The organism is Bacillus bingmayongensis (genome assembly GCF_000299035.1).
Taxonomy (GTDB): Bacteria; Bacillota; Bacilli; order Bacillales; family Bacillaceae_G; genus Bacillus_A; species Bacillus_A bingmayongensis.
In genome coordinates, this window is the sequence record NZ_JH921517.1 from 1,375,434 (window position 1) to 1,433,104 (window position 57,671).

Consider the following 57,671-nt stretch of genomic DNA (forward strand, 5'->3'; position numbering starts at 1 on the left):
GGGAGTATAGACGAGTTACAGAAAGTTATAATGACAACGAAGCAAGCAGGGTTAGAACGGGATCTTTCGTTTCTATTTCGAAAAGAAATAAATCGTATTGAAACCATTCGTAGTAATAAAACGAATTTGAAAAATGTATATTTACATTCTTTATACCAAAGGAAACAAACAGATCCGAACGGTGTAGAGATATATTTTTAAAATCTATTTGTGGTTATAAGTAAAAAGGGTTATTTGTTGAAATATACCAAATTCACTTGTGTTATAATAATTCTGATTATTCTATCTTTCGTTAGGAGGAATAGAAATGCTTACACAAGAACAAATCTCAAACTTATTTAGAAACTTTTCAAAAAAAGAATGTAAAGGATCAAGTGATTTATACAAACATTTATCATTAAAAATTTCAGAGGATGAGGAAACCCTTGCATTAGCATCACATGCACAACTTGGTCAGCCAGTCCCTAATTTATTACTTGGTGCCGTTCATTATTTATTGTTAAAAGGAAATGATCATGTATTAAAAAAATACCATAGGAGTCTTGTTGCCGCTCCAGAAAAAAATCTGGAACATTCTTTTCAACATTTTAAAGATTTTTGCCAGATTAATAGGGAAGAGATAATCAATATTTTAAAAACAAAGCTAGTACAAACAAACGAAGTAAGAAGGTGCACATATTTATATCCGAGTTTTTGTTATATGTTTCATAAAGCAAATAAGCCTTTAGCACTAATCGAAATTGGAACAAGCGCTGGTCTACAATTGTTCTGGGATCAATATAGTTATTCGTATGGAACAGGAGAAACCTTTGGAAATAAAGACTCTAACGTTCACTTGAAATCAGAAATAAAAGGGGATAATCGGCCATTTTTCTTACAACAAAGTCCACCTGTTGCAGAAAGGATCGGGCTTGATTTGCACGTGAATGATTTGAAGAATGAAGAAGACTATTTATGGCTACGTGCCCTTATTTGGCCAGAGCATAAAGAAAGGCTTGAAATGTTTGATCACGCAGCAGCTTGTGTAAAAGAACAATCTGTGAAACTGATAGAAGGGGATGGAGTAGCTCTTCTTTCAGAAATTGTGGAACAAATTCCAGAGGACTCTGTAATTTGTATTTTCCATACACATGTGGCGAATCAAATACCAGAGAGTGTAAAACATAAATTAATAGATACAGTGAAAGAAATTGGCGCAAAACGTGATGTTTTCCACCTCTATAACAACATGTGGGATAGAGATCTTCATCTTGATTATTTTATAAATGGAAAAGAAAATAATGAAATTATTGGAGAAACAGATGGTCATGCGCGGTGGTTTCGGTGGAAATTGGAAGACAAGTCATTATGCTAGGTTTGTCCATATGATAAGGCTAAAAGTAAAAGACAGCTATCATTAATTGGTTGTCTTTTACTTTTAGCACCTATTTGTAGTGTAGTAGAAATATACATGAATAGAAAAAAGGTAATAAATCAAGACCTACATGTTGAAAGTAAAGAGAGAATATAACAATTTAATTTACATAATGTTATTATGGTTATTTGGGCTATTCCTTAATTAATAATCCTCGTCTCAAGATATTCAGAAAGAAATACAACGTGTTAAAATATTTGATGTGGAAGTTTACACAAAAAGCACTTTAAAAAGAACGTTAGTTCGTATATACTGAATACAATTGAAGTAGAAGAAGGGAAGAAAAGATGATGATTCATAAAGTCGGTCAAATTATGTTATATGTAAATAATCAAGATGAAGCTGTACGATTTTGGACAGAACAAGTAGGTTTCTATTTAGTTTCAGATGAAAATAACGGTCAAGGGTTTAGATGGATTGAAATTGCGCCAACAGAAAAAGCGGAAACGAGTATTGTTCTACATAATAAAGAATTAATTGCGAAGATGCAGCCTGAATTAAATCTTCGTACACCATCTATGTTGTTTTTCACTGAAGATATCGATAAATTATATAAAGAGTTTGTTGAGAAAGAAATTACAGTTGGAGAAATTGTAAATATGCCGTCTGGTAGGGCGTTTAATTTTGCTGATCATGAGAAAAATTACTTTGCAATTATGGAGAAAAAGTAATTGTCGATTTGAAATTTGTTTAGATCCTGTTTTACAGGATCTTTTTTATTTTAAAAAGGAAAGTTTAGTAGAAGAAGGATTTCACCATCATTACTGATCAATGATAATAAAGTTTCTGTAGTACTTAAGGAAAGGAATGTATTATTTTAAAAAGTGGTCAAAAATGATCCGCATATTACATGCGGTAGCTTGTGGAATAGATTGGGAGGAAGAGTACAAGTTAGAGGGAAAAAACTATTAAACTACTGGCGCCGATTAGTTGAACAAACAGGATTTGTTTTACGGTTTATAGAAAGTCATATTAGGGAGGAATATTTACATGACAAACTATGGTAACGAAGAAATGCTAACAGGAGGGAATGTCTCTAACGTTTATCGTTCGGGAAGTACTGTGCGACGAGAATTAAAGCCAGATAGTCCTAACATTCATAAGCTATTAAAGCATTTGGAGAGCAAAGGTTTCAATTATGCACCAAAGTTTTTAGGTATTGATGAAAAAGGAAGAGAGATATTATCATTTATTGAAGGAGAAGCTGGTAATTATCCTTTAAAAGAATATATGTGGTCTGATGATATCTTAATAGAAATAGCGAAAATGCTTCGTCTTTATCATGATGCTGTGAGTGATTTTTCATTTGATGATAGCTGGCAATCGATAGATAACACCCCAAAACAATTTGAGGTACTATGCCATAATGATTTTGCAATGTACAACATTATTTTTAATCATGAAAGACCAATAGGGATTATTGATTTTGATGTTGCTGGACCTGGCCCAAGACTTTGGGATATGGCTTATGCTCTTTATACTTGCGTCCCCTTAAGTAGATTTTATTTTTCTGAAACAGGTGAGCAAGTTTATTATAATTCATTACAGCATGCTAACCGTATAAAACAAAGAGTTAGATTGTTTTTTGAATCTTACGATGAGGGAATGGAAAAAAATTATTTGGATATGGTATTGTTACGATTAGAAGGGTTATGTAAAACGATTACAAGAAAAGCCAGTGAAGGTGATATTGCTTTTCAAAAGATGATAGATGAAGGGCATCTTGAGCATTATCAAAACGATATTAAATTCATTTGTGAACATGGAAAAGAGTGGATTTAAGTGTAGGTTTTTGTAGAACTAATTTGCCTGTTAGCGCAACAAAAAATTAAACAAAATTATTTTTACAAATCAATTGTATGGAATGTATGAGATGCAGAGTAGGACATTATTATCATTTATCTCGCTATTCGCGGGCAGTATTACTCCCACCTCAAAATTCGGCAAAGGAAAAGAAGATAGGTGGGGGATCAACTGTCAGTAAAAGCCCGATTAGTTGAACTTTATTTTAAGGGAGAGAAAAGAAGTGAACCTATGTAATCCAATAGCTATAGGGAATACAGCAAAGATATATCTTTATGATAATAAAATTGTGAAAGTGTTTAAAAAGCACTTTCCAAATACAGAATCGTTATACGAAGCAAAGAAACAAGAATACGCTTATTCATGCGGTCTTCACGTCCCAAAGGTATTAGAAGTCAAAGAAATAAATAGTAGACAAGCAATTATAATGGAATATGTAAAAGGGAAAACAGTAGGAGATCTCTTAATTAATAATAAGGAACTAGCTGAGCATTACATAAGTGTTTGCGTCAATGTACAACAAAAGGTGCATGCTGTTGTTGTTGATTCGGATTTACTTGAACCGATGTCAGAAAAGCTACATCGTTAAATTTAATTAGTACAGAATATAGATGAGAAACAAAAGGATAGATTGTTAAGAAAATTGGATTCAATGGTATTTGAACATAGGCTATGTCATGGAGATTTTCATCCATTTAATTTGATTATGAGTAATGATGACGTAAAAATTATTGACTGGGTTGATGCTAGCTTGGGAGATATTCGTGCAGATGTATATCGAACATATTTAGTGTATGCCCAGTCTTCAGTCAAATTAGCTGAAATGTATTTACGTATATATTGCAAAAATGCTGGCTTATCAAGGGCTGAAGTTTTGGAATGGGCTCCTATTATTGCTGGGGCAAGATTGTCAGAAAAGGTATCTTCAGAAAACATGGAACAGTTAAAGAGTTTAGTAGGCCAGTATTGTAATTAAGGAAAACGATAGAATCAGCATTTCTGTAATGATCAAAATTTTAAACGTGATAGTATTAGATAGTAAAACCGTTCAAAATTTTTGAACGGTTTTTTCGGTGTTATTGTATTTCGTAATTAAAAAATAATAAATAACTGTATTTTGCTAGATAGTTATCTCAATATGATTTCCTTCTGGATCACTAATTACGCTCTCATAATAGCCATCTCCAGTGAAACGTGGTCCATTTAATACAGGATATCCAGCTTCTTTTAATGTTTTTGTTAGTTGATTCACATTTTCTTCGCTACCAACAGAAAAAGCGATATGGGCGTATCCAATTAGGTTAGAACTAGATTTGTCTTCTATTCCGTTCTGTCGCATAATTTCAAGACGTGCTCCAGATTCAAAGGTAATAAAAAAAGATTCAAATTGTTTAGTTTTATTGTGATATAAAGAATTTGCCTTTCCATTAAAGTATTGTGTATAGAAAGTGCGCATTGCCTCTAAATCATTTACCCAAATCGCTATATGTTCGATTTTCATTATTTTCACCAGTCCTATTCTTACGTCAATTTATATAAATTTAGCCAAATATTTATGAGCTAAAAATCAGCGAAGTTGAAAAACAACGATTAGAGTTTCACTTTATGAAGTTTGAAATGATATGTCAAGAAATAAGAGTGGATGCTGTAAGAAAGTGATTTTACATATAGAAATGAAAAAGTTATTTCGTTTTTTTATCAAAGATTTATGTTAATTTTCTGATGTGGGAATACATAGGATTTTTAATAGAATGAATCTTTACATAAGTAACTTAATGTTTTTACGGTAATTACAAGTAAGAAGGGAGATAATTTATGGGTCAATATGAACAAATGTTGCTCGTTGGAATAATCATGTCTATTATACTATCGATTATGATTTTAGGATCATTATATTATAATCCTCGCCTATGGTTAAAGGATTATCCTAAAGATATTCAAAAATCTGTTTTGCCAAAAACAATCGATGAAAAAAGACAAACTTTATACTTTGGAATTGTATATAATGTAATTCTTTTCGGAACACCATTGATTTCAACTTTTTTACTAAATCAACATGAGAAATTATTGTTTATAGATGCTTTCTTGCATTCTTTTGGAATTTTGCTGATTTTTAACTTGGTTGATTTATTCATTATAGATTGGCTTATATTTTGCTGGATTACTCCAAGATTTGTTGTTATTCCTAGTACAGAAGGGATGAAGGGATATAAAGATTATAAGATGCATCTAAGAGGAGCAATGATTGGTATGCCTTTCCTCATAATTGTTAGTTTATTCATTGCAGCTATTGCTATAAATATTTAGTATGAGGAATATATTATATTTTACTTAGAGGAGATAAGGATGGACATTTTTATTAGGAAACTAGAATTAGAAGATTTGAATGAAATTCCTGAAATTGATGATAGTTTTACGGTTGATTCTAAGCTAGTTCTTTCATTAGGAGCGAAGAATCAACGAATAGAATACACAGTGCAAGAAATACCAAGCTATGAGAAAAATTATTCAGAAGATATATATAAAGAGGATCAAGAGGATGATTTAGATTATAGGGAATATGTTAATAATCCAGATAAAATAATTTATTTGGCGTTTATGAATCACCAAATAATTGGAATGATTATATTAAAGAGGAACTGGAATGGTTTTGCTTACGTGGAAGATATAAAAGTAGATAAGCAGTTTAGACAGCTTGGAGTTGGCAAAAGATTAATTGAGCGAGCAAAGCATTGGGCGCAAGCTTGTGAAATGTCAGGAATCATGCTGGAGACACAGAACAATAACGTTAGAGCATGCAAGTTTTATGAGAGTTGTGGATTTGTTATAGGAGGCTTTGATTTTCTTGTATATAAAGGCAGTAATGAACAAAGTGATGAAGTTGCAATTTACTGGTATTTAAAATTTAAATAGTAACGAGTAAAAGAAGAGTAACTTTAAAAAATGTAAAGGTGCTCTTCTTTTTATTAAGGCTCTATTAAAATTTATTATTGATTTTTAATAATAATTTAAAGGAAACCCAATCTATATAGGTTTCCCTATTCTTAGTTAAACTAACACCTCTTTAGTTGAATAGGGTGCTAATTTAATTCATTTAATTGTTCCCATTCACTTAAATACATACGCTTTGTAATATTTTTAGGATTTTCAAGTTTACATATAAATTCTAAACTGTTCCCATCAGGGTCATTAAAATGGATTTTGGCATGAGCAATGCCACTATGTGCTATAACAAATGGTTCAACTGGTTTAAATCCAAATGCTTCTCTAGGTTCAAAGCCTTTTTCATTCAACCAAGCAACTGAATTTTTTAACCCGTCTAAAGAAACTTGAAAAGCTATGTGTCTTATTGAAGGGTGATATTCAAGTTCTACTTTGTCTGTTTCCCATAATCCCAACCAGCTTTTATTTTTTTCAATCCATAAAAATGCTACCTTATCTTCACGGCGATGGGAAAATTCCAAACCAAGTCCTTTGTAACATTCAATCGAACGCTTTAAATCGCTAACTGGTAAATGTGCTTCATATAATCCTATTATCATCTATAAGACCTCTTTAAAATTAAGGAATATGTCAGTTCACCGTATGTGTAAATGTTATCATTAGTAAATCCAATTTTTTTGTAGAACTTGTGACCCGAATCATTTTCAGGATGTACAGTTAAGCGAATACGACGGCAAGATGGATGAACGGTTTTTATATGGTTAATTAATTCGTTTATTGCAGCGGCTCCAAATCCTTTTCTTTGAAATCTTTTATCGATAAAAAAATGAAAAAGCCAAAAGTCATCGTTACTATTGAGTGTGTAGTGTAGATTAAAAAAACCAACCATTGTATGCTCATTGTAAATCCCATAGGGTTCGATAATTCTATCGTCTGGTTTTATATATGCTTTAGCAAGTGCAATAGCAACAGGTGGTGTAACTTCAGAAACAAACTTTTGTTGTTCAATATTTACAGAAAGATTAAGGGCTTCCCGCCAGTTTTTAGAAGTTATTTTTTTCAGATTTACGTGAGACATGAGTCGTCACCTCCAGTTTAAACAGGGGATATGTGAAGAGCTATTGAACAAGCGTATTTTGCCCAGCAGCAATTTTCCATGTTTCTTTTTCTTTGACCATCACATAAATAGCAAGACTGCCTTGCCCATCCTTTATTATTTCTCCTTCAGAGGTTGTTGGATATTGTCTAATATGTGTGATAGCTACGTCGGAACGTATAAATTTAATGCTTTCAACTGTATAACAAGCGTATGAATCCCGAAGAGCTCCTGGTAAAAGAACTTTGTGCGCTTCATGGATTTGCTTCCAACCTGAAAGCCGCTTGCCAAGCACATTGACCCATGTGGCATTTAAAGTAAAGTGGCGATCTAATTCATTTGCATCATGTGCATTAAATGCACTTTCCATTTCGGTGATTGTTTGTCGGATTTCATTTATTTCTTCTTGTTGGTGTTCTTTTGAATCATAACCTTTAGACATATTTATTCCTCCAAAGTTGGTTTGATATCTATAGATTACTAAATTGAAGATTCTGTAACATCCAGCAATAGTAGTATTTTTTTAGAAAGAACTAATACGAAGGTATGAAGTCGAGACGGATTTGTATATATTTACTTACGTGGTTTGAAAAATTTATTGATTAAGGTTTAGTAAGAGGAGTTAATCCAATGGGTCTAGAATATTATGGTGTTATGGATAAGGAGGGGCAGTATGCTATTTCAATAGGGAAATATGTCTATTAGGTATGTTACAGAAAACGATGTAAAAATCCTATCAAAATGGCTAACAAATCCCGAAGTTTTACAATATTATGAAGGGCGAGATAATCCACAATCTTTAGAGCAAGTACGCAAAAAGTTTATTTCTTATTCAACAAGTAATGTAAAAAAATGCTTAGTAGAATACGCTGGAGAACAAATTGGTTACATACAAATTTATCCTGTAGATTCAGAGTGGAAAAAGCTATACGGGTACATGGAAAATCAAAATATATGGGGCATGGACCAATTTATTGGTGAACCAACATATTGGAATAGAGGAATCGGTACAGAGCTCGTACAAGCTGCGATCACATATATCACTGATGAGTTAGGGGCAGAAGCAATCACGATGGATCCAAGAGTAAGTAACGAACGTGCAGTTCATTGCTATGAAAAGTGTGGGTTTCAAAAGATAAAAAGGCTAATAAAACATGAACTTCATGAAGGGAAGTTAGAAGATTGCTGGATGATGGAGTATAGATGATAAAAGTATTTAGTGATTTTGATTGGCGGAATTTTAATTTTATTGATGTTATATACTACGGTGATTATGTAAGGGGTTACAATAAGAGAAAGGGTGATATATGTTGAAAAAATCATTGTTAGTAATAGATGTACAAGAAGGTATGTATACAGCAGGAATGCCTGTACATAACGGCCAAAAATTAATAGAAACATTGAAAGAATTAATTCAGCAATGTCGTGCAAATCATATTCCTGTTATATATGTTCAGCATAATGGACCAAAGGGACACCCTTTAGAAAAAGGAAAACCGGGATGGAGTATTCATTCTGCCATTGCGTCAAAAGAGAATGAGGTAATCATTGAAAAAGAAACACCGGATTCATTTTATAAAACGAACCTTGGGGAAGTTTTACAAAATGAAGGGATTGAACATGTACTTATTACAGGAATGCAGACGGAATATTGCGTGGATACAACAACTCGTAGCGCTTTTAGTGAAGGGTATAAAGTAACTTTAATTCGTGATGCACATAGTACGTTTGATTCAGAACAATTATGTGCTGAGGATATTATTGCACACCATAATACAGTGTTAGGTTGGTTTGCTGAAATTATAGATTTAAAAGATATACAAATAGAAAGATAGTTTTAGTTTTGGGAGGAAGAAGCATGTCAATAGGTTTTGTTAATGGGAAATCATTACAAGTGTGGAAAGAAGAGTATCGTATTTCACAATAATTAACAGCGACAAATGAGGTGTTTTGGGAGAATCCAAATTATGTTTCGTATGAAAAAGCGGAGCAGAATTTTGTCTTAACGAAAGAGGATGTAAAAGATGCAGAGGAACGTTTGCGTCGCTTTGCACCGTACATAGCAAAAGTCTTTCCGGAAACAAAAGAGATGAGCGGTATCATTGAATCACCACTTGTAGCAACACCACTCATGAAACAACATATGGAGAACGCGTTTGAACAAGAAATGCCAGGTGTATTTTTATTAAAATGTGACAATAATTTACCGATTTTAGGATCTATTAAAGCGCGTGGTGGTATTTATGAAGTACTGCAGCATGCAGAAAAGTTAGCGGTGGAGCATAATTTACTTTGTGAAAAAGATGATTACGAAAAGTTAGATAGTGATACATTCCGAGAATTTTTTTCTCAATATTCAATAGCAGTTGGTTCGACAGGTAACTTAGGTTTAAGTATTGGCATTATGGGCGCAAAGTTAGGTTTCAGGGTAACCGTACATATGTCAGCAGATGCGAAAGAGTGGAAAAAGGAGCTGTTACGAAGTAAAGGAGTAACAGTTATTGAGTATGCATCTGATTATAGCAAGGCCGTAGAAGAGGGAAGAAAGCAGGCGGATCAAGATCCGCGGTGTTATTTTATTGATGATGAAAATTCGAAGCCTATAACTTACGGTGATGAACCTATTATAAGCATTAATTTGGTGATATTATTTTAACAAATTGTAACGTGTTCAGAAAAAGACAGTTGAAAACAGTTACGTTATCAAGTTCAATATTAAAGTTGTTCTCTCAAACTCTATTAAAGTATGTATAATAATAAATAGAGCACTCACCGTTGTTTTGACAGCAAAACAGTTAAATAAGAAGGAGTGGCAAGCTTGAAAAGGAAAACGATTTTGTATTGGTTTCTATCTATTATGTTGGTCGCTTTTTTAGGGCATACGGTGTATGCTGCAGAACAACAAGAATCGTTTAAGGTTCAAGAATCGAATGCTTTAAAAGGACAATTCCATCTTGATAATGTAGTAAAAATTTACGTACCATCGACTTATAATGTAGATCAACCTATTGATAATACTCCGTATGTTAACAAATCTCTCGAGACATTCTCTAATATGTTTGGAGGAGCTACCGCTATTGAGGGAACAGGGGCTTGGGTAGGAGATAATAATCAACTCATTAAGGAAAAAGTCACAATTGTGTATAGTTTTGCGGAAAATTTGAATAAGAAGACGATTAATGAAGTGGTAGCATATGCTAAATCTCTAAAGAAAGAGATGAAGCAATCATCAGTATCCCTTGAAGTGAACGGAAAGATGTATTTCATTGAATAACTGTTGTAAAAACGTGTTAACCTTATTAAAAGGTCTATACAAATAAATGGTTTACAAGATGTGGGTAGCTGGTGGCGGATTGGTTCCACAATCTGTTTTGAAGCAATACTATTTGAAGAATAGTTAATGTAGAAAAAGGATGTCATTATACAGGTAATGACATCCTTCTTTTTTATTTTTTCTTTTCTTTATCTATGATGTTTTGTTCTTCAGCAAATTCAGTTCCATATGCGAATCGGCCATTCATATTAATTCGTTCACCTTTATGCCTTTCATGCGTATGAGAAAAACGATGGACAAATACTTCAGATAATGTAAAGACAATAGCGGATAGAATACTCCCCCATGCGATCTGCATATAATTGTCCAATAAAATATTACCGAAAATCCACACACTTAAATATGTTAACAAAAAGTCAGCTATAATAGCAGCGGAATTGCCAATGCGGTTTAAAAGGATTTTATCCACAAACATATAAGAAACGATTGTTACAAACAGACTAAAAGAAATAACATCAACAATTGTTGCATCGAAAAACAAATCAAGTCCAATAGCGAAAGCAATGATACACGATATAAATTTGATCAGCACAATTGTAAAATTGCTCAAAATGCACACCTCCTGTTTTTACATAGTTTTGGTATAAAACGAGAAGTTCATACATTTCTTATGGAAGTACATGAATGTAAATAAATTTTTTCATGTTAAACCTCTTGTCGAAATATTAAAAAAATAAATAAAAAATGTTATAGTAAAATGAGAGTGTATGACATTTTTAGGTAAGGGGGGATCCAGATGTGGATTACTTCAGAAGTAGAAATTCCAGATGAACTATTTGATAACCTTGAACAAGGAAGGCTTGTATTATTTGTCGGAGCAGGAGTTTCTATGAAAGGGAAATCAAACTTACCAAATTTCGATGATTTAGTTGATGAAATTGCGGAAGCTTTATATGTTGAAAAGCGTGAAAATACGGAACCGCATGATTATTATCTTGGAAAAGTTGCGAAGACGAAAGATGTACATCAAGTTGCACAAGATCTTGTTGATGTGAAAAATTCGAAACCGAATCCATTACACTATGCAATTCCACGGCTTTTTTCAGATGATATTGATGTTCGCATCGTTACTACAAATTTTGATCAGCATTTTACAAGCGTAATTCGGGAAATGAATCGAGATATCAATATATATTACGCACCTGCACTTCCAACAGGTAGAGCGTTTAAAGGTTTAGCATATATACATGGCAATGTAGAACAAGAAAAAGAAAATTTAATATTAACGGATGGTGATTTTGGAAGGGCTTACTTAACAGAGGGATGGGCAAGAAGATTTTTAGTTGATTTATTTTCAAATTATACGGTGTTATTCATCGGATATAGTCATAATGATCCTGTCATGAAATATTTAGCAACAGGTTTACCGCCGAGTACAAGACGTTATGCATTTGTTGCGCAAGGAGATAATACATATCACTGGGAGCATTTAGGAGTAAGGCCGATTGTTTATCCAAATAAGGCAAATAATCATCAAGCACTTGTTAAAGCGGTGAAGCGCTGGGCTGAATTAATGGGAGATAATTATATTACAAAAAGAATGCGGATTCGTGATATCGTGACAGTCCCGCCATCAGTTGAACAAGAGCAATTATCATATATAAAGCAATCAGTAAAAAAAATTGAAACACTTCGGTATTTTATAGAATTTGCTCGCGATTACGAGTGGGTAGAATGGTTAGAGGCAGAAGGGAAACTCCAAAATTTATTTTTGCTTTCCGCTATCCATAATGAAGAGGATGAATTGTTGGCTGAGTGGCTCGTCAAACAATTTCTTTTTAGTCATCAAAAAGAATTATTTCAGCTTATTTATAAAAATCACTCGAAAGTTTCTCCTTTGTTATGGCGAACCATTTGTACGTATTTAAACGAAACAAAAGAGCCAATTGAACCGCTACTATTCGCAAAATGGACATTACTTTTATTAGAAACAGCAGAAAAAAATAGCAGCTCTATAGAATTGGTTTCATATTTGTTACATAAATGTTCCTTTCCTGAACATAAAGAAATTTTCGTATTATTGTTGGCGTTTATTTTGGATGGGAAAATTAAATTAAAACGTGTCAGAAGATGGGAACACGATATGCAAGATTCAATTGAATTAGAGGAGACAAGTCGTTTGCCAGTTCCCGTATATTCGTTTGTACAAAGAATTTGGGATGAAAGAATGAAACAGCATATCGCGTATTTTGCCGACCCAATAATGGTCATGGGGTTAGAGAAAATCCAAATGTTATTTTTAAGACAGGCTGCACTGCAGAAAAAAGACGGTGTGACATATAATACAGTCGAATTTTCCGACCATGATTTACAGCCAAAAGATTTTACATTTTTAATTCGTATTGTAAAAGAATGTCTCACTTATTTATGTGAAAATAATAAGAGACAGGCAAACTATTATATCGCTCAAATGATCGAAACAGATAGTATATTACAAAAACGAATTGCGATAGCTGCGATGAGTAAAAATTCATTTGTAACTGACGATGAAAAAATCAAATGGCTGTTAGAACAAAGGTTACTCTTACATGTTACATATAGACATGAAGTATTTAAATTTTTAAAGAAGCATTATCTATTTGCTTCGGAGCAAAGAAAGCAAGAGGTGTTACAAAAGGTTATGAAACACCTTGTTAAAGAGAGAGCTTTTGATGCTTGTCTTGTTATGGATTTACTTTATACATGTGATCCAAATAGTAATTGTACAGTACAAGCATATAAAAAAATGAAACAAAAGCACCCTCATTTTTCCCCAGAACGTTACGATGAAAAGCCAGTAGAGGATGCCGTTCAAAGTATTACATGTAACGTAACGGCTGATGGGCTATTACAGTTGAAAGACCATGAAATGATGAAACAGGTAAGGCTCTTTTCTCATGATGGTATTTTTGAACAACGTCATTTTTTAGAAATGTTATCAAAAGCATGTAAATTGAATACAGAATGGAGTATTTCGCTTGCATATCAATTAGTAGGGGAAGATAAGATAAGCAATGAAGTATGGTTTGTGTGTATTAGGGCATGGAGAAATAATCGTAAGCTTACAAATCAACAAATACAAAAAATCATTCCGCTCTTGCAACAATTTGTAAGAAATACGTCTTTCCATTGGTTAATTAGCAGTTTTCTTTATGAAATCAGCAATCGATTAGAAGAATTTCAAGAGGATAGTATACGTGTTGTGAAGCGCTTTGCCTTTTCTTTATTTCCTCAAGTAATGAAAAGTGATCCGAATTTCAAGATAGAAGAGCATGATTTTTATAATGAGTCAATTCAGCACCCTATTGGAAAGGTGACGTCAGTATTATTAAAGCTACTAGCATATGACCACTTATACGACCGAAATATTCACGAATACTTGTTTTTATTTGAAGAACAAATGAGAGTATTTTCACAGAGTACAAATGTCATGTTTGCACGATTAACTGCAGATATAACATTTTTATATCATATTGAGAAACAATGGTGTAGAAAAAATCTGTTACCATATCTCGATTTAAAAAAACAAGAAAAAGCAATAAAATATGCATGGGCAGGACTTTGCTATACACAAATAAATTTACCGTTATTTACAGAGATAAGGCGATATATTAAATATGCAGTCGAACATTTATATTTGTTGCATCCACATACAAAAGAAGTATTTTTAAAGTGGCTCAGCTTTGTATTTATTAAATGTGTATTATATTGGAATCAGCGAGCAGATTGGTTATATCCACTTTTTATACAGGAAACAGAAAATGACAAAATTAAGTTTATGGAACATTTATGTTATTATGTGAAAACATTAAGCGCGAGAGAACAACATAAATTTTGGACAGCTTGGTTAGCTGGATTTTTAATTGAACGTCCAAAAATGAGTTCTATAACCGGTAGGGAATATGTCATGTTTTTACGTTTTGTATTATGTATGGATGAAGTTGCAGAAAAAGGATTACAAACCATTCTTAGTCATTTCTCGTCACCATCAGTATGTTACGATCAAGCAGAAATGAAACAACTATTTTTGGATATCTTGGAAAAGAAAAAGAACATGCAATATCATGTAGAAGCCTATGGCGAGTTGTTTTTTTCGTTATTACAACACTTGCATGAGGCAAATTCTTTTGAAAGTGAAATCATTGAGATTAAACAATTATTAACAGAGTACCAAGTAGAGAATGATTTACTAATATCTATTCAAAACGAAATGATTCGTATTGGGATTGTAATCACAAATGGATAAGGGTGATTATAGGGAAAGAGTGGATTTTTTTAAAATAAAATAAAAAGTTGTTGACAGTATTTAAAAAAGCATTCTATAATACGAATCATAACTTATTCAATTTCAAAAACATTTGAATAAACAAAGTGCAATGAAGGGATCACAGTAGTGAGGATCTTACTGTAACAGAGAGCTGATGGTTGGTGTGAATCAGTACAGGGATAATCATGAATTACAGTCTTGGAGCATCTTTTTCGGATTAAAGATATATGTTCTTTATGAAGGAAAAGCGGTCAAATGATCGTTAACAGTGAAGAGAGGTAGACGAAATAAGTCTACAACTAGGGTGGTACCGCGATAAATATCGTCCCTACTGATTGGATCAGTAGGGACTTTTTGTATTTTTGTGGTCCAACTTGAAAATGGAATATAACATGCGATGAAAGGAAAAGGAGTAGTAGTTGTTTCCCTGTAACAGAGAGCTGGTGGTTGGTGTGAACCAGTACAAAGACAAGTGCGAATTACAGTCCTGGAGCATCTTTTTCGTAGTAAAGATAATAGTCTTTATGAAGGGAAAGACGGTCAAATGATCGTTAACAGTGAAGAGAGGTAGACGAAATAAGTCTGCAACTAGGGTGGTACCGCGATAAATATCGTCCCTACTGAGTAGATCAGTAGGGATTTTTTGTACACAGAAAAGGCGGTAACGATCCCATAATAAGTTTGTATAACTCATTGATTCAGAAAATAGGGAATTTTTATTCTCTTACTATACTTTTAAAACATTAGAGGAGGACTTTAAAATGGCAAATCATGAATTAGAACAATTACGTAAACAGGTGGATAAAATCAATTTACAGTTACTAGAACTATTAAATGAAAGAGGTAAAATTGTTCAAAAGATTGGAGAACAAAAACAAGTGCAAGGTACGAAACGTTTTGACCCAGTTCGTGAGCGCGAAGTACTGGATATGATCGCGGAACATAATGAAGGACCATTCGAAACTTCAACAGTTCAGCACATTTTCAAAACGATTTTCAAAGCGAGCTTAGAATTGCAAGAAGATGACAACCGTAAAGCATTACTTGTTTCACGTAAAAAGAAAAAAGAAAATACAATCGTTGATGTAAAAGGTGAATTATTAGGAAATGGAACGCAAACATTCATCATGGGTCCATGTGCGGTAGAAAGCCTAGAGCAAGTTCGCCAAGTTGGGCAAGCGATGAAAGAACAAGGATTAAAATTAATGCGCGGCGGTGCTTTCAAACCGAGAACATCACCATACGATTTCCAAGGATTAGGGGTTGAAGGCTTACAAATTTTACGTCAAGTAGCTGACGAATTCGACTTAGCGATTATCAGTGAAATCTTAAATCCAAACGATGTAGAAATGGCCCTTGATTACGTTGATGTCATTCAAGTTGGGGCACGAAACATGCAAAACTTCGATTTATTAAGAGCTGTAGGTAAAGTAAATAAACCTGTATTATTAAAACGTGGTTTAGCAGCGACAATTGACGAGTTCATCAATGCAGCTGAATACATCATTGCGCAAGGAAATGATCAAATTATACTATGTGAGCGCGGTATCCGCACATACGAAAGAGCAACACGTAATACGTTAGATATTTCAGCCGTACCAATCTTAAAGAAAGAAACACATTTACCAGTTGTTGTGGACGTAACACATTCTACAGGACGCAGAGATTTATTATTGCCAACTGCAAAAGCAGCACTAGCAATCGGAGCAGACGCAGTCATGGCAGAAGTACATCCGGACCCAGCAGTTGCATTATCTGATTCAGCGCAGCAAATGGATATTCCGGAGTTCCATAAATTCATGGAAGAGTTAAAAGGATTCAAAAATAAATTATCTTAATTTCATATTAAATATGCGTAGAAAGGGAAACAGTAGTGCTTATCTCCCTGTTTATAGAGAGCTGATGGATGGTGAGAATCAGTACAAAGATAAGCATGAATTACAGCCCTAGAGCATCTTTTTCGTAGTAAAGATAATAGTCTTTATGAAGGGAAAGACGGTCTCATAGATCGTTAAAAATGATAAGAGGTAGACGAAAAATAGTCTATAATTAGGGTGGTACCGCGATAATAATCGTCCCTACTGAGCGCTCAGTAGGGACTTTTTTGTACAAAAAAATAATAAAGGGGTAAGAGAAATGAGATATATTACAGCCGGAGAATCACATGGTCCGCAGTTAACTGTTATTTTGGAAGGTGTACCTGCAGGACTATCGTTACAAGCAGAACATATTAATAAGGAATTACTAAGAAGACAAAAAGGGCATGGTCGCGGGAGACGCATGCAAATTGAAACAGATACAGTAGAAATTGTAAGTGGTGTGCGCCACGGAATGACACTTGGTTCACCAATTACATTAATCGTAAAAAATGATGATTTTAAACATTGGACGAAAGTAATGGGAGCTGAACCGATTTCGGAGCAAGAAAGTAAAGAAATGAAACGCACGATTACAAAACCACGTCCAGGACATGCAGATTTAAACGGTGCAATTAAATATGGTCACCGTGATATACGAAATGTTTTAGAACGTTCTTCTGCACGGGAGACAACTGTAAGAGTAGCTGCTGGCGCGGTTGCAAAACGAATTTTAAAAGAATTAGGTATACAAATTGCAGGGCATGTTCTTGAAATTGGCGGGATAAAAGCAAATCGTGTAGGCCAATTGCCAATAGAAGAGATCCAAACAATTACAGAAAATTCACCTGTTCGTTGTCTAGATAAAGAAGTAGAGCAAAAAATGATGGATGCAATTGATACTGCGAAAAGCAGTGGAGATTCAATTGGTGGAATTGTAGAAGTAATGGCAGAAGGGATGCCAATTGGCGTTGGGAGTTATGTACATTATGATCGAAAATTAGATGCAAAACTTGCAGGAGCAATTATGAGTATTAATGCTTTTAAAGGCGCTGAAATTGGAATTGGGTTTGAGGCGGCAAGGCAGCCTGGAAGTTCGGTACATGATGAAATCATATGGGATGAAGGAAAAGGATATGCAAGAAAAACAAATAACGCAGGTGGATTAGAAGGTGGTATGACAACAGGAATGCCAATTGTTGTAAGAGGTGTTATGAAGCCAATTCCTACATTATATAAACCACTAGCAAGTGTAGATATTGATACGAAAGAAGCATTCCAAGCAAGTATTGAACGATCTGATAGCTGTGCAGTTCCAGCAGCAAGTGTTGTTGCAGAGGCTGTTGTTGCATGGGAGCTTGCTGATGCATTAGTTGAACAATTCGGAAAAGATCGCATGGAATTAATCGAACAAAATATTATGCAGCATAACAAGTATGCAAAAGAATTTTAAAAAGGATGGATACAGATGAAGGTAAAAGAGCAATTATCATCATTACAGCCATATAAACCAGGTAAATCAGCACAGCAAATGAAAGAAGTATATGGCGATCATTCATTTGTAAAATTAGCATCAAATGAAAATCCATTTGGTTGTTCACCGCGCGTTATGGAAGAATTACAAAAAGCGTGGCATGAACATGCCTTATATCCTGATGGAGGAGCTGTAGAACTTCGCCAAACAATTGCAGAAAAACTACAAGTTCAAAAGGATCAAATTATATGTGGAAGTGGACTCGATGAAGTCATTCAAATGATAAGCCGTACAGTGCTTTGCGTGGGCGGTAATGTTGTAACAGCAGGAGAAACTTTCCCGCAATATCGTCATCATGCAGTGATTGAAGGTTGCGAAGTAAAAGAAATTCCACTGCAAAATGGATCATACAACTTAGAGGAAATTGCAGAAGCAATAGATGAAAAAACAAAAATTGTTTGGATTTGTAATCCGAATAATCCGACGGGCACATATATTGATGAGCGAAAATTAAATGAATTTATAAATAGAGTGCATGACAGTGCGCTAATTGTAATCGATGAAGCGTACTATGAATATGTCACGGCGAAAGACTTTCCAGAAACAATACCGTTATTGAGAAACCATAAAAACCTTCTTATATTACGAACATTTTCTAAAGCATATGGTTTAGCATCATTTCGCGTAGGATATGCAGTTGGGCAGGAAGAATTGATTGAGAGATTAAATGTTGTTCGTTTGCCATTTAATGTTTCTTCATTTGCGCAAAGAGCAGCAACAATCGCTTGTCATGATGAAGAATTCATAAAGGAGGTAGTTCATGTGAATCGAGAAGGATTAGAGCGATATGAAAGCTTTTGTAACGAGAATAAGATTCCGTTTTATTCTTCTCAAACAAACTTTATCTTTTTGCCAGTAGATGATGCACAAGAGATTTATGATAAATGTGCACATGCAGGCTTTATTATTCGTCCGTTTCCGAACGGTGTTCGCATTACAATTGGGACGAGTGAACAGAATGAGGGAGTGATTTCAGTGTTAAAACAGCACTTTATAAATAGAAAAAATAAGTTTCGAGATGAGACAAATGTGTAAAAAAGTTTTATTAATTGGTACAGGATTAATTGGTGGTTCTCTCGCATTAGCGATTAAAAGAGAACATGAAGTGATGATTACTGGCTATGATATTCATAGTGAACAAGTGGAGCGTGCGAAAGAACTTCACGTAATTGATGAAATTGCAAGAGATTTACAAACTGCTTGTGAGGAGGCAGAATTAATCATTTTTGCTTCCCCAGTTGAAGAAACAACAAAGTTACTGCGTCAGCTTTCATTATATGACTTACGTGAAGATGTAATTGTTACAGATGTAGGAAGTACAAAAGGGAAAATCATGAATGAAGCAGAAGCTTTATTACCAAACGGAATCTCTTTCATTGGGGGCCATCCGATGGCAGGTTCGCACAAAACCGGAGTTGAAAGTGCAAAAGCACACTTGTTTGAAAATGCATTTTACATTTTAACACCATTGAGTCATGTGGCAAATCATCGAGTAGAACAACTAAAAGAATGGTTAAGAGGAACAGGTTCTCATTTTCTTGTATTGAATACGGAAGAACATGATTATGTAACAGGAATTGTAAGTCATTTTCCTCATTTAATTGCCGCGGGCCTAGTGAAACAAGTTGAAAAGCATGCAGGGGATAATCCACTCATTCATCAACTTGCTGCTGGTGGATTCAAAGATATTACACGTATTGCATCAAGTAGTCCCAAAATGTGGAGTGATATTGTAAAACAAAATCGAAATCATTTATTACAGCTACTAGAAGAGTGGATATTAGAAATGAAAGAGTTACACAAAACGGTTGCTAATGGCGATGCGGATGAGTTGCAGAACTATTTTGCAAACGCCAAAGAATACCGTGATTCTTTACCAGTTCGTAAAAGCGGAGCAATTCCAGCTTATCATGACTTATATGTCGACGTTTTAGATAAAGTAGGGGCATTGGCTCATATTACGAGTATTTTAGCTCATAAAGAAATTAGTATTACAAATCTGCAAATTATAGAAGCACGTGAAGGATTACTTGGTGTGCTTCGCATTAGTTTCCAAAGAGAAGAGGATCGTCAAAAAGCAACGATCACACTACAAAAAGAAGAATATCAAACATATGAAACAATGTAATAAGGAGGGGGCTGAAAGATGAAAGAACACGTTATACAAACTGTAAAAAACGGATTAAAAGGTACTATTACAATCCCTGGAGATAAATCTATCTCACACCGTGCCGTTATGTTTGGAGCAATTGCGCAAGGGAAAACAACAATTAAAGGTTTTCTGCCTGGTGCAGATTGTTTAAGTACAATTTCTTGTTTTAGAGAAATGGGAGTAGAAATTTCACAAAATAGTGATGAGGTAGTTGTCATTGGAAAAGGATTAGAAGGGTTACAAGAACCTAAAAATATTTTAGATGTTGGTAATTCAGGTACAACGATTCGGTTAATGTCTGGGATACTTGCAAATACGCCTTTCCATTCCTGTATCCAAGGGGATTCGTCTATTGGAAAAAGACCAATGAAACGTGTAACGAATCCGCTTGGGCTTATGGGAGCAAAAATTGACGGTAGAGAAGAAGGAACATTTACGCCACTTACAATACGAGGTGGAAATTTAAAAGCAATCGACTATACTTCACCTGTAGCAAGCGCACAAGTAAAATCAGCAATTTTACTTGCAGGACTGACCGCAGAAGGTGTAACAACTGTTACAGAACCTCAAATTTCACGAGATCATACCGAAAGAATGCTTGAGGCATTTGGGGTTACGGTAACACGTGAGGGAAAAACAGTGAAGATTGCGGGTGGACAAAAATTAGTAGGGACTGATATACAAGTACCTGGTGATGTTTCTTCAGCAGCATTTTTCTTAGCCGCAGGAGCCATTGTCCCAAATAGTAAACTTGTACTACAAAATGTTGGAATGAATCCAACTCGTACAGGAATTATCGATGTTCTTACTAAAATGGGTGCTAAATTAGGAATACATCCTATTCATAATGATGCGTCAGAACCAGCTGCGAATATTACGATTGAAACGTCCTCACTTAAAGGGATTGAAATTGGTGGAGATATAATACCAAGACTTATTGATGAAATTCCAATCATTGCGCTTGCAGCAACACAAGCAGAAGGAATTACGGTTATTAAGGATGCACATGAATTGAAAGTAAAAGAAACAAACCGAATAGATACAGTTGTAGCAGAATTAACAAAGCTGGGAGCACATATCGAAGCAACAGATGATGGAATGGTTATTTACGGTAAGTCTTCGTTAAAGGGGAATAAAGTAAATAGTCATGGTGATCACCGAATCGGTATGATGCTTGCGATTGCAGGCTCTATAGCTGAGGGTAAAACAGCACTCGAAGATGCAGAGGCTGTTGGAGTTTCGTATCCTACATTCTTTAAGGAACTGAGCAAACTACAAACAGAATTGGAAAAGGCATAAAGTAAAACGTCTATAACAATAGTAAGGACATTTGTTATAGACGTTTTTGATTAAGTTGCCGGAGATGGAAATCTAGCTCCTTCAAAACGTGTAATGCTATTAAGTAAATTGATTGTACCAGCTACATTAGATATGAAAAACACCTCAACAATATCCTCGCATTTTAACTCAGTTATAGTAGAAACGGATATGATATTTTTTATCTCGATATTTGCTCCAAAGAAATCATTATCAGCAGCCACCTCATGACCATTTACTTGAATACATATTCTTCCTCTGTAGGCCTCATTGAAATTACTAGGTGCGAAAAGAACACTTGCAGTCAATGAATAAACACCTTTTGTTTCAGGAATGAACATAGATGCAGCGGAGTTAAATTCATTTGCTAAATCAAATTGGATATTAGGGTATAAAACTTTAACTGTAGTATTGGCAGGTACTTGTTGGAGTGTGGACATGTTGACGGCTCTAAACGCTGATGGCCTTATGAATTCAGAGTTTTCTCCTCTATTATATCTATTTCTTCTTTGAGAAAGGGAATCTCGATTTGCATTCAATCTATTTAATTTATCATAATAAGAACTCATAATTATTTACTCTTCCCTTCTTTATATATTCGTAAATGGACTGAGAATAGAGGAGTTTAATTGGATAGTGTATGTATCCAATTATTAAAGTTTCACTTTATATAGTATACAGGGGACCGGATAAAAGTGATTAGTAGGCACATTTTTTTGTTTTATGGTAATTCTTTATTTGTAAATGATGTGTGTTATATCGAGATACAATAATTACAGAAAGGTCGATGTATATTCCATCGACCTTTCTAATTTTTCAGATAGGATTTTATCTGTATAAGTACGAATGTAATAAAGGGGATAGGAGGAGATATTTATGAAAGTAGTTGAATTAGCAGAGCACCAATATAGAGAAGCGATTGCCTTATCTGAATATGCTTTTCAATATAAAGTACCCGAAGATCAGATTGAACAGCGCCTTACACTAATGAAAGAACACCATCAATTGTTTGGAATTTTGGAAGGGGATCAACTCGCAGCGAAATTGCATCTTCTTCCTCTAGAAATAAATATTGGTGATGAAATTTTTAAAATGGGTGGAATTGCAGGGGTAGCGACATACCCAGAGTATAGACGGAATGGACATGTAAAAGAACTATTAAAGCATGTGCTACAAAAAATGAAACAAGATGGATTTAGCGTATCTATGTTACATCCATTTGCAGTTTCATTTTACAGAAAGTATGGATGGGAACTATTTGCAAACCGTTTAATCTGTTCAATGACGAAGAATGATTTAGTGATGCAAAAACATGTAAAAGGGAATATAAGACGTTTTAACAAAGATAATCATCCAAATGAAATTGAGGCAATATATGAAACGTTTGCGAAACGTTTTGCGGGGATGCTAATCCGAAGTAAAGATTGGTGGATTCATGCACTTTATCATGATTTAACAGTAGCTGTTTATTATAATGAAGAAAATGAAGCTACTGGTTATATGTTTTACAAAATAAATGATTCAAAAATGACAGTAGAAGAATTTGTTCCGCTAAATAACGAAGCTAGAAATGGACTTTGGAATTTTATTTGTCAACATGACTCCATGATAAAAGAACTTAAGATGATACTAAGTGAAACAGAGCCATTACTTTATACTTTACAAGAGCCTCGAGTAAAGGTTGAAGTTACTCCCTATTTTATGGCTCGAATTGTAGACGTGAAGCAGTTTTTAAATCAATATTCATTGGTTTGGAGTAACCAACAAAATGAAATCATTTTACATATTTCTGATTCATTTGCACCATGGAATAATGTGACGGTTCAATTACAGAACAAAGAAATGGTAATTATGAATAAAGAAGAAACAGAAAAACAAAACAGTGGAGGCATTCATTTAAATATAAATGATTTATCAGCAATGGTATTCGGATATAAGCGCCCGCTAGAGCTATACGAAATTGGCACTCTTTCAGGAACAGAGGAAGAAGTAAAAGAGCTTGAACATTTGATACCATTACATAGGCCATTTCTTTATGATTTCTTTTAAGTGCTTTTATTTTGTTGAAATATAGCTTGATTATTTTGGGGCTTAGAATAGAAATTTTCGGTTGTTGAAATAGAAAGATGATTAGATATACCTTTAGATGGCTAAATATGTTATAGTAAGTGAAGTATGCATATAAAAGTATCAAAATTGGAGGAACCACATGATTACAGTTAGTAACGTAGGATTGCGCTTTGCGGACAGAAAATTATTTGAAGATGTTAACATAAAATTCACACCAGGTAACTGCTACGGTTTAATCGGAGCAAACGGTGCTGGTAAATCAACATTTCTAAAGATTTTATCTGGAGAAATTGACCCATCAACAGGCGATGTACATATTACGCCGGGTGAACGTTTAGCAGTATTAAAACAGAACCACTTCGAATATGAAGAGTTTCCTGTATTAGAAACAGTAATTATGGGTCACACACGTCTTTACAAAGTAATGCAAGAAAAAAATGCGATTTACATGAAAGAAGATTTCAGTGATGAAGACGGTATGCGCGCGGCAGAACTTGAAGGTGAGTTTGCTGAGCTAAACGGTTGGGAAGCTGAATCTGAAGCTGCAATCCTTTTAAAAGGATTAGGCATTGGAGAAGATCTTCATGATAAAAAGATGTCTGAGTTAACAGGGGCAGAGAAAGTAAAAGTATTACTTGCTCAAGCATTATTCGGTCAACCTGACATTCTATTATTAGATGAGCCTACCAACCACTTAGACTTAAAAGCGATTCAATGGTTAGAGAACTTCTTAATGAACTTTGAAAATACTGTTATCGTTGTATCCCATGACCGTCACTTCTTAAATAAAGTATGTACGCACATGGCGGATCTTGATTTCGGTAAAATTCAATTATATGTTGGTAACTATGACTTCTGGTATGAATCAAGCCAATTAGCATTAAAACTAACACAAGATGCAAATAAGAAAAAAGAAGAGAAAGTAAAAGAGTTACAAAACTTCATCGCACGCTTTAGTTCAAACGCATCTAAAGCGAAGCAAGCGACTTCTCGTAAAAAATTATTAGATAAAATTACATTAGATGATATTAAACCATCATCACGCCGTTATCCATTCGTTGGCTTCACACCAGAGCGTGAAGTAGGAAATGACTTATTAACTGTTGAAGGTCTTTCAAAAACGATTGATGGAGAAAAGGTATTAGATAATGTGTACTTCACATTAAACAAAGGTGATAAAGTTGCATTTATCGGACGTAATGATATTGCAATGACAACATTATTTAAAATTCTTATGGGCGAAATGGAGCCAGATAGCGGTTCATTTAAGTGGGGCGTTACAACATCTCAAGCTTACTTCCCAAGAGATAACTCTAAGTACTTCGAGAACAGTGAATATAACTTAGTTGAATGGTTACGTCAGTTCTCTCCACAAGATGAAACAGAAAGCTTCTTACGTGGTTTCTTAGGTCGTATGCTATTCTCAGGTGAAGAAGTAAAGAAAAATGTTTCTGTATTATCTGGAGGAGAAAAAGTTCGTTGTATGCTGTCTAAAATGATGTTAAGCGGGGCAAACGTATTAACACTTGATGATCCAACGAACCACTTAGACCTTGAGTCTATCACAGCATTAAACAACGGTTTAATTGCGTTTAAAGGAACATTGCTATTTACATCTCATGACCATCAGTTCGTACAAACAATTGCAAACCGTATTATCGAAGTGACGCCAAACGGTGTAATCGATAAAGAAGCAACATACGATGAGTTCTTAGAAAATGAAGAACTTCAAAAACAAGTGGATGCAATGTATCAAGGAAAATAATATATTTGATAAACCCCTTGCTCTAAGATTGAAGAGCAAGGGGTTTATTTTTTGTAAATATTCAAGTGTAATTACTATTTTGTTAACATGAATAATTTAGCAGCAACAAATCCAATTGGTAATTTTGGAAATAAGAATGTTTGCGAAGTAGAGTATAAAGGTTTATAGTAATTGTGTCTTGTTGCACGAATGGTTTTTAGATTTTAACGGTGAAAAATGTTACAAATGTATTTCATTAATTAGATATCTAGGTCAACATGTTTCATAAGAAATAGTTGAATAAATAAAAGTTTCAACTTATAATTACTAATATTCTTCACATGGTTAAAGAATTTAGAAGGCTATTTGGAGAGGGCACATTGAAAAAGAGAGATAGACTTATAAAAAATAAGCCTTGGATGATTAAAAGAGGTGGAGAGATGAAACAATTATTGTTAAAGAGTAAGCGTGTGTTAAGTAATCATTTTGGATTTTTTATTTTTGCAGTTATTTTATTCTGGTTGAAAACATATGCAGCATATGTGACAGAATTTAACTTGGGAATATCGAATACACTCCAAAAGTTCTTGCTATTTTTCAACCCGTTAAGCTCAGCTGTCCTATTTTTAGGACTTGCATTATTTGCAAAAGGAAAACGATCTTATATTTGGCTAATTATTATTAATTTGTTAATGACAGCTCTGTTATACGCAAACGTAGTGTATTACCGCTTTTTTAGCGATTTTATTACGTTCCCGACATTAACACAAACAAATAACTTTGGAGATTTAGGTGGAAGTATTTTTGCATTATTACAACCGTATGACCCATTGTATTTCTTAGATACAATTATTTTACTTGCGTTAGTAATAACAAAGGTTGCTAATCCAAAACCAATTCGTGTTGCAAAATATAAATTGTCCCTTGTATTTATCTCAGCAATTTTAATTTTCAGTGTTAATTTAGGTTTAGCGGAATCTGATCGTCCTGAATTACTGACAAGAACATTTGACAGAAACTACATTGTGAAATATTTAGGCGCATACAACTATACAATTTATGATGGGATTCAAAGCATGAAAGCATCAACAGAACGAGCGTTAGCTGATGGAGATAGTATGACAGACGTTCGAAACTATATCGCATCAAACTATGCAAGCCCAAACCCAGATTATTTTGGTAAAGGAAAAGGTATGAACGTTATCTATATTCATTTAGAGTCGTTCCAAAACTTCTTGATTGATTATAAACTGAATGGGCAAGAGGTTACACCATTTTTAAATTCATTTACGAAAGATGCGAATACACTATATTTTGATAATTTCTTCCATCAAACAGGACAAGGTAAAACGTCTGATGCGGAGTTTATGTTAGAGAATTCATTGTTTGGATTACCACAGGGATCTGTATTTACAACGAAATCTCATAATACGTATCAAGCGGCACCGGCTATTTTAGGACAACAAGGATACACATCTGCAGTATTCCATGGTAACTATAAAACATTCTGGAACCGCGATGATGTGTATAAATCATTTGGTTTTAATAAATTCTTTGATGCGACATATTATGACATGAATGACAATGATGTTGTAAACTATGGCTTGAAAGATAAACCGTTCTTTAATGAATCAATTCCATTGTTACAAACATTAAAACAACCGTTCTATACGAAATTTATTACATTATCAAATCATTTCCCTTATCCAATAAATAAGGAAGAGGCGACAATTGAACCAGCAAAAACAGGTGATTCATCTGTAGATACGTATTTCCAAACAGCACGTTATTTAGATGAAGCTGTAAAAAGCTTTATGGATTACTTGAAGCAATCTGGTTTATATGATAATTCCATTATTGTTATGTATGGAGACCATTATGGTATTTCAGATAATCATAATGCAGCAATGTCGCAAATAATGGGTAAAGAAATGAATTCATTTGAAAATGCACAATTGCAACGCGTACCATTAATTATTCGCGTACCAGGTATGCAGGGGGGAGTTCAACATCAATATGGTGGAGAAATTGATGTACTTCCAACGCTACTACATTTACTAGGTACGGATACAAAAAATTATATCCAATTTGGTACGGATTTATTATCACCAGAGCATAAGCAAGTTGTTGCATTCCGTAACGGTAACTACGTAAGTCCGGCCGTTACTGCACTGAACGGAAAGTATTATGATACAAATACAGGAAAACCAGTAGAAATGACGGATGAGATTAAACAAAATGAACAAATGGTTGAGCAGAAACTTAAATTTTCTGATCAAGTAGTAAATGGGGATTTATTACGATTCTATACACCGGAAGGATTTACGCCAGTTGATCGTTCGAAATATAATTATAATCATCGTGATAAAAATAAAACGAAGGTAAAAACTACGCAAGAAGGTTAAACGAATAAATTAACGTTAGTCTCCTTATAAGGATAAATATCCTTGTGAGGAGACTTTTTTATTTTGAAAACATACAGTAATTTCACATACCGTATGGATAGAGTATAATAAATGTGTGAAAAGAGTACAATTATTGCACAATGCAGAAACAATAAATTGGACTTAATTTTGTGGATGAAACAAGATACTATATTAGTAGAAAGTGATTGAAACAATCTTATTGCAAAATTAATAACCTCTATTTTCTAGACGGATAAAAAGAAAAAAAGACTTGATTTTCCTATCACAGAAATCAAGTCTTTTCTATTACATACGCTTATCGTGCCAGAAGTTTAATGGGAAATGTTCATCTTCTTGATAACTTTCCAGTTCATAACCTTTTTCTTTTAGACCTTTAATGATCCCAGGCACTGCTTTTACTGATTGTGGGTGAATATCATGCATTAACACGACTTCTGTCGGATTTGTAGCACCAGCAAGAACATTTTGGACAATTTGTGCTGAGGCAGCATCGACTGGCATTTTATTATATTTCCAGTCTAAAGAGTCAATTGTCCAGTCCCAAACTTTCAAGCCATTTTCAACAACTTTATTGCGGAGCGCTTCATTTAATCCTGGCATTGATCCGTAAGATGGACGAGTTAATATAGGTGATTTTCCGATAACCCCAGCGATTAAGCTTTGATCTTCTTTCATTTCATCTACATAATGTCCCTCTGTATAAAGCTTTTTGTAGTTATGTGTCATACTATGCATGCCAACATAATGTCCTTCATCAAATTCACGTTTTACAAGATCAGGAAATGCTTTAACATTTGCTCCAATAAGGAAAAATGTCGCTTTCGCATCTTCTTTTTTTAGCATTTCTAGAAGCTCAGCAGTGTATTTACCAGGACCATCATCAAATGTTAAGTAAGCGACTTTTCTAACTTGCCCGTTATATTGCTTTGGAGCTTCTTTCGGGGCTAGAGCAGTTTGAATTTCACTTACAAGTTGAACGGATTTCGTTTCATCTTCCGTACTTGCTAAAGCAATATGAGTTGATCCATAAACTGCTTCGTATAAAAATAATACCCCGACGCAAATCAACAATGCTCTCTTTACTAAGGTTGTCATCCTAATTCTATTGTGCATAATTCTCCTTCTCTCTATAATAGTTCTACTCTACTATATTAGCAATTTTAGGTAGGTAAATGCAAAAAAAGATTGTTACAAGTACAAAAATTTGTAAAAAAGATGTAAGATTTTGTTGTTTTTACTGCGAGAATTATTCTTGTTTAGCAGGTTTTTTAAAATAAAAAAAGAAATGGATAATAACAATAATTCATTGATTTTAGAATCTAGATTTCATAATTTTACATATGCATTTAAAAAATGAAAAAGGTGTGATAAAAGTGAAAAAAATAGCTTGTTTACATGCTCATCATTCAAATATTGCATACATAGAAAGTGTATTTGTATCACTTGAGGTGGAATTGCTACATTTTGTAGATCCCATATTGTCGAAGAGGATGGAAAGTGATAAGGGATTTGGAAGGACACAAGCTCAAAGCAAGTTGAAAGATCAGTTGAAATGGATATCAGAAGGTGATATAGATGCAATTTTAATTACTTGTACAAATTATATCACGCTAATACAAGAGGAAGAGTTTTCAATTGTAAAACCGATATTGAAAATTGATGAACCATTCTTTGAAATGCTTTGTAATATTCAAGGGCCGCAAACAATATTATTTACAAATCCTAGTACTGCCCCTGGGACGGTAGAACGTCTGAATCGATATGCACAGCAAAGACAGAAATCTATAGATATTAAACCAATGATTATAAAAGATACTTTTGAATTAATTATGCAAGGACGTAAAGAAGAATATGATGATAGAGTGAGTAAATATATATATCAGATAATGAAAGATGAAAATCAAGCTGTCTCGGTTGCTCAATTATCAATGGTAGATGCTGCTAAAAAGTGTGAGAAGGGAGTAGGGGAGAAAATATTTAATCCATTGGATGGTTTGGCTGAATACAGTCTGAACCGAATAAGATTAAAGGAAAGAGAGTTAAAGGGAAATGTGAGAAGTACAAGATGAAAGTCATCTATCTTTTCAATTCATCTTCTTTTAGGTGTTTAAACCTAAAATCTAATGAGATGCAGACTAAATCTATTTAAGAAAAATGAAGGTCAGTTCCATAGTTAATCAGTTTTAATTTTTTTGTTACTGCTTGTGAAGCGAAATTATCCCGAGAGGTGCTAGAAGGATACGATTCTTTTCTTGCCCCCCTTTGGCCTTAGTTAATAATAATTTCACATACCGTATTTGAAAATAAAAACTAGGAAAATAATAAATAATGTCGAATATATCGTAAGTGCTTATTTAAGGCAAGGAGAACTAACATAAAAAAGAAGCAATAGATAGCGCTCATATTGCGATTGAAATTTGGGATAATAAGCTGGAGCAAATCGCAATCGCAGTTGCACGCATGGTGCTACTTCATGTAAGACACCTGAAGCAGAGGCATATATTAAAAAAGCATACGATAGAGAAATAAACAAAGAAAATGAAAGTAGGAGAACAGCATGAAAGCAATTGACGCTGCACAAAACATTATTGAATCCCAATTTCCAAACTGTGATATTGCTTTATTAGGAGGAAGTGTTGCAAGGGGAGAAGAAACAAAAACGTCTGATCTTGATATCGTTATATTAGATCAAAAACTCCCTTCCTGTTACCGGGAATCTTTTTTTAGTAATGGTTGGCCAGTTGAGGTATTTGTACATAATTTCAAAACATATAAAGACTTTTTTAAAAGTGACTGCAAGCGTGGGAGACCTTCTCTACCACAACTAGTTTCGGAGGGAATTATCTTAAAAGGAACGGTGCAAGTTGTCACGAGTTTAAAACAGGAAGCAGAGCAATTACTAAATGAAGGCCCTGAAAAATGGACAGAAGAGCTTATTAAACAGAAACGTTACTTTATTACGGATGCGTTAGACGATTTTATTGGTGCGACCAAGAGGGAAGAAGAATTATTTATTGCTAATCTTTTGGCTGATTTAGTTCATGAATTTGTACTTAGAGTAAACGGACAGTGGGTTGGCAATTCTAAATGGTTTATTAGGGTGTTAAGGAAATATGATACATCATTTGCAGAGCAATTTGTTGAAGCTTTTGATCATTTTTATAGAACTGGAGAGAAGAAGAAACTGATTGCTTTTGTCGAGAAAACTTTAGAAAACTATGGAGGCAGGTTGTTTGAGGGCTTTTCTGTAGGCAAATAAAAGGGAGATGGAACAATGAATGTACCAGTTATTCAATTAAGGGAGCTTACATTAGACGATGTAGAAGATCGATATCAATGGTCATTGGATAAAGAAGTAACAAAATTTTTAGTTGTACCAGACCAATACCCACCATTTACGCGTGATGAGACAAAAAAATGGATTGAGATGTGTATGACAAGGGAAAATGGGTATGAACAACGAGCTATCCTTACTGAAGATGGTGTGCATATCGGCTGGGTTGATCTAAAAAATTTGGATAAAATGAATAAAAATGCCGAATTAGGAATTGCAATTGGGAATAAAGAATATTGGGGACGCGGATATGGGATTGCGGCGCTATACAGCATGTTGCAAATTGGATTTTATGAATTCGGTCTAGAGAAAGTGTGGCTACGTGTTGATGCGGATAACATAAAAGCGATAAAAAGTTATGAAAAAGCTGGGTTTGTTTGTGAAGGAATTATGAGAAAAGATAGAGTACGAAATGGAACGTTTATTGATAGATATCGGTTTAGTATATTGAGAGATGAATATAAAAATAATATAAATTTTTAAATTTAAGGTACACAAATTGTCATATTATGGTTTATAATTGAAATTAGTTTTTGTTTTTTATTTTACAAAGGGGAGTGGCATAATTGAGTAGCAAAAAATTTATGGCAATTTGTTGTACAACTATTTTAGCAGCAGGAATTCTAAGTGGTTGTAACTCAAAAAAAACAGATTCAAAATCAGAGGCACCAAAAGTAAGTGAAGTAGGGGATACAAGTAAATTAGAAGATGTAGAAATGACATTGGAAAGTGCAGAATTTATCTTGCCTGATCAATACGCTAAACCAGAAAATGATCACGTATTAAAAGTAGAAGTGACGGTAAAAAATAAAGGGGATAAATCATTGAATATTGCTCCAAATGATTTCGCTCTATATCATGATGATAAGAAAATGAAACCATATTTTGGAGCAGATGACTACTTTAATGCGGGAGAGCTTGATAAAGGTAAGTCGATTACTGGAAATATATTTTTTGATGTAACAGATGGTGAAAAGTACGAGCTAGTATATAAAAAGTTTGTAGCAGATTCAAAAAAAGATAAAGAGGAAAAAATAACATATAAGATTGATGGTGAAAAACTAGCTGAAAAAGCAAAAGACCTACAAAAACCTGCGGAAGCGTTAAATGCCTACATAAATGCAGCGTTTTATGACAAAGATGTGGACAAGTTAAAAACTTTAACTGGGGAAGATAGCACTCAATTTTCAACTGATTTTGAAAAAGCGTTTAAACAAACAATGGAAAGCGAAATCGGTAAACAAGTGAATGACGATTTATTGAAAAGTTTATTAGGAAAGATAAAGTTAGCTATTCAAAAAAATGTAAAGTATGAAACGAATGTACTTTCAAATAAAAATGGGAAAGCAAAGGTTGAAATAAAAGCAAAACCAATTGATATTAGTGCATTAGAGTCTAAGATGGAAAGTGAAATGATGAGCTATGCTTCAACAAATCCAAATGCCACAGATGAACAAATTCTTAATCAGGTATTTGTTATTTATGAAAAATTGTTACAGGAGGTAACAGCTTCTAGTATAGAAGAAAAAGTTGAGGTTGAAATGGAGAAACATGGTAAAAACCAATGGAAATTAAATCCTACATCTACTGACGGTATGGATCGTGTTTTTATGAAATAATGTATTAATCAATGAATTACACATATTATTAGAATAGGATAATCAATTAAAGATGATATAGAGAGAAAACAAAAATATGGGTTAAACCTGCTAATATAGCAGGTTTTTCTTTTTAATTATGAAAGGGTGTTTAAAGATGATTCGAATTTTATCTGATCTTGATGCGGTACAATATTGGAATTTACGCTTACAAGCACTACTAATGAATCAAGAAGCGTTCGTGACAACTTATGAAGAAGCAATACAAAAAGAAAATCCAGTTGAACAGGTTTCTCAAAATTAAAATTCAAAAACTAGTTACACACTCGGTGCTTTTAATGAAGAGAATCAACTAATCGGTGTAGTAACGTTACTAACGGAACAAAAAACAGCATATAAGCATAAGGGACATCTTGTTGCTATGTATGTAGATCATCAAAGTAGAGGGAAAGGCTTAGCAAAAGGCTTAATTCGAGCGTTAATTGAAAAAGCAAGAGAACTAAAAATAGAGCAAATTAGTTTAGGGGTTGTTTCAGATAATGAAGCAGCAAAAAAACTGTATCAATCAATGGATTTTACAACGTATGGTATAGAAAAAAAGGCACTAAAAATGAACGGTATATATCGTGATGAAGAGCATATGGTTTTATTTCTCTAAAAGTATATTCAAAAGGAGTATCTAATGTTTAAAAACAAGAAGCGTATTGCTTTGTTTATCACCTTAATTGTTTTTATTGCTAGTGTACTGTACCAAGCTATTTGTGTAAATAATTATACAGAAGTGCCTGGTAAGATAATTGAAGTTAACAATCATGATATGCACATTTTTACAACAGGAAAACGTGAAGATAAACCAGCGATAGTTATGACAGCAGGAAGCGGAACGACTACACCATATGCAGATTTTTATCCACTGTATAATAAGTTAGAAAAAGAAAATAGAGTAGTTGTATATGAGCGACCTGGCTACGGATACAGTGAACAAACAGAGGAAAGTAGAGATATTGATACAGTTGTAAAAGAATTGCATGCATTATTAATAGAGTATGGTGAGAAACCTCCCTTTATATTAGTAGGACATTCAATGGGAGCATTAGAAAGTATTCGGTATGCACAATTATATCCAAATGAAATTGCTGGATTAGTTTTTATCGATGGAATTAGTCCAGAATACGCGCAGAATTTTAATATGGATATAGGTATGAAAGTTAGTTGGCACACAATGAATATAGCTAAAAATATCGGAATATTGCGTGCATTATCGTTGTTTGGAATCATGGATAATGTATTTATAGATATCCCTAATTTACCGAAAGAATTACAGGAACTTAAAGTTTCGATGGCTCTTAAAAATACAAACAATCGAAATATGAAAGAAGAATTAAATTGGATGAGTAAAAACGGTAAAAAGATAATAGAAAATGGGAATTTAGGAACCCTGCCAGTATTACAATTTTCCGCAACAAATAATGGCTATGAAAATTGGGAGAAAACACAGAATGAACTGTTAAAAATATCTTCACGAACGGAACAGATTATATTTCCAAGTACAAATCATTATATTCATCATGAACAGGCAAATGAGATTAATGAAAAGATAAAGAGTTGGATGGGAGAATTACAATGAAAGATTTATATTTAGAAAGGGACATGAACCCGCACGTTGCAATATTATATGCTACTATAAGTGACACATTTAAAAGATTAAGAGATTTAGTAGAGCATGTAGGAAAAGAAGAATTATATTACAAAGGGCCCGCTAATGATGAGAATAGCATTGGCAAATTACTTCAGCATTTAGCAGTTGTAGATTTACACTGGGTATATCGCTTGAAAGGTGCGCAGGTTCCATTAGTACTACAAGAAAAATATGGTCCTATGCTTGATGAAAAAGGAGAATTACCTAAAATAACAAAAGGTACTTTGCGGGAGTTAATGCAAGACTATCAAGACGTTCAAGATATGTTTTACGGTGAATGTATGAAACTAACAGAAGTAGACTTGCTGCGGGAAGTAGATTATGAAAATGGTGAAACTGCTACAATTAGGTGGGGGATATGGCATATAGCTGATCATAATCGGTATCATCAAGCTCATATAATTCGATTACGGAAATTGTACCAGTATGATTTGCAGTAAATATATAAAGATACTATTTATAGTATGAAATTTGTGAATTTTATTTTAAATAAATTGTATTCTGTTATATAGTAGAAGAAAAACTGTATAAGGGGTTTTAGGATGAAAGCAATTGCAGCGGGGGTATTGGCATCGTTTTTCTTTGCCTTTACATTTATTTTAAACCGAGCGATGGACTTACAAGGGGGAAGCTGGATTTGGAGTGCATCGTTACGATATTACTTTATGGTTCCGCTACTTTTAATTATTGTCATGTATAGGGGGAACTTAAAGCAACTCTTTCAATATATGAAGAGTAATCCAAAAGAGTGGTTGTTATGGAGTATTATTGGTTTTGGTCTTTTTTACGCACCGCTTAGTTTTGCAGGTGCATTTGGACCGGGGTGGCTTGTAGCTTCCACATGGCAAATTACGATTATAGCAGGGATTTTATTAACGCCATTATTTGCAACGAATACACTACATAAAAAAATTCCAATGAAAGAATTGATGATGTCTGCTGTCATCTTATTTGGTGTTGTTCTTATGCAAGTAGAACATGCTTCTTCTTTAGGGATTCGTGAAACCGTTTTATGTGTGGTTCCTGTAATCGTTGCAGCATTTGCTTATCCACTTGGAAATCGAAAAATGATGCAAGTATGTAAAGGTGAGTTAGATGTCTTTCAACGAGTTCTTGGAATGACACTAGCAAGTTTACCATTTTGGTTTTTATTATCGGGCTATGAAGTTTCCACAAGTGGGTTACCATCAAGTGATCAAGTTTTTCAATGCTTCATCGTGGCAATTAGTTCAGGTTTAATTGCTACTGTATTATTTTTCTATGCAACCGATCTTGTAAAGGATGATCCACAAAAATTAGCCACTGTAGAAGCGACACAATCAGGTGAAGTATTATTTGCATTACTAGGAGAATTAATTTGGCTATCTGCTCCGTTTCCATCATCATTATCATGGATTGGAATGAGTTTAGTTGTGGTTGGTATGATATTGCATAGCTATGTTGCCGTGGTTATGAAAAAGGAAGAAAAAATTAGTGCATAAAAAGATGATCAATTTGATCATCTTTTTATGTTGCAAGGGAGAGATTAGTATGTTGAAGGGTGGACAAAGTAGCGCAAATGAGTATATTAGTAAGTTATTGAAATATGCAGTTGGATCCCAGGAAGTAAGTCTACAAAAAGCAATAAGATTCTATGAAGAAAATAGAAATACTACACTATATCAGTATAAGGAACTAGGTTGTATTGGTATGGAATTCTTTGCTGAAAAACAAGCTAGAATATGCCATATAGCAGTTTTACCAGATAATCGCAATAAAGGAGTTGCTTTTGAAATGATAAAGAAAGTGATATATATGCATGAATTAACGTATATAGAAGCAGAAACAGATTGTGAAGTAGTAGAATTTTACAAAAATTGCGGATTTACTATTACAAGTTTGGGAGAGAAGTATCCAGGTGTAGAAAGGTTTCACTGTTATTGGGTGAAATAATAGGAATGTTAATGTGAGAGTGCAGTCTTTATGATGCTATATGCTTGTTTTCATTAACTTTTGTATATACTAACTAAATGATAAAAATAATATGATATTTTAGTTTATGTTACAAAGGAGCATATGAAGATGAGTAAGAGGTATTATAAAGGTTTGATTATGAGGCCTATTAAAGAAAGTGAAGTAGATCAGTTTTCAAACTTAATGAAATATGTGTTTCAAGTTTCTAAAAAGATGATTAATGATGAAGAGAAAATGGTCCAAAAGAAAAGCCATCAATTAAAACCAGGGACTGCTTTAGGATGGTTTGATAATAATAAATTAATTTCGCAAATTGTTGTTTTGCCTTTTCAAGTAAATATTCATGGCGTGATTTATGAAATGGGAGGCGTTACTGGGGTTGGCACATATCCAGAGTATGCAGGGCATGGATTAATGAATTCGCTAATGAAAGAAAGTTTAAAAACGATGAGAGAAAACGGACAATATATTTCGTATTTGTTTCCTTATTCAATTCCTTATTATCGAAAAAAGGGTTGGGAAATTATATCTGATATTATCGAATATCAAATTAAAGATACACAGCTTCCAAAGTATCGTGGCAACATTATGGGACGGGTTAGAAGGGTAGGACTGAAGAGTAAAGAAAAAGAAGAAATCTATCATGCGTTTGCAAGAAAAACAAATGGGGCAATGATTCGAAATCCCATTGCGTGGGAAGAGCGATTTCGCGAAGAAACAATTGATTTGCAATTAGCGGTTTACTACACGGATGAAGATATACCGCACGGATATTTATTTTATCGTGTCCTTGAGGAGAAGTTTTATATAGAAGAAATGATTTACTTAAATGAAGAGGCGAGAAGGGGATTATGGAATTTTATTAGTGCACATTTTTCAATGGTGTATTATGTAAAAGGAAAAACATGCGTTCATGAACCGGTTGCTTTCTTACTTGAAGATAGTGAAATTAAACAAACAATCGCACCATACTACATGGGAAGGGTGGTTGATGTAGTTGGTTTTTTAAAGCAATATCCATTTAAAGATGCAGAAATAGAAAAATTAGTTTTACATATAGATGATCCTATATTGGAGTGGAATAAAGGAACTTTTATTTTAGAATGGGATGATGAGAAACGGCTACGAATCATATATGAGAAAGAAAAAAATGATATTGATGGGATAACTTTAACGATTCAAACATTAACAACAATGTTATTAAGTTATAAAAGTCCTGCATTTTTATATGACATTGGAAGGATAAAGGGAAGTCCTGAATTAATAGAGGTACTTGAGAATGTAATTCCCGATTCACCACCATGCTTTTTTGATTATTTTTAAATTTATAGTAATTTTAAATGAAAATGCTCTTTCTATGCAGTTGATTGATTTATTTTCGACCGCATAGAAGGAGCATTTGTTCTATAAGTTTTATTTTTTGTCTTGTTGTGATGTTGTATTTTCAGTCTGTTTTATTTCAAAAATCTTTTTACCATCTTCATTTACAATGTCCACAGTGTCTCTCAATTTATTAACACCGATATACATAACGGGATTTTTATCTGTACCTTTCTCTTTTTCCACATGTAATACAATAACTGATTTGTTCTTTTCATCTTTTACTTCTTTTACTGTGATTTTATCATTCTTATATTTTTCTCCAAAAGCTAAAAATATCATCATTTTTCCTTCGCTTATTCTTTCTGTTGAATAATGAACCATTGTTGGATCTTCTTGTGCTTTTTCATATAGATTTGTTGGGCCGAAGCCACCTTCACCGTATCTAGATTTTTCTAAAACCCAATAATTTTCATAGTCACTTGTAAAAAGAGTACATCCACTTAATCCGATAATCCCTAATATGAAAAAACTCAATATATATTTTTTCATTGTAGCCCCCATTAATTTGATTAATTTATACAATTATACCATAAATTAACTTTTTGTTTATTTTTTGTTCCGCTAAGCTCATTGTAACAATTCCCTGGTATAGCAATGCTGAATACAAATATCTAGTTGAACATATGGTGTCATCTCCCTTGAAAATAGACTAAGAAAGACCTTTTATGTATTTTGACGCTATGCAAGAGTGTGATAGTCCTTCATAATTCTTCTTTTTATAGACTGACTAGTCGGTTTTGTTGTATAATATTTACCATAATAATACAAGTGTATATGGAGCAGTGGTCTAGGATGCAAAAGAAAGTGACAGTAGTACTGGCGATAAATCAGTTTAATATTAAATTTTCCTAAGTCAGTATTAACAGAATTTTTTAGGAGTTCTCTTCGTCGTTTGGATTAAAAATTAAGAAAAATATGATAATATATTGATGAGATTTAAAATTCAATTTGATAGTTTATAAGCGTGGAGAGAACTTTATGGGGGAGTAATCATGAAAATCAATGACATAGTAGCGGAAACACACTTACCAAATACAATTGAAACCATATCGAATGATTTACAGGCATTAGGACTTAAAAAAGGAATGACAGTAATTGTTCATTCATCTCTAAGTTCAATTGGCTGGGTATCTGGCGGAGCTGTTGCGGTAGTGGAAGCTTTAATGAATGTAATTACAGAAGAGGGCACAATCATTATGCCAACGCAAACATCGGATTTGTCTGATCCAAAAAACTGGGTAAGACCACCCGTTCCAGAAAATTGGTGGCAAATTATCCGAGATAACGTCCCGGCGTTTCATCCGGATGTAACCCCAACACGAGCGATGGGGAAAGTTGTAGAGTGTTTCCGTACATATCCAAATGTAAAACGTAGTAATCACCCATTAAATAGTTTTGCTGCTTGGGGGAAAAATGCAGAAGCGATTATATCAGATCATTCACTTTCAATTAGTTTTGGAGAGCACTCACCACTAAAGAAAATATATGATTTAGATGGATATGTATTGTTGATAGGTGTAGGCTATGATTCTAACACATCAGTTCATTTATCTGAAATCCGTACAGGGGCACGTGAGCTAGTGAAAGTTGGAGCGCCAATTATAGAAGATGGTACAAGATTATGGAAAGAGTTCGATGAAATGGACTATGATTCTGACTTGTTTGTTGAGATTGGAAAAGAGTTTGAACATACAATCGCTGTAACAATTGGTAAAGTTGGAAATGCAACGTGTAGATTAATGAAACAACGAGAAATTGTTGACTTTGGTGTACAATGGTTTCGTTCGAAAAATAAGTAAGGGATGGTTATGATGAAGGGGAAAAAGATTTTAATTACAAGTGGTGGCTGTTTAGAGAAATGGGATCAAGTACGCGGTCATACAAATTTAGCAAAAGGTACAATTGGGAGAATGCTTGCTGAAGAAGCGATGTCAAAAGGTGCGCATGTCATTTATTTACATGGTTATTTTGCTGAAAAACCGAATCCTATAAACGCTCAATTAGAGTTGCATCCATTCGAAGGTATTATTGATTTACAAGATAAAATGAAAAGTATCATTACACATGAGAAAATCGATGGAGTGATTATGGCCGCTGCTGGGTCAGATTGGATTGTGGAAAAAATCTGTGATCAAGAAGGAAATACGCTTGATATGAATGGAAAGATTTCAAGTGATGTAGCGCCAATTATTCATTTTCAAAAAGCACCTAAAATATTAAAACAAATTAAACAATGGGATCCGGAAACGGTATTAGTCGGATTCAAACTTGAAAGCGATGTCAATGGGGCGGAGCTAATTCAACGTGCAAGTGAAAGAATGGGGCAGGCGAAAGCGAATCTTATGATAGCAAATTCTCCGCATTCGTTATATTCGCATGCAGCTATTCATCATGTAATTGAGGAAGATGGAAATGTTTGTTTATGTGAAGGAAAAGATGAAACAGCGAAAGAGATTGTAAACAGGTTAGAACATTTATGGAATCGCGTAGAAGAGGGGAGCTTGAGTAGTTTATAAAAAGGGAGAGGTGTTCAGGTTTTTTGAAAATGCTGTATTAAATTGGTGTAAGAAACGTGGGATTAATACAAAACAAGTAATGGCGTTTGGCGATGATTGGAATGATATTGGTTTATTTAAAGAATGCGGTTATCCAATTGCGATGAGCATTACTATTTTCGAGTTGAAAGAATTAGCAATAGAGGTAACGAATAGTAATAATCAAGATGGTGTAGCGCGTATTCTGAAACAGATAAGGAGTGAACCGTATGGAACAGTTACTAAAGCAAGCGATTCAATTTCGGGATGAAAAGAAATATGAAGAATCAAGAGACATTTTAATTGGTTTAGCGAACTCAACCCAAGATCCAGAAATTTTCTACCAATGTGCATGGACACACGATGCGATGGGGCTTGAAACAGAAGCTGTTCCATACTACGAAAAAGCAATTTCCAATGGACTTACTGGGGAGTCACTCTGCGGTGCATACATTGGGCTTGGGAGTACATATCGCTCTATCGGTGAATATGATAAAGCGATTGTTACGTTAGAGGATGGACTTAAACAGTTTCCAAATAATGATGCAATGAAAGTCTTTCTTTCAATAGCGAAATATAACGTAAAAGCGTATGAAGAAGCAATGAAATTATTGATTGAAACTGTTGTAAAACTAGAAAACGTAAAAGAGTATGAAGGGGCTATTTTGTTTTATAAAGATCATTTGCATAAGATTTTCAAATAAAAAGGAGGGAGTGCATGAGTGATTCAATTTCGCGTAAAAGAAGAAATATTTCGATTTGCTTTATAGCTTTAATTGTAATATCAAATTATCTAGCATATACACTTCCTATTGCACCCGCTGTACCGAAGGAGATGGTACTAGGCTCTTTGTTAGATTTTCTTATTGTCATTCCAGTCATTACGTATTTCTTTATCATACGTAAAAGCTATTCGTTAACTTATATATTTCCAGTTGTAATAGCAGGCTATATTGCTGCAAGATTCGTTATTCCAAGCGATTATTTACTGTCGTTTTCTTTTGTTTCTTATATTTTAGTTGCAGGGGAAATTGCTTTTTTATGTTTAGAGCTATTTATATTGTATAAGATTGCGAGAAAACTACCTCAGGTTATTAAGATGTATAAAGAATATAAATTAGAATTTCCAATTTTCTCATATGCAATTGATAAAGCATTCGATGCCGTACTAACAAGAAACGTAGCGGTAAATGTTATTGTATCAGAATGTAAATTACTATACTATGCTTTGTTTTCTTGGCGTACAAAATCTTTAGAAAATAAAAGCACTTTTTCATATCATAAAAAAACAGGGGCAATTGCATTTTATATCATGTTAATTCATGCAACATTAATTGAAAGTATTGGATTTCATTATTTACTTCATCAATGGAATCCAGTCTTAGCTTGGATTTTACTCGTTTTAAACATATATGGAATTGTATATTTTATAGCTGAGATACAGGCCATTCGCAAAAACCCATATATCTTGACAGAACAAGAAATTATTATTCAAGTTGGATTAGGTAAGAAAATTGTTGTACCATTTGCTCAAATAGAAGAAATTACATTTTATAAAGGTGATGTATTAACTAAAGAAGAAAAAGAAGTATTTGAAGCAACTATAATGGAATTTATTAAAGAACCAGCTACATTTGAAATAAAGTTAAAAGCACCATTAAAAGCACAATTACTATATGGATTTTCTAAGACAGTGAATCGTGTACATGTAAATGCGGATGATGAGCGAAAATTCTATGAAGCGATTGTTGAAAAATTAGAACAAGATAGATGATGTAAATATAGGTAGAAAGTAGTATCGGGTGATGAAGTACATGTGCAAAAGAAGCTGCTAATTTTGTGAAATTAGCAGCTTTTTTGATTCAACAGGTAGCGAAGTCTTTTGTGAAATCTATGGTATGGAATTGGATTAGTATGTGGCGGAGCAGCAACTGCACTAGTAGGAGATCCAAATACTGTAGCTGAGAGAATAAAAGGATACGAAGCTTTAGATATAGATACATTTGTTTTATCAGGATATCCACACTTAGAAGAAGCTTATCAAGTGGCAGGATTATTATTTCCACTCTTGCCTCTATTAAACAATGAGACGAAGCAAAAAGATAAAATTGTTGGAGAAATGATAACGGACGCATATGCATTAGAAAAATAGAAAGAAAAGAATAAACCAGCAGGCTAGAAGCTTGCTGGTTTTCATCGTAAACGATTAAAAAATATGGTAAAATTAAGAGGTAACTTATGGTATGGTTGGTTGTTCAATTATCACTTCTCCGGATAGAAGGGAGGTGATAATAAGTGAGTGAAATTGCGTTATTACTGCAAGGCGGATTATTTCTCGTTGCATTGTTAACGTTTGTTGTCGTATTGATTGACAAGCTCAAAAAATAACAACCCACCTATGCCAATAGAATGTGGGTTGTCTCGTTTGTAAGAAACAAATAGGATAAAAGAACAATCCAATCTGCTAAGTTACATGGACTGGTGTGTAGCCGCACACTAGTCTTTTTTATTTATATACAATTTATAATTGTTTTATGTGATTGTATTGTTCTTTTCATACTCATTATAACATAGTGTCTTTTCATCAAGAAAGGAGACCGTATGTTCTTGTTTTGAATTGTTTTTATTTAACTATGATTAAATACGAGTAGTTTTTGTACTCTTTTGTTTAAATAATTCATCCATGTATTGTTTTAAATTCTCAATATAGAATTCTTGCTTTTCTACATCGTTCACTCCAACAATTGGAGATGGAAGTTGATATTTTTTTCTAGAAAGATGGACAACAATATCAAAAATATCAAATAGACGAATGAAGCAGAATAGACCATCTTTGTCACTTAATAAAATAAAGTAGTGATTATCACTAGTTGTATTAAGGGTATTCCACAATGAGCTTTTACTTAAATCACGAACAATGCTTCGTTCTTTTAATTCGATAAAGTCAACATTAGATATAATAGTAGAAATATCAATCGCATCTGGATCATTAAAGTAACCGTCAATTGTATGTACTGCGAATGTATAAGCCATTTTTAAAATACTCATTTTATATTTACGGTTATCTAAAAGTAATTCACGTTGAATTGAGCTTGCTACTTTCGTTACGCGTTCTTCTTTCCAAATTTCATTATGTAATGAAATATCATGTTTTTTACATAGTTTCATAATTAACTCGTTAGAATAGTATATTTCGTCGTTTGTTTCAACTTCTTCAGTTTCTGCTGCAGCTAATTCTTGACCATATTCATTCGTATAAAGAGGAGAATCAATTTGTTGTTTCATTTGTTCGATTTTATATTGAATTAGTTTATGCCGAATTAATGGTCGATCAACGTTTGTTGTGAGATGTTCATAACAAGTATCACAAATTGAATTTGTAAAATAATATCCACATAAAATCTCTGGGATGACATGCTGTTCACTAAGTTCTTTCGTTTCTTTTCTGCAAATAATACATTGCGTCATTTTTATCACCTTTTACCTACAAATTTGTATGTAATCTCATTGTAGTGTATTTATTAGCATTTTGGAACATTGAAGATGAAAATAGCGTGTAAAATTCACTGATGTTTTGATACAATATAGGGAAGTGCTAGTTTAAAGGAGGCCATTTTTTTGAAATCGAAAGTGCACTTTTGGACATTGGAAGTGCTAATGGTTGTGGGAATTATATTTATTTGCACAAAAATATCATTTTTATTTCAACCCATTGGCATATTTATTTCAACGTTATTTTTCCCGATTTTAATCGCTTTGTTTTTATACTTCATATTTAATCCTGTGTTAGTATTTTTAGAGGCGAAAAAAGTTCCTAGAAATTTAGCGATATTATTGTTATATGTTTTTATCATTACACTAACTGCAGTCTCTATTGGTGTAGTCGTTCCGACGATTTCACAGCAGCTAATGGATTTAGCGAAAAACATGCCAACATATATTAAAGAGGGAAAGGTATACATACAAGAATTATCCCATCATAGGCTATTTGAATGGCTTGCTACACAAGACTATGTTTCAATTGAGATGATTGAAAAAAATGCAATTGAGTATTTAAAAGAAATACCAAACACGATAACGTCGAGTGCAACGGCTTTATTTGGTATTATTACAAACGTTGCATTAGTTGTATTTACAGTACCATTTATCTTGTTTTACATGTTTAAAGATGGTCATGCATTCCCAGGGAAAGCTGTTAGTTTCTTACCGGAATCATACCGTGAAGAAGGGCTTCGTATTATAAAAGAAACGCATGAAACATTGTCTGCGTATATTCAAGGACAAGCGCTCGTTTGTTTATTTGTTGGGGCATTTACGTTTATAGGGTATGTAATTATTGATTTGCCATATGCCTTCGTTTTAGGGATTATAGCGGCATTTACAAATATTATCCCGAATTTAGGTCCTTTTATTGGGGCAGCACCAGCTGTTATTGTTGCTTTATTTGTATCCCCGATGCAAGCAGTTTGGGTAATCGTTGTCGTAACCATTGTACAACAATTTGAGAGTAACATTATTTCACCGCGTATTATGAGTTCGAAATTAAATATCCATCCTTTGACGATTATCGTATTAATTTTGGGTGTGGGTAATTTTGCTGGAATTATTGGAATGATTTTGGCAGTACCAGTATACGCTGTGACAAAAACTGTTGTTTCAAACTTGGTGAGATTATTTAAGACAAAAAGAAGTAACCGGAAATAGAAGAAATTTATATGACCCAAGAAAGATTCATCACTTTTAAAGTGGTGGATTTTTTTATTTTTACAGAAGAAATTTATAGTGTGTTAAGGTTTAGTGATGTAATAAATGTAACTATATGATGAAATAACGGATCAAATAATGGTATGGTGCATAGACCACAAAGAACCTGTAAAAAAAGAATATGACCCAAATCAATTTAGATAAGAAATAATGAAGAAGGGAATATAATTTCCCCTTCTTCTAATACAAATAAACTCTTAGAATACATACTTGTTTTGTAGTTTATTTATATAATTTTTATCAATATAATTGCTGTAATACATATACCTTACGAATTTATGGTGGCTAGATACTGAATAAGCTAAGTGGAGTCTACCTCAATTATCCAAATCATTTCTTTACAGCGTGCCATTAACATCTTAATCCTCTCCTCTCATTATATTTAAGTTATATCATTATAGATGCGTATAATATTTACTTCTACGATCTCGGATGTCATCCATAATCTTTTTATATTGCTGTTCTCGCAAAATTTCAGATTCCGATAAACGCTTTTTTCTGAATCGTAATGGTTAAAAAGAAAATATGAAACTTCATAAGTGAATTCCTCCTTTCGTAAAGGAATTATAGGTGACTACAATAAGGGAGTTGACGTTCTTTCACTTCATCCATAGCGTTTTGAATTTGTTTTTCGTGTAACATTTCAAACTCAGAAAATTTGTTTTTGTGAATGGTAATCGTTAAAAAGAATACTCGGAATTTCATCAGGTGATTGCTCCTTTTTATATAAATTTTTAGTACATATGGTTGTAATAAGAAACTTGACGTTCTTTCGTTTCGTCCATCATTTTTTGAATGTGCTGTTCATGTAAAATCTCAGTCTCAGAAAATTTATTTTTGTGAATCGTAATAGTTAAAAAGAATACTCGGAATTTCATCAGATGATTGCTCCTTTTGTAAATTATTTTTTAATACATTTGATTATAATAAGAACTCTTGCGATCTTTTACTTCGTCCATAATCTCTTTTAATTGTTGTTTACGTAAAATCTCAGTTTCAGATAAAGATTTTTTCTGAAGAGTAATCGTAAAAAAGAAAATATGAAAAGTCATAAATGAATTCCTCCTTTCGTAAAGGAATTACAGGTGACTACTGTAAGGACTTTGGCGCTCCTTTACTTCATTCATAGCCTTTTGAATGTGTTGATCGTGCAAAATTTCAGCTTCAGAAAATGAATTTCTTTGAATGGTAATCGTTAAAAAGAATACTCGAAAAGTCATTGGATATTTGCTCCTTTCTTTAATAAATCGTGTAAGAGACTAAAAAATCGCACAAAAAAGCCACGGGAGGATACAGTTCTCCTGTGGCAGGGCATGAAAAAGCCACAGGAAAGTATACGACCTCCTGTGGCGAATTTGTTAGTTAAAGAAAATAGGAAACGATTTTTTAATTCTCCATTAGGGTGGTCGAACTTATATTTAATTGTAAAACAGATGCGGCATGTAATTTTAATTTCATCATTTCAATCGACCTCCTTTTGGAATTTTTTTCTTACGTTAGTAAGTATATACAATTAATGGATAATTGTAAACACAAAAAAAGAAAATTTTTAATTTTGATTAAAATGTGTATATTTTGAAAGGGAGTTTTGAGGAAGTATGGAATGTTTGTTGTGAAGGATATTGTTTGTGTGAAAGGAATATAAAAAATATTTATGTTAAGAAAGGGAGAAAATGACATGCTTGGATTTCAAGGGGAATACAACAAAGCAAAAGTGTTCACAAACAATGTTGAAGAGACTGCAGCAGGACAAATCATTGATCTTTGTAACCAGGAATTTGCGAAAGAAAGTAAAATTCGGATTATGCCTGATACACATGCAGGAGCAGGGTGCACAATTGAAACAACAATGACAATTCAAGATAAAATCGTCCCTAATATAAAATTCAACATTTAGATTATTTCAAAAGGGCATGTAAATGTGGATGGGAAATGAAAATTGAAATAGAGCGCTAAACAATTTAGAAAAGTTTTTCGTGAAATTTCATAGAATTGATGTTCTTGTCTTAATTGAAGGGAGAAGAGGAAATGCGCACTATATTACTTTTTCTAGAGGGGATACAAATAGATGAAATTGAAGCAATTAGAAAAAAGCATGATCCTTTATTCGGACTAATTCAACCACATATTACACTTGTATTTCCTTTTGAAAGTGCAATTTCTAATGATGAACTCAGGGCACATATAGCCCGAAAATTGGAAGAGGTTCATCCAATAGAAATTGAGCTTATTGATTGCATAAGTCATGAAGGTAATTATTTGTTCCTACGTGTTGAAAAAGGAACGGAACAGGTAAGAAAGTTACATGATGAGTTATACAAAGGACCTTTAGCGGAATTTTTGCGAAGTGATATACCCTATATACCACACGTTACAGTTGGCCGAAAAGAAAATGAAAAACTGGCAATGAAAATTGCGGAGAAAATGCCGAAATTAAGCATGAGATTGCAATGTATAATTGAAAAACTAACTGTTGAACGTATTGGAGAAGGTGGAAAATCAATAATAGAATTTGAAATACAACTTCAAAAATAAAAAAGAGATACTATTTAGTATCTCTTTTTTGATTGCTTTTTCATATATATGTGTTAAAATGGAAAAACGCTCATTGTTTATTTTTATAAAAACTCAATAATTATCCAATTTAATTATAACAAATCAATTGCTTGTTTGTCAAACTTTTTATTGAATTTGTTATAGCATCAAACAATGAGCATCAGAACGATCAGTTGATAAGGAGTGGCGATATGGAAAAAACAAGTCAAGAATGGAAACAGGAACAACATCGTGTGAAAGAAGTAGTGGGGAAGATTGAAAAACATATTGATACATTAGAGCAATACACAAGTGCAGCAATCAAGGATGTTGTTCAGATTCGAAAACATTTTTGGGACGATGTAACAGTGAACGTTGATAATACAGAAGAGGCTATTGAAACAGCAGCAAGCATTAAACAACAAGCAGAGTTATTATCTGAACGAGAGCAAAGTCATCGCCATGCTTATAATCAACTAAAAGGGTTAAAAAGATTACAACAATCACCATATTTCGGAAGGATAGATTTTTTAGAAGACGGTGAAAAAAGTGAGGATGCTATTTATCTTGGTATTCACTCATTCTACGATGAAAATACAGAACAATTTCTTGTATATGACTGGCGAGCCCCTATATCAAGTTTGTATTATGACTATTCTGTAGGAAGAGCAAAATACGTGGCACCTAAAGAGACAATTTCGGGTGAAATGACATTAAAAAGGCAATATGTGATTCGGAATGGTCAAATTATAAGTATGTTTGATACAGGAGTTACGATTGGCGATAAATTACTACAAGAAGTATTAGGAAATAACGCTAATACACAAATGAAAAGCATTGTTTCAACAATTCAAAAGGAACAAAACCAAATAATCCGGAATGAAAAAAGTCGTTTACTTGTTGTGCAAGGAGCTGCAGGAAGCGGTAAAACATCGGCAGCGCTTCAACGCGTCGCATATTTATTATATCGTTATCGAGATACATTACATGCTGATCAAATCGTTCTTTTTTCTCCGAACTCGATGTTTAATAGTTATGTATCTACGGTATTACCGGAACTTGGTGAAGACAATATGAAGCAAACGACATTTCAAGAATACTTAGAGCGTCATATTGATAAGAAGTTTGAATTAGAAGATCCATTTACACAAATGGAATATGTACTGACAAGAATGGAAGAAAAGAGTTATGAAACACGATTAGAAGGAATTAAATATAAAGCAAGCTCTGATTTTATTGAAGTAGTAGATCAGTATGTGTCTTATTTAAAACGAGAAGGTATGTTATTTAAAGATATAAAATTTAGAGGGGAAGTATTAATTTCTAAAGAACAAATGAAAGAACAATTTTATGGATTTGATTCTTCGGTGCGAATTCCGAACCGAATAAAGTTAATTTCTGAGTGGTTGTTAAAGGAGCTGAAGGAACAAGAAAAAATAGAGAGAAAAGAACTTTGGGTGGAAGAAGAAGTCCAGCTATTAGATAAAGAAACATACGCAAAAGTTCATCAGAAATTACAGCAAAAACAAGAATATTCCGATGGTACGTTTGATGATTTTGAACGTGAACAAAATATGTTAGCGGCTATCGTTGTGAAAGAACATTTTAAGCCGCTCCGAAGACGTGTAAAAAAATTACAATTTATTCATACACCAGCATTGTATCTACAGTTATTTAAAGATCCCGAGTTTGCTAAGCAACTTGTAGAAGAAAATAAATTACCACAAAGATGGAATGAGATATGTGAAGAAACAATAGAAAAAATACAAGATTTTTATATGTCATATGAGGATGCAACACCTTATTTATATATGAAAGATCAACTGGAAGAATTGCAAAAAAATACATCAGTGCAGCACATATTTATTGATGAAGCACAGGATTATTCTGCATTTCAATATGCATTTTTGAAACGAATATTTCCTCATACAAAAATGACAATACTAGGCGATTTTAATCAGACTATTTATGAACATGCATCAGAGAATGAATTTTCACAATTAAATGCATTGTATGGGGAAGAGCTGAGTGAAAGGATCGTTCTTAAGCGTAGTTATCGCTCCACAAAACAAATTATTGAATTTACGAAGCAGTTAATTACAGATGGGCATGAAATTGAACCGTTTCAGCGTGAAGGCAAACAACCGATTATAACGGAAGTGAAAGAAGGAAAAGTGCATCATAAAAAGATTGTGGATCAAATCGAACAGTTGAAGCAAAGTGGACACAAAACAATTGCAGTTATTTGTAAAACAGCGAAAGAAAGTGAAGAAGCGTATCATGCTTTACAAACATCATTACAAGTTCGTCTCATTAAGAAAGAAACGAGTTCGTTTGATACAGGTATTTTGATTATCCCATCGTATTTATCGAAAGGGGTAGAGTTTGATGCGGTTATCATCTATGATGCATCAAAGAAAAAATACAGTCGAGAAAGTGAACGGAAATTATTTTATACTGCTTGTACACGTGCGATGCATGAGTTATATATTTATTCTGTAGGGGAGATGAATGCATTCTTACAGTCAGTTCATGTAACTAAAACACATTCATCGGTTGTGGAATAAGACTAGGGTGATTAATTAATTTCTTCTTTTACTAACGGGTGCGTTTCTACAATAAGTAGAGACGCGTTTTTCTTATTGTGCTAACGGGGTAGGTTAATTGAAAAAACTTCTTATAATAGTAGTACAATCTTTTCTTTTATAAGCCAAAATAACGAACATACTTCTTATGGAGTTTCTGGACCCCAGCACAAAGCACAAAAAATTCGCCAAAAATGGACGAGTTTTTTGTGTTAGAACAATTATTTGCGAAACAGACATTTTCTATAATAATCTTTAACACCAAACTATGATTCTATAGGGTGTGGTTTGGGCCGGGATACTTTTTGTGGCAGGTCCATAGATAACAATTAGATTTCGGTTTGTAGGGTTTCTTGAGTAGGGTTGCCCATTTGTTAATACTATTTGGGTATATGGAGATATATTTAATTGTAATCGTCCATCACTACTTTTCAGTTGACTATCAAAATAATCTACTTTTACATTCTGATAAGGGCTATCTTTTACCATTACAAGTGCTCGGTATTGTGGCGGGTATATAAGAGGAACAGGTGCATTCCCATCATAGTATCCAGTCACTTTATCTCCTACTGACACCACTACATGGTCTACGAAGTAAGTTGTGGGTGAAACGACGAAGTTTACTATAGTCCCCAATCCGTTTTCTACAGACATTAATTTATAGCAGCCTTCTTCTTCGGCATTTTGCCCTACAATGAAATCACTAATCATGGTGACAGTCCCATGAAAAGAATTAAAATTTATCATTTTCATACCTCCGTTGATTTAAGGCAGACGGTGTACCAATAATCCCCCGAAAACAGTAAGTAATTACTTTGTGTACAATATGTAGGTCAAAACCTATATGACTGTGTGGATGCCCATAGAGGTTAGGAAAATGTGATATATAGTGAGAGTAAGGGCTCAATTGTTCCATAAAACCAGGTAAGAGCTAACAATTTTGTAAGGTTTACAGGGGTGATTACGAAGAAATAACTATTTTATAGATAAATACACATTTATGAGAGAACAAGTTTATAGGTCAATGACTAAAGAATATGATGATGTGATATTAAAAAGAAAAGGGGGTGAAGAAATTGCTATTAGTTGGTGTAGAAGTATGCCAAATAATACACAACAATCAAATATTTAACTAACAGGTGCGTAGTTAAAGAAGACGTACAAAAGGAACAAAAAAATTGGTTCTTTTCTTTTTTAATGATATGCATTTTATTGAGTTTCTTTCCTTTGTAAGTCTTAGTAAAAAAACCTTGCTTTTTGATAAAAGTAAGGTTTTTTTATTGAATCATATATTATGAAAATAACCAATTGAAAATAGTATATAGACCAATACAAGTACAAACAAAGATTACAGCTATTATGATTTTCGATGTCTTTTTCAATTTTGATTAATGTTTTCTTAATAATAAATTTATTTTGTTGTACGCAATAAAGCCCCAATAGCCCCGCAAAAACCGTGATCTTGTAAGAAGATAGGTTTTTTATTTTGATACACAGTATAATTACCTATAATTCCTTGCAGATGTGTATTGTTTGATAGTGCAGATCCAATATAAACGATATGATCCATATCTTTTGCTTCTGCAAATTGAAGGCTTAGTGCAGTAACTACTTCACCAACAAGGCCTTGAAGGGTGGCGAGTAAATCTGAATTGTTATAATTTGATTCGTTAATAGCAGCTTTTCCGAAATTACTGGCTGTTAAATTGCTATCAATAGGGGAGAGAACGCCACTATAAATATCTCCAACTGTAATATCAAGATTCCGCCTAGATCCTAGTTTTGTATGCTGAATTACTTCTTCAAAACAATCGATGTTTGTTAATAGTTTTGATAACCCCATGATAGTGCCACCGCCTATACCCGTTCCACCAGCACGAATATACTTGTTGTTATGGACATAATGAATGGACGTACCTGTACCGATATTTGTTAAAACAAAGTTATTCATGGCATGCTTTTCTTCGTCAATAAGATAATGAACACCTGCAAGTGTAGCCTCAAATTCAGTGAGGGGCTCTATTTTATATTTTCCTAAAAATAATGTTTGTAATTGCTCAGCCTTACCACCAGTTATAGACAGTCTATTTATACACTTATTTTTATTTAACCAATCTTTAATTTTGTTTTGTTCATGGGAGTAAAATTTTTTAAAATGTAATTCATTGTCTTCGTTAAAATAAGCAATTTTTGTTAGTGTTCCTCCGGCATCAATACCGACGGCGCTCTTCATTTTTGTATCCCCTATCATTATATAGTTGTAAAAATCAACACCTATAATTAAATCTTTATTTAGTGATGTAAACTAGTAACTTTTCAATTGTAACAATTGTTTTTCCGTTTATGGAAGCAACTCCTTTGCCGAGAATAAACCCCCGCTTGTTTCGTAGGACTTCATAGTGCAAGTCTAGCTTGTCACCAGGTGTAGCAGTGCCATTAAATGTTACACCATCTAATGAAGAAAGAAATCCTAATCCATTAGATTCACTTGTCCCTACAAATGCTCCAAGTTGTGCAAGTGCCTCTACAATTAACATATGAGGCATACTGTTTTGATTCTCATTTATAAACCATTCATTACTTGTTATTAATTTATATCCCTTCACTGATTTTCCGGCTTTAATTTCTGTGATTCTATCAATCATTAAAAATGGATAGCGATGGGGTAATGCACTGTTAATATTTGTAATATCCATAGAAATCTCCAATTCTTTATTCAAAATAGAAAATAATAACCCCTGCCAAAAGTAAGCAGGGATTTGTAATTAATTTTTAACTAAAGCATCTGCTTTTTCGAGAGAGAAAATACCGCTATTTTTAATATTTTCAACAACTTGTTGTAACATATCTTTATCTTGGACAAGTGCGATGCGAACAAATCCTTCCCCATGTGGTCCAAAAGCATGACCAGGCGTTACAACAACATTTGCACGATCCATTAATGCATAGGCAAATTCTAATGAAGTCCAACCTTTTGGTATTTCAGCCCATACGAACATACTACCGGAAGGCTTTTCAACGTTCCAACCGAAAGAAGCAAAACCATCAACTAAAGTATCTCTACGTTCTTGGTAAATGATGCGGTTTTTTGCACAGAACTCAGCCCCTTGGCGTAAAGCAACTGATGCTGCCTTTTGAATTGGTAAGAACACGCCATAATCTGTGTTTGATTTAAATTGTGTAAGTGCACCTACAATTTCTTCATTTCCAATCATATAACCAATACGGCTACCAGCTAAGCTATAGCTTTTGGATAGGGAATTAATTTCAACACCAACTTCTTTGGCGCCAGGAACAGATAAGAAACTGATTGGTTTCTTTCCATCGTAATAAAATTCTGCATAGGCGAAATCATGTACTACAATGATATTGTGTTGTTTTGCGAAGGTGATGACTTCTTTGAAGAAATCTTCATGTGCCATTGCTGGAACTGGGTTTCCAGGGAAGTTTAATATCATCATTTTTGCTTGTTTAGCAATTTCCTTAGGAATGTCTTGTAAATTAGGTAAAAAGTCATTTTCTTTTTTTAATGGCATGAAGTATGGGTTTGCACCTGCCATTTGAATGCCTGTTTCATATGCTGTATATCCAGGATCAGGTACTAAAATAAGGTCACCTGGATTTGCAAAAACCATAGGTAAGTGAATGAGTCCATCTTGGGAACCCATCAACAATAAAACTTCATTGTTTGGATCTAATTTGACATTGTGGCTATTGTTGTAATATTCAGTTACTGATTCGTGAAACTCTTGAATACCTGTTAAAGTATAACCGTAATTTTCTTTGCCGCTTGCGGTATGTACCATAGCTTCTCTTACAATATCAGCAGGAGGCATATCTGGATTGCCGATACTTAAATCAATCATTTTGTGACCTGCTGCAATTTTTTCTTTTTTATAGGCTGCTAATTCACTAAATATAGAAGATTGAAATGCTTTCATTCTGGTTGCTAACGTATAAGTCATCAAAACCCCTCCTAAAAACTGTGTTTTCATTTCTGTAGTTTGTGTATTCTTTTATTATTCTGAAAACACATAATTATATTCTATCACTTTTTAATAAAAATATAAAACTAAGTTTTTAAGCTGCAATTTTTTATATGTAGTTCAAAACATTGTCGTGTAAATAGAAAAAGAAGGTAATACTAAAAATATGAATTTGATAATGAGATAAAGAGGTGCTTAAGATGAAACAGATTCCAATTGGCGTATCAAATCGGCATATCCACCTGACAAACGAAGATTTAGAAAAACTTTTTGGAGAAGGATACGAGCTAACGGTTGCAAAAGAACTTTCACAACCAGGAGAGTTTGCAGCGAAAGAAACAGTAACGATTAAGACTGAAAAAGCAGAAATCTCAAAGGTCCGTATTCTTGGTCCTATTCGGAAGTTTACACAGGTTGAAATTTCAAAAACAGATGCACGTAAGTTAGGAGTGGATGCTCCGATTCGAGCATCAGGTAATATTGATGGAACACCAGGAATTACTCTTATTGGTCCAAAGGGTTCTTTGGAAATTGAAAAGGGGGTAATCATCGCTGAGCGTCATATACATATGACGTCTCAAGACGCTGACCAATTTCAAGTGAAAGATGGACAATATGTAAGTGTTAAAGTAGAAGGAGATAGAGGATTGATTTTTAATCAAGTGTTAATTCGTGTAAAAGATTCGTACGCATTAGATATGCATATTGATACAGATGAAGCCAATAGTGGAAATATAACAACAGGAGACTTAGGTCAGCTCTTACAATAAGAGAAAAATCCATCTCAATTTTGAGATGGATTTTACATGTTCGATACTTGGGAAGTATTTTTACTTGTCTGCTTTTGTTTTGATAAAGACATAAAAATAATGAATAATGAAATTACACCAAAAATAAGCACCATATACTGCAATCCAATTGTATCTAAGAAGAATCCTGTTCCAAGTAAGACGATTTGGAACATTACCCTTTCAAACATATTACGGAATGAGAAAAGACGTCCATGATAACTTTTTTCAACTTTTGTTTGGAAAATTGTTGACATGATCGGGAAGAAACAGCCAACGCTAAATCCAAATAGACCAAATGATACAAGTGCCATCCATTTCACATCACTAAAGAACAGTGAGAGATGTGCAAAAGCAGTACAGAAGGCGAAGAAATAAAGTAATTTCTCAGGTGAGAAATAATCAGATAAACGCTTAATTACAAAAGCTCCTAACATAAAAGCCACACCTTCAATTGTATAAATAAACCCTTTAATTGTTGGATCATGTTGCATTTCGCTAATATTAATAACCATTAAATTGAAACCAGCGATGAATAAAAGGGGAATAATACTTAAAATAAGTGCCCGAAATGCCACTGGGATGCCTTTTAAAATTCGAAATACTTCCATAAAGCTATTATCTTTCGCTGCTTTTTTACTTGATGTATTTGATTTTTGATCTTCAAATTGCAGGAAAAAAGTCGAAAGGAATAGTAAAGCGTATGCTGCCATTGAGAATGCGTACATGTACTGTAAACTCATAACGACAAGAAGAACACCACCTAGTGAGGTTCCAGCAATACGAGCAATTGTTCCAATATTCATATGTACACCATTCATCTGTAAAAGTTCATGTTCACGAACAATAAGCGGGATAACAGATTGCAATGCAGGAAAATAAAAGGCTGCCGAAATTTGAAGGGCAATCATAAAAGCAATCATAAAGGCGATACTTTCATATTGAATAGCAAAGAACATAAAGATAACACTGATAACACGACCGAAACCAGCATAAAGAAGGACTTTCTTTTTTTCGTATTGATCGATAACACGACCAGCCATCGGGCCAACAAGAACACCGGCTAATAATCCAATAAATAAAATAACCGACTTCATAAAATCGGAAGGTACATATTTCTGCATAAACTCTAGATTGCCAAGAATCCCAAGCCACAAACCGAGCCCGGCAATAAACTCACCGATTAGAACAATCCAGACATTTTTATTACGCCACATAACAAAACCTCACAGTCTTATAAAATAGAAAAAATCGTATATAAATCCTCCTTTTCATTCGTATATTTTAATTATTATTTTTTAGAGTCAGAGTCTATATTACGTGTTTGATAATGAAAGTTCAATCTTTTTGATTTGGGTAAAACTTTGTTTTTATAAGGATGAAAATTAAAGTTTACACATTAGAAAATAAATTGGAATAATTTTAAAATGTATGTGGGAGGGATACCTATGATACAAACATTTTTTAAGAAATTGTTTGATCAGTTTTTACAGGAGCATGAAGAGGAAATAATAGCTAAACTTTGTTTTTGGGTTGTCTATTATTACATATCAGTCCCTAAATGTATTGTGAACTCTAGTGGTATTTTGGTACATATGAATCAAACACACGAAGATTATACGTATGATACAATTGAAGATTTTTTGCGGGAGTATAGTGGGAAAACGAGAGGAGCGTTCTATTTAGGAATTGAAATATATTATATAAAATTTGAAGAAATGATTAGAGAGAAGTGTCGTGAAATGATTTATGCGCATTACTTTCCGCGTTTTATTAATAGACGCTCGTTATTATGTAAAGAATTATTAAGAGAAATGGGAGTGGGTAAAACAGAAATTGAATTTGGGAGTTTCGATACATTGATTTTTAATCATTGTGTAGAGACAAAGGATTGGGTTGATGAGTATGAAGAGAATGTGTTAAAAAAATTATTCGTATTGTCACTTCCCTTTATCGTACAATCATATAGTACAAATGTACGTGAATATATGAAGCAAGAAGAAAATCAGAAGGGAATAGAGTTCTTAGTCCATTGAATAAAGAAGGAATAGAGGGAATTTACTTTGTTCTTTATGTTTAGAAATATAAGGCCTCTTTTAGACTTTAATTAAAAGAGGATATTTATATATTCCCGCTGAAAAAGAATATATAAATATATATAGAAAGAAGATGATCCAGAATGAGTAATGAAGAGCTTGTAAAGACTCAATTTGGTAGTAACGCTGAAAAGTATGTCAAAAGTCAAATTCATGCAAAAGGACCAGATTTACAATATTTAGTTCAGCAAGTACAAAGTCATAAAAATACGCGTCTTCTTGATATTGCTACAGGTGGTGGACATGTAGCGAACACGTTAGCCCCGTTATATAAAAGTGTAGTCGCTCTTGATTTAACGGAAAAAATGTTAGAAAAAGCAAAAGAGTTCATTAGTTCCAATGGACATGATAATGTTTCATTTGTAGCTGGAAATGCAGAGGATTTACCGTTTTCTAATGCATCATTTGATACAGTAGTGTGCCGTATTGCAGCGCATCATTTCCAAAATCCGTCTCAGTTCATTTACGAAGTACATCGAAC

The 57,671-nt window shown here is 33.6% G+C and carries 60 protein-coding genes, 7 pseudogenes and 3 other annotated features (2 of these 70 cut by a window edge); of the genes and pseudogenes, 47 read left to right on the forward strand and 20 right to left on the reverse strand.

Annotation, left to right across the window (positions count from 1 at the left end):
- The 6 genes and pseudogenes from Y7E_RS0114090 to Y7E_RS29855 all read left to right on the forward strand — a co-directional run.
- Positions 1–201, forward strand: the final stretch of a protein-coding gene (locus Y7E_RS0114090; RefSeq protein ID WP_017151904.1) for a hypothetical protein. It extends 399 nt beyond the left edge of the window; the window shows 201 of its 600 coding nt (coding positions 400–600); the start codon falls outside the window, past its left edge; the stop codon is at positions 199–201.
- Between the two features lie 106 nt (positions 202–307).
- Positions 308–1,354: a DUF2332 domain-containing protein gene (locus tag Y7E_RS0114095; protein WP_017151905.1), complete on the forward strand. Its 1,047-nt coding sequence runs from the start codon at positions 308–310 to the stop codon at positions 1,352–1,354.
- 350 nt (positions 1,355–1,704) lie between these two features.
- A complete protein-coding gene (locus tag Y7E_RS0114100; protein ID WP_026049212.1) occupies positions 1,705–2,085 on the forward strand; it encodes a VOC family protein in 381 nt (126 codons plus the stop codon).
- A gap of 153 nt (positions 2,086–2,238) precedes the next feature.
- Positions 2,239–2,421, forward strand: coding sequence for a hypothetical protein (locus Y7E_RS34410; protein ID WP_237741375.1), 183 nt, complete (start codon positions 2,239–2,241; stop codon positions 2,419–2,421).
- Positions 2,405–3,196, forward strand: coding sequence for a phosphotransferase (locus Y7E_RS0114105; protein WP_017151907.1), 792 nt, complete (start codon positions 2,405–2,407; stop codon positions 3,194–3,196). The genes Y7E_RS34410 and Y7E_RS0114105 overlap by 17 nt, the downstream gene beginning before the upstream one ends.
- A gap of 244 nt (positions 3,197–3,440) precedes the next feature.
- Positions 3,441–4,193 (forward strand): annotated as a pseudogene (locus Y7E_RS29855) (phosphotransferase family protein).
- A gap of 144 nt (positions 4,194–4,337) precedes the next feature.
- On the opposite strand, the gene Y7E_RS0114115 reads toward Y7E_RS29855, so the two are convergent.
- The gene (locus tag Y7E_RS0114115) at positions 4,338–4,718 is read right to left on the reverse strand and encodes a VOC family protein (RefSeq protein WP_017151910.1); all 381 of its coding nucleotides are present in this window, start codon (positions 4,716–4,718) and stop codon (positions 4,338–4,340) included.
- Between the two features lie 314 nt (positions 4,719–5,032).
- Here Y7E_RS0114115 and Y7E_RS0114120 point away from each other — a divergent pair, with 314 nt between their 5' ends.
- The gene (locus tag Y7E_RS0114120) at positions 5,033–5,524 is read left to right on the forward strand and encodes a hypothetical protein (protein WP_017151911.1); all 492 of its coding nucleotides are present in this window, start codon (positions 5,033–5,035) and stop codon (positions 5,522–5,524) included.
- A 39-nt stretch (positions 5,525–5,563) separates the two neighbouring features.
- Positions 5,564–6,130 carry a GNAT family N-acetyltransferase gene (locus tag Y7E_RS0114125; RefSeq protein ID WP_017151912.1) on the forward strand — a complete coding sequence of 189 codons (567 nt, stop codon included), beginning with the start codon at positions 5,564–5,566 and terminating at the stop codon, positions 6,128–6,130.
- A gap of 167 nt (positions 6,131–6,297) precedes the next feature.
- Here the strand turns inward: Y7E_RS0114125 and Y7E_RS0114130 are convergent, their stop codons facing one another.
- From Y7E_RS0114130 to Y7E_RS0114140, 3 genes are read right to left on the reverse strand one after another with little or no spacing between them, the layout of a single operon-like run.
- Positions 6,298–6,759 (reverse strand): VOC family protein, encoded by a 462-nt coding sequence (locus Y7E_RS0114130; protein WP_017151913.1) that lies wholly within the window; start codon positions 6,757–6,759, stop codon positions 6,298–6,300.
- A complete protein-coding gene (locus tag Y7E_RS0114135; RefSeq protein ID WP_017151914.1) occupies positions 6,756–7,238 on the reverse strand; it encodes a GNAT family N-acetyltransferase in 483 nt (160 codons plus the stop codon). Before Y7E_RS0114135 ends, Y7E_RS0114130 begins: the two co-directional genes overlap by 4 nt.
- A gap of 40 nt (positions 7,239–7,278) precedes the next feature.
- Entirely contained in the window at positions 7,279–7,698 is a 420-nt protein-coding gene (locus Y7E_RS0114140; protein WP_017151915.1) for an SgcJ/EcaC family oxidoreductase, read from the reverse strand.
- 252 nt (positions 7,699–7,950) lie between these two features.
- Here Y7E_RS0114140 and Y7E_RS0114145 point away from each other — a divergent pair, with 252 nt between their 5' ends.
- From Y7E_RS0114145 to Y7E_RS0114165, 4 genes and pseudogenes are all read left to right on the forward strand, one after another.
- Entirely contained in the window at positions 7,951–8,463 is a 513-nt protein-coding gene (locus Y7E_RS0114145; protein ID WP_017151916.1) for a GNAT family N-acetyltransferase, read from the forward strand.
- A 103-nt stretch (positions 8,464–8,566) separates the two neighbouring features.
- Positions 8,567–9,091: a cysteine hydrolase family protein gene (locus Y7E_RS0114155; RefSeq protein ID WP_026049213.1), complete on the forward strand. Its 525-nt coding sequence runs from the start codon at positions 8,567–8,569 to the stop codon at positions 9,089–9,091.
- A gap of 23 nt (positions 9,092–9,114) precedes the next feature.
- Positions 9,115–9,870, forward strand: a pseudogene (locus Y7E_RS29860) (D-serine ammonia-lyase); the annotation flags it as partial.
- 195 nt (positions 9,871–10,065) lie between these two features.
- The gene (locus tag Y7E_RS0114165; protein WP_237741376.1) at positions 10,066–10,530 is read left to right on the forward strand and encodes a DUF3574 domain-containing protein; all 465 of its coding nucleotides are present in this window, start codon (positions 10,066–10,068) and stop codon (positions 10,528–10,530) included.
- 172 nt (positions 10,531–10,702) lie between these two features.
- Here Y7E_RS0114165 and Y7E_RS0114170 read toward each other — a convergent pair whose 3' ends face one another.
- Positions 10,703–11,140, reverse strand: a complete 438-nt coding sequence (locus Y7E_RS0114170) for a YndM family protein (protein WP_017151921.1) — start codon at positions 11,138–11,140, stop codon at positions 10,703–10,705.
- Between the two features lie 186 nt (positions 11,141–11,326).
- On the opposite strand from Y7E_RS0114170, the gene Y7E_RS0114175 reads away from it, so the two are divergent.
- The 6 genes from Y7E_RS0114175 to aroA all read left to right on the forward strand — a co-directional run bounded on the left by Y7E_RS0114175 (position 11,327) and on the right by aroA (position 21,677).
- The gene (locus Y7E_RS0114175) at positions 11,327–14,815 is read left to right on the forward strand and encodes a DUF4020 domain-containing protein (protein ID WP_017151922.1); all 3,489 of its coding nucleotides are present in this window, start codon (positions 11,327–11,329) and stop codon (positions 14,813–14,815) included.
- Positions 14,816–14,936: 121 nt separating this feature from the next.
- Positions 14,937–15,169, forward strand: a binding site (T-box leader).
- Positions 15,170–15,224: 55 nt separating this feature from the next.
- Positions 15,225–15,458: a binding site (T-box leader), on the forward strand.
- A gap of 139 nt (positions 15,459–15,597) precedes the next feature.
- Entirely contained in the window at positions 15,598–16,674 is a 1,077-nt protein-coding gene (locus Y7E_RS0114180) for a bifunctional 3-deoxy-7-phosphoheptulonate synthase/chorismate mutase (RefSeq protein ID WP_017151923.1), read from the forward strand.
- A gap of 9 nt (positions 16,675–16,683) precedes the next feature.
- Positions 16,684–16,919 (forward strand) — a binding site (T-box leader).
- Positions 16,920–16,972: 53 nt separating this feature from the next.
- The gene (gene aroC, locus Y7E_RS0114185) at positions 16,973–18,145 is read left to right on the forward strand and encodes a chorismate synthase (protein WP_017151924.1); all 1,173 of its coding nucleotides are present in this window, start codon (positions 16,973–16,975) and stop codon (positions 18,143–18,145) included.
- A gap of 15 nt (positions 18,146–18,160) precedes the next feature.
- Entirely contained in the window at positions 18,161–19,261 is a 1,101-nt protein-coding gene (hisC, locus tag Y7E_RS0114190) for a histidinol-phosphate transaminase (protein ID WP_017151925.1), read from the forward strand.
- Positions 19,254–20,354, forward strand: a complete 1,101-nt coding sequence (gene tyrA / locus Y7E_RS0114195; protein ID WP_017151926.1) for a prephenate dehydrogenase — start codon at positions 19,254–19,256, stop codon at positions 20,352–20,354. Before hisC ends, tyrA begins: the two co-directional genes overlap by 8 nt.
- Positions 20,355–20,372: 18 nt before the next feature.
- The gene (aroA, locus tag Y7E_RS0114200) at positions 20,373–21,677 is read left to right on the forward strand and encodes a 3-phosphoshikimate 1-carboxyvinyltransferase (RefSeq protein ID WP_017151927.1); all 1,305 of its coding nucleotides are present in this window, start codon (positions 20,373–20,375) and stop codon (positions 21,675–21,677) included.
- Positions 21,678–21,727: 50 nt separating this feature from the next.
- Here aroA and Y7E_RS0114205 read toward each other — a convergent pair whose 3' ends face one another.
- Positions 21,728–22,264: a hypothetical protein gene (locus Y7E_RS0114205; protein ID WP_017151928.1), complete on the reverse strand. Its 537-nt coding sequence runs from the start codon at positions 22,262–22,264 to the stop codon at positions 21,728–21,730.
- Positions 22,265–22,571: 307 nt separating this feature from the next.
- Here Y7E_RS0114205 and Y7E_RS0114210 point away from each other — a divergent pair, with 307 nt between their 5' ends.
- The 3 genes from Y7E_RS0114210 (at position 22,572) to ltaS (ending at position 27,914) form a co-directional block, all read left to right on the forward strand.
- The gene (locus Y7E_RS0114210; protein WP_017151929.1) at positions 22,572–23,744 is read left to right on the forward strand and encodes a GNAT family N-acetyltransferase; all 1,173 of its coding nucleotides are present in this window, start codon (positions 22,572–22,574) and stop codon (positions 23,742–23,744) included.
- A gap of 160 nt (positions 23,745–23,904) precedes the next feature.
- Positions 23,905–25,530, forward strand: a complete 1,626-nt coding sequence (locus Y7E_RS0114215; RefSeq protein ID WP_017151930.1) for an ABC-F family ATP-binding cassette domain-containing protein — start codon at positions 23,905–23,907, stop codon at positions 25,528–25,530.
- A gap of 419 nt (positions 25,531–25,949) precedes the next feature.
- A complete protein-coding gene (gene ltaS, locus Y7E_RS0114220; RefSeq protein ID WP_087957903.1) occupies positions 25,950–27,914 on the forward strand; it encodes a lipoteichoic acid synthase in 1,965 nt (654 codons plus the stop codon).
- Positions 27,915–28,220: 306 nt separating this feature from the next.
- Here ltaS and Y7E_RS0114225 read toward each other — a convergent pair whose 3' ends face one another.
- The gene (locus Y7E_RS0114225; protein WP_026049215.1) at positions 28,221–29,048 is read right to left on the reverse strand and encodes a peptidoglycan-N-acetylglucosamine deacetylase; all 828 of its coding nucleotides are present in this window, start codon (positions 29,046–29,048) and stop codon (positions 28,221–28,223) included.
- A gap of 260 nt (positions 29,049–29,308) precedes the next feature.
- Here Y7E_RS0114225 and Y7E_RS0114230 point away from each other — a divergent pair, with 260 nt between their 5' ends.
- Entirely contained in the window at positions 29,309–30,004 is a 696-nt protein-coding gene (locus tag Y7E_RS0114230) for a hypothetical protein (RefSeq protein ID WP_017151933.1), read from the forward strand.
- A gap of 76 nt (positions 30,005–30,080) precedes the next feature.
- Here the strand turns inward: Y7E_RS0114230 and Y7E_RS34415 are convergent.
- Positions 30,081–30,167: pseudogene (locus tag Y7E_RS34415) on the reverse strand (GNAT family N-acetyltransferase); the annotation flags it as partial.
- A 144-nt stretch (positions 30,168–30,311) separates the two neighbouring features.
- Here Y7E_RS34415 and Y7E_RS34420 point away from each other — a divergent pair.
- From Y7E_RS34420 to Y7E_RS0114275, 10 genes and pseudogenes are all read left to right on the forward strand, one after another.
- Positions 30,312–30,496, forward strand: a pseudogene (locus Y7E_RS34420) (DNA alkylation repair protein); the annotation flags it as partial.
- Positions 30,493–31,194 carry a nucleotidyltransferase domain-containing protein gene (locus tag Y7E_RS0114235; protein WP_017151934.1) on the forward strand — a complete coding sequence of 234 codons (702 nt, stop codon included), beginning with the start codon at positions 30,493–30,495 and terminating at the stop codon, positions 31,192–31,194. The pseudogene Y7E_RS34420 and the gene Y7E_RS0114235, both read left to right, overlap by 4 nt.
- A gap of 15 nt (positions 31,195–31,209) precedes the next feature.
- Entirely contained in the window at positions 31,210–31,752 is a 543-nt protein-coding gene (locus tag Y7E_RS0114240; protein ID WP_017151935.1) for a GNAT family N-acetyltransferase, read from the forward strand.
- Between the two features lie 83 nt (positions 31,753–31,835).
- Positions 31,836–32,888, forward strand: a complete 1,053-nt coding sequence (locus tag Y7E_RS0114245) for a DUF5105 domain-containing protein (protein ID WP_017151936.1) — start codon at positions 31,836–31,838, stop codon at positions 32,886–32,888.
- 136 nt (positions 32,889–33,024) lie between these two features.
- A pseudogene (locus Y7E_RS29865) lies at positions 33,025–33,525 on the forward strand (N-acetyltransferase family protein).
- A 24-nt stretch (positions 33,526–33,549) separates the two neighbouring features.
- Complete coding sequence (locus tag Y7E_RS0114255) at positions 33,550–34,494, forward strand: alpha/beta hydrolase (protein WP_017151939.1); 945 nt, start codon at positions 33,550–33,552, stop codon at positions 34,492–34,494.
- The gene (locus Y7E_RS0114260) at positions 34,491–35,006 is read left to right on the forward strand and encodes a DinB family protein (protein WP_017151940.1); all 516 of its coding nucleotides are present in this window, start codon (positions 34,491–34,493) and stop codon (positions 35,004–35,006) included. Before Y7E_RS0114255 ends, Y7E_RS0114260 begins: the two co-directional genes overlap by 4 nt.
- A 102-nt stretch (positions 35,007–35,108) precedes the next feature.
- Positions 35,109–36,047, forward strand: coding sequence for a DMT family transporter (locus tag Y7E_RS0114265; RefSeq protein ID WP_017151941.1), 939 nt, complete (start codon positions 35,109–35,111; stop codon positions 36,045–36,047).
- Positions 36,048–36,096: 49 nt separating this feature from the next.
- A complete protein-coding gene (locus tag Y7E_RS0114270; protein WP_017151942.1) occupies positions 36,097–36,498 on the forward strand; it encodes a GNAT family N-acetyltransferase in 402 nt (133 codons plus the stop codon).
- Between the two features lie 129 nt (positions 36,499–36,627).
- Positions 36,628–37,842, forward strand: coding sequence for a GNAT family N-acetyltransferase (locus Y7E_RS0114275; RefSeq protein ID WP_017151943.1), 1,215 nt, complete (start codon positions 36,628–36,630; stop codon positions 37,840–37,842).
- Between the two features lie 90 nt (positions 37,843–37,932).
- Here the strand turns inward: Y7E_RS0114275 and Y7E_RS0114280 are convergent, their stop codons facing one another.
- Positions 37,933–38,391 carry a hypothetical protein gene (locus Y7E_RS0114280; protein WP_017151944.1) on the reverse strand — a complete coding sequence of 153 codons (459 nt, stop codon included), beginning with the start codon at positions 38,389–38,391 and terminating at the stop codon, positions 37,933–37,935.
- Between the two features lie 503 nt (positions 38,392–38,894).
- On the opposite strand from Y7E_RS0114280, the gene Y7E_RS0114285 reads away from it, so the two are divergent.
- The 7 genes and pseudogenes from Y7E_RS0114285 to Y7E_RS34425 all read left to right on the forward strand — a co-directional run bounded on the left by Y7E_RS0114285 (position 38,895) and on the right by Y7E_RS34425 (position 42,824).
- On the forward strand, positions 38,895–39,701 hold the full coding sequence (locus Y7E_RS0114285) for an AAC(3) family N-acetyltransferase (protein ID WP_017151945.1): 807 nt from the start codon (positions 38,895–38,897) through the stop codon (positions 39,699–39,701).
- Positions 39,702–39,704: 3 nt separating this feature from the next.
- The gene (locus tag Y7E_RS0114290) at positions 39,705–40,418 is read left to right on the forward strand and encodes a phosphopantothenoylcysteine decarboxylase domain-containing protein (RefSeq protein WP_081584611.1); all 714 of its coding nucleotides are present in this window, start codon (positions 39,705–39,707) and stop codon (positions 40,416–40,418) included.
- Between the two features lie 10 nt (positions 40,419–40,428).
- A complete protein-coding gene (locus tag Y7E_RS0114295) occupies positions 40,429–40,707 on the forward strand; it encodes an HAD family hydrolase (protein WP_017151947.1) in 279 nt (92 codons plus the stop codon).
- Positions 40,667–41,140: a tetratricopeptide repeat protein gene (locus tag Y7E_RS0114300; RefSeq protein ID WP_017151948.1), complete on the forward strand. Its 474-nt coding sequence runs from the start codon at positions 40,667–40,669 to the stop codon at positions 41,138–41,140. Before Y7E_RS0114295 ends, Y7E_RS0114300 begins: the two co-directional genes overlap by 41 nt.
- Positions 41,141–41,154: 14 nt before the next feature.
- Positions 41,155–42,210, forward strand: a complete 1,056-nt coding sequence (locus Y7E_RS0114305; RefSeq protein ID WP_017151949.1) for a hypothetical protein — start codon at positions 41,155–41,157, stop codon at positions 42,208–42,210.
- A 114-nt stretch (positions 42,211–42,324) separates the two neighbouring features.
- Positions 42,325–42,588, forward strand: a pseudogene (locus tag Y7E_RS29870) (alkanesulfonate monooxygenase); the annotation flags it as partial.
- Between the two features lie 143 nt (positions 42,589–42,731).
- Complete coding sequence (locus Y7E_RS34425; RefSeq protein WP_001289320.1) at positions 42,732–42,824, forward strand: putative holin-like toxin; 93 nt, start codon at positions 42,732–42,734, stop codon at positions 42,822–42,824.
- Positions 42,825–43,073: 249 nt separating this feature from the next.
- Here the strand turns inward: Y7E_RS34425 and Y7E_RS0114320 are convergent, their stop codons facing one another.
- Positions 43,074–43,904 carry an HNH endonuclease gene (locus Y7E_RS0114320; RefSeq protein ID WP_017151951.1) on the reverse strand — a complete coding sequence of 277 codons (831 nt, stop codon included), beginning with the start codon at positions 43,902–43,904 and terminating at the stop codon, positions 43,074–43,076.
- 150 nt (positions 43,905–44,054) lie between these two features.
- On the opposite strand from Y7E_RS0114320, the gene Y7E_RS0114325 reads away from it, so the two are divergent.
- On the forward strand, positions 44,055–45,140 hold the full coding sequence (locus tag Y7E_RS0114325) for an AI-2E family transporter (protein ID WP_017151952.1): 1,086 nt from the start codon (positions 44,055–44,057) through the stop codon (positions 45,138–45,140).
- A 455-nt stretch (positions 45,141–45,595) separates the two neighbouring features.
- On the opposite strand, the pseudogene Y7E_RS31745 reads toward Y7E_RS0114325, so the two are convergent.
- The 5 genes and pseudogenes from Y7E_RS31745 to Y7E_RS31750 form a co-directional block, all read right to left on the reverse strand.
- Positions 45,596–45,737, reverse strand: a pseudogene (locus tag Y7E_RS31745) (YrzI family small protein).
- Positions 45,738–45,764: 27 nt separating this feature from the next.
- Positions 45,765–45,905: a YrzI family small protein gene (locus Y7E_RS0114330; protein WP_017151953.1), complete on the reverse strand. Its 141-nt coding sequence runs from the start codon at positions 45,903–45,905 to the stop codon at positions 45,765–45,767.
- Between the two features lie 29 nt (positions 45,906–45,934).
- The gene (locus Y7E_RS0114335) at positions 45,935–46,078 is read right to left on the reverse strand and encodes a YrzI family small protein (protein ID WP_017151954.1); all 144 of its coding nucleotides are present in this window, start codon (positions 46,076–46,078) and stop codon (positions 45,935–45,937) included.
- Between the two features lie 30 nt (positions 46,079–46,108).
- The gene (locus Y7E_RS0114340) at positions 46,109–46,252 is read right to left on the reverse strand and encodes a YrzI family small protein (protein ID WP_016131497.1); all 144 of its coding nucleotides are present in this window, start codon (positions 46,250–46,252) and stop codon (positions 46,109–46,111) included.
- Between the two features lie 27 nt (positions 46,253–46,279).
- Positions 46,280–46,420 (reverse strand): YrzI family small protein, encoded by a 141-nt coding sequence (locus Y7E_RS31750; protein WP_017151955.1) that lies wholly within the window; start codon positions 46,418–46,420, stop codon positions 46,280–46,282.
- Between the two features lie 458 nt (positions 46,421–46,878).
- Between Y7E_RS31750 and Y7E_RS0114350 the strand changes: the two genes are divergently transcribed.
- From Y7E_RS0114350 to helD, 3 genes are all read left to right on the forward strand, one after another.
- Positions 46,879–47,097, forward strand: coding sequence for a hypothetical protein (locus Y7E_RS0114350; protein WP_017151956.1), 219 nt, complete (start codon positions 46,879–46,881; stop codon positions 47,095–47,097).
- Positions 47,098–47,228: 131 nt separating this feature from the next.
- Positions 47,229–47,735 carry a 2'-5' RNA ligase family protein gene (locus Y7E_RS0114355; protein WP_017151957.1) on the forward strand — a complete coding sequence of 169 codons (507 nt, stop codon included), beginning with the start codon at positions 47,229–47,231 and terminating at the stop codon, positions 47,733–47,735.
- 212 nt (positions 47,736–47,947) lie between these two features.
- Positions 47,948–50,302 carry an RNA polymerase recycling motor HelD gene (gene helD / locus Y7E_RS29875; protein ID WP_017151958.1) on the forward strand — a complete coding sequence of 785 codons (2,355 nt, stop codon included), beginning with the start codon at positions 47,948–47,950 and terminating at the stop codon, positions 50,300–50,302.
- Between the two features lie 273 nt (positions 50,303–50,575).
- On the opposite strand, the gene Y7E_RS0114365 is transcribed toward helD, so the two are convergent.
- Complete coding sequence (locus Y7E_RS0114365) at positions 50,576–51,067, reverse strand: hypothetical protein (RefSeq protein WP_017151959.1); 492 nt, start codon at positions 51,065–51,067, stop codon at positions 50,576–50,578.
- Between the two features lie 253 nt (positions 51,068–51,320).
- Here Y7E_RS0114365 and Y7E_RS34765 point away from each other — a divergent pair, with 253 nt between their 5' ends.
- Positions 51,321–51,452, forward strand: coding sequence for a hypothetical protein (locus tag Y7E_RS34765; RefSeq protein ID WP_272942948.1), 132 nt, complete (start codon positions 51,321–51,323; stop codon positions 51,450–51,452).
- A gap of 279 nt (positions 51,453–51,731) precedes the next feature.
- On the opposite strand, the gene coaW is transcribed toward Y7E_RS34765, so the two are convergent.
- The 3 genes from coaW to Y7E_RS0114380 all read right to left on the reverse strand — a co-directional run bounded on the left by coaW (position 51,732) and on the right by Y7E_RS0114380 (position 54,285).
- Positions 51,732–52,553 carry a type II pantothenate kinase gene (gene coaW / locus Y7E_RS0114370; protein ID WP_017151960.1) on the reverse strand — a complete coding sequence of 274 codons (822 nt, stop codon included), beginning with the start codon at positions 52,551–52,553 and terminating at the stop codon, positions 51,732–51,734.
- Between the two features lie 55 nt (positions 52,554–52,608).
- Complete coding sequence (locus Y7E_RS0114375; protein ID WP_017151961.1) at positions 52,609–53,016, reverse strand: 3-hydroxyacyl-ACP dehydratase FabZ family protein; 408 nt, start codon at positions 53,014–53,016, stop codon at positions 52,609–52,611.
- A gap of 69 nt (positions 53,017–53,085) precedes the next feature.
- Positions 53,086–54,285, reverse strand: a complete 1,200-nt coding sequence (locus Y7E_RS0114380; protein ID WP_017151962.1) for an LL-diaminopimelate aminotransferase — start codon at positions 54,283–54,285, stop codon at positions 53,086–53,088.
- Positions 54,286–54,506: 221 nt separating this feature from the next.
- On the opposite strand from Y7E_RS0114380, the gene pduL reads away from it, so the two are divergent.
- On the forward strand, positions 54,507–55,076 hold the full coding sequence (gene pduL, locus Y7E_RS0114385; protein ID WP_017151963.1) for a phosphate propanoyltransferase: 570 nt from the start codon (positions 54,507–54,509) through the stop codon (positions 55,074–55,076).
- A 32-nt stretch (positions 55,077–55,108) separates the two neighbouring features.
- Here pduL and Y7E_RS0114390 read toward each other — a convergent pair whose 3' ends face one another.
- On the reverse strand, positions 55,109–56,311 hold the full coding sequence (locus tag Y7E_RS0114390; protein ID WP_017151964.1) for an MFS transporter: 1,203 nt from the start codon (positions 56,309–56,311) through the stop codon (positions 55,109–55,111).
- A 231-nt stretch (positions 56,312–56,542) separates the two neighbouring features.
- Between Y7E_RS0114390 and Y7E_RS0114395 the strand changes: the two genes are divergently transcribed.
- Both Y7E_RS0114395 and Y7E_RS0114400 read left to right on the forward strand, forming a co-directional pair.
- A complete protein-coding gene (locus Y7E_RS0114395) occupies positions 56,543–57,130 on the forward strand; it encodes a hypothetical protein (protein WP_017151965.1) in 588 nt (195 codons plus the stop codon).
- Positions 57,131–57,273: 143 nt separating this feature from the next.
- Positions 57,274–57,671 carry the 5' portion of a class I SAM-dependent methyltransferase gene (locus Y7E_RS0114400; protein ID WP_017151966.1) on the forward strand. It continues 388 nt past the right edge of the window, so the window shows 398 of its 786 coding nt (coding positions 1–398); it begins with the start codon at positions 57,274–57,276; its stop codon lies beyond the right edge, outside the window.

Coding starts and splice junctions, on each gene's coding strand:
- Y7E_RS0114105 (WP_017151907.1), top strand. CDS start 2,405: ATGACAAACTATGGTAACGAAGAAATGCTAACAGGAGGGAATGTCTCT.
- Y7E_RS0114145 (WP_017151916.1), top strand. CDS start 7,951: ATGTCTATTAGGTATGTTACAGAAAACGATGTAAAAATCCTATCAAAA.
- Y7E_RS31750 (WP_017151955.1), bottom strand. CDS start 46,420: ATGACTTTTCGAGTATTCTTTTTAACGATTACCATTCAAAGAAATTCA.
- Y7E_RS0114135 (WP_017151914.1), bottom strand. CDS start 7,238: ATGTCTCACGTAAATCTGAAAAAAATAACTTCTAAAAACTGGCGGGAA.
- helD (WP_017151958.1), top strand. CDS start 47,948: ATGGAAAAAACAAGTCAAGAATGGAAACAGGAACAACATCGTGTGAAA.
- Y7E_RS0114175 (WP_017151922.1), top strand. CDS start 11,327: ATGTGGATTACTTCAGAAGTAGAAATTCCAGATGAACTATTTGATAAC.
- coaW (WP_017151960.1), bottom strand. CDS start 52,553: ATGAAGAGCGCCGTCGGTATTGATGCCGGAGGAACACTAACAAAAATT.
- Y7E_RS0114255 (WP_017151939.1), top strand. CDS start 33,550: ATGTTTAAAAACAAGAAGCGTATTGCTTTGTTTATCACCTTAATTGTT.
- Y7E_RS0114305 (WP_017151949.1), top strand. CDS start 41,155: ATGAGTGATTCAATTTCGCGTAAAAGAAGAAATATTTCGATTTGCTTT.
- Y7E_RS0114355 (WP_017151957.1), top strand. CDS start 47,229: ATGCGCACTATATTACTTTTTCTAGAGGGGATACAAATAGATGAAATT.
- Y7E_RS0114100 (WP_026049212.1), top strand. CDS start 1,705: ATGATTCATAAAGTCGGTCAAATTATGTTATATGTAAATAATCAAGAT.
- Y7E_RS0114260 (WP_017151940.1), top strand. CDS start 34,491: ATGAAAGATTTATATTTAGAAAGGGACATGAACCCGCACGTTGCAATA.
- Y7E_RS0114270 (WP_017151942.1), top strand. CDS start 36,097: ATGTTGAAGGGTGGACAAAGTAGCGCAAATGAGTATATTAGTAAGTTA.
- Y7E_RS0114235 (WP_017151934.1), top strand. CDS start 30,493: ATGAAAGCAATTGACGCTGCACAAAACATTATTGAATCCCAATTTCCA.
- Y7E_RS0114330 (WP_017151953.1), bottom strand. CDS start 45,905: ATGAAATTCCGAGTATTCTTTTTAACGATTACCATTCACAAAAACAAA.
- Y7E_RS0114350 (WP_017151956.1), top strand. CDS start 46,879: ATGCTTGGATTTCAAGGGGAATACAACAAAGCAAAAGTGTTCACAAAC.
- hisC (WP_017151925.1), top strand. CDS start 18,161: ATGAAGGTAAAAGAGCAATTATCATCATTACAGCCATATAAACCAGGT.
- aroC (WP_017151924.1), top strand. CDS start 16,973: ATGAGATATATTACAGCCGGAGAATCACATGGTCCGCAGTTAACTGTT.
- Y7E_RS0114280 (WP_017151944.1), bottom strand. CDS start 38,391: ATGAAAAAATATATATTGAGTTTTTTCATATTAGGGATTATCGGATTA.
- Y7E_RS0114300 (WP_017151948.1), top strand. CDS start 40,667: ATGGAACAGTTACTAAAGCAAGCGATTCAATTTCGGGATGAAAAGAAA.
- Y7E_RS0114275 (WP_017151943.1), top strand. CDS start 36,628: ATGAGTAAGAGGTATTATAAAGGTTTGATTATGAGGCCTATTAAAGAA.
- Y7E_RS0114340 (WP_016131497.1), bottom strand. CDS start 46,252: ATGACTTTTCATATTTTCTTTTTTACGATTACTCTTCAGAAAAAATCT.
- Y7E_RS0114115 (WP_017151910.1), bottom strand. CDS start 4,718: ATGAAAATCGAACATATAGCGATTTGGGTAAATGATTTAGAGGCAATG.
- Y7E_RS0114380 (WP_017151962.1), bottom strand. CDS start 54,285: ATGACTTATACGTTAGCAACCAGAATGAAAGCATTTCAATCTTCTATA.
- Y7E_RS0114375 (WP_017151961.1), bottom strand. CDS start 53,016: ATGGATATTACAAATATTAACAGTGCATTACCCCATCGCTATCCATTT.
- Y7E_RS0114320 (WP_017151951.1), bottom strand. CDS start 43,904: ATGACGCAATGTATTATTTGCAGAAAAGAAACGAAAGAACTTAGTGAA.
- Y7E_RS0114225 (WP_026049215.1), bottom strand. CDS start 29,048: ATGCACAATAGAATTAGGATGACAACCTTAGTAAAGAGAGCATTGTTG.
- Y7E_RS0114215 (WP_017151930.1), top strand. CDS start 23,905: ATGATTACAGTTAGTAACGTAGGATTGCGCTTTGCGGACAGAAAATTA.
- Y7E_RS0114240 (WP_017151935.1), top strand. CDS start 31,210: ATGAATGTACCAGTTATTCAATTAAGGGAGCTTACATTAGACGATGTA.
- Y7E_RS0114120 (WP_017151911.1), top strand. CDS start 5,033: ATGGGTCAATATGAACAAATGTTGCTCGTTGGAATAATCATGTCTATT.
- tyrA (WP_017151926.1), top strand. CDS start 19,254: ATGTGTAAAAAAGTTTTATTAATTGGTACAGGATTAATTGGTGGTTCT.
- Y7E_RS0114265 (WP_017151941.1), top strand. CDS start 35,109: ATGAAAGCAATTGCAGCGGGGGTATTGGCATCGTTTTTCTTTGCCTTT.
- Y7E_RS0114290 (WP_081584611.1), top strand. CDS start 39,705: ATGGTTATGATGAAGGGGAAAAAGATTTTAATTACAAGTGGTGGCTGT.
- ltaS (WP_087957903.1), top strand. CDS start 25,950: ATGAAACAATTATTGTTAAAGAGTAAGCGTGTGTTAAGTAATCATTTT.
- Y7E_RS0114365 (WP_017151959.1), bottom strand. CDS start 51,067: ATGATAAATTTTAATTCTTTTCATGGGACTGTCACCATGATTAGTGAT.
- Y7E_RS0114180 (WP_017151923.1), top strand. CDS start 15,598: ATGGCAAATCATGAATTAGAACAATTACGTAAACAGGTGGATAAAATC.
- Y7E_RS0114205 (WP_017151928.1), bottom strand. CDS start 22,264: ATGAGTTCTTATTATGATAAATTAAATAGATTGAATGCAAATCGAGAT.
- Y7E_RS0114130 (WP_017151913.1), bottom strand. CDS start 6,759: ATGATAATAGGATTATATGAAGCACATTTACCAGTTAGCGATTTAAAG.
- Y7E_RS0114335 (WP_017151954.1), bottom strand. CDS start 46,078: ATGAAATTCCGAGTATTCTTTTTAACTATTACGATTCACAAAAATAAA.
- Y7E_RS0114095 (WP_017151905.1), top strand. CDS start 308: ATGCTTACACAAGAACAAATCTCAAACTTATTTAGAAACTTTTCAAAA.
- aroA (WP_017151927.1), top strand. CDS start 20,373: ATGAAAGAACACGTTATACAAACTGTAAAAAACGGATTAAAAGGTACT.
- Y7E_RS34765 (WP_272942948.1), top strand. CDS start 51,321: ATGAGAGAACAAGTTTATAGGTCAATGACTAAAGAATATGATGATGTG.
- Y7E_RS0114140 (WP_017151915.1), bottom strand. CDS start 7,698: ATGTCTAAAGGTTATGATTCAAAAGAACACCAACAAGAAGAAATAAAT.
- pduL (WP_017151963.1), top strand. CDS start 54,507: ATGAAACAGATTCCAATTGGCGTATCAAATCGGCATATCCACCTGACA.
- Y7E_RS0114285 (WP_017151945.1), top strand. CDS start 38,895: ATGAAAATCAATGACATAGTAGCGGAAACACACTTACCAAATACAATT.
- Y7E_RS0114395 (WP_017151965.1), top strand. CDS start 56,543: ATGATACAAACATTTTTTAAGAAATTGTTTGATCAGTTTTTACAGGAG.
- Y7E_RS0114125 (WP_017151912.1), top strand. CDS start 5,564: ATGGACATTTTTATTAGGAAACTAGAATTAGAAGATTTGAATGAAATT.
- Y7E_RS0114390 (WP_017151964.1), bottom strand. CDS start 56,311: ATGTGGCGTAATAAAAATGTCTGGATTGTTCTAATCGGTGAGTTTATT.
- Y7E_RS0114210 (WP_017151929.1), top strand. CDS start 22,572: ATGAAAGTAGTTGAATTAGCAGAGCACCAATATAGAGAAGCGATTGCC.